Origin of the sequence: Pseudomonas sp. HS-18, assembly GCF_020401845.1 — a bacterium.
Classification (GTDB): Bacteria; Pseudomonadota; Gammaproteobacteria; order Pseudomonadales; family Pseudomonadaceae; genus Pseudomonas; species Pseudomonas nitroreducens.
This window is the reverse complement of sequence record NZ_CP084413.1, coordinates 6,329,138-6,385,668: the sequence shown is the minus strand read 5'-3', so window position 1 is coordinate 6,385,668 and position 56,531 is coordinate 6,329,138. Positions and strand designations below refer to the sequence as shown.

47 protein-coding genes and 1 pseudogene (1 of these 48 cut by a window edge) are annotated in these 56,531 nt (G+C 66.3%); 24 read left to right on the top strand and 24 right to left on the bottom strand.

The genetic code is table 11. From position 1 onward, the window contains the following. Positions 1-66 precede the first annotated feature (66 nt). Positions 67-951: a Tim44 domain-containing protein gene (locus LDJ84_RS29625; RefSeq protein WP_038803436.1), complete on the bottom strand. Its 885-nt coding sequence runs from the start codon at positions 949-951 to the stop codon at positions 67-69. Positions 952-1,208: 257 nt separating this feature from the next. Here LDJ84_RS29625 and LDJ84_RS29620 point away from each other — a divergent pair, with 257 nt between their 5' ends. After that, positions 1,209-2,969, top strand: a complete 1,761-nt coding sequence (locus LDJ84_RS29620) for a cation:proton antiporter (protein ID WP_024766093.1) — start codon at positions 1,209-1,211, stop codon at positions 2,967-2,969. Between the two features lie 144 nt (positions 2,970-3,113). On the opposite strand, the gene uvrD is transcribed toward LDJ84_RS29620, so the two are convergent. After that, positions 3,114-5,294, bottom strand: coding sequence for a DNA helicase II (uvrD, locus tag LDJ84_RS29615; protein WP_065083748.1), 2,181 nt, complete (start codon positions 5,292-5,294; stop codon positions 3,114-3,116). 175 nt (positions 5,295-5,469) lie between these two features. Between uvrD and LDJ84_RS29610 the strand changes: the two genes are divergently transcribed. Continuing rightward, complete coding sequence (locus LDJ84_RS29610; protein WP_024766095.1) at positions 5,470-8,319, top strand: EAL domain-containing protein; 2,850 nt, start codon at positions 5,470-5,472, stop codon at positions 8,317-8,319. On the opposite strand, the gene LDJ84_RS29605 is transcribed toward LDJ84_RS29610, so the two are convergent. The 7 genes from LDJ84_RS29605 to LDJ84_RS29575 form a co-directional block, all read right to left on the bottom strand. Beyond that, the gene (locus LDJ84_RS29605) at positions 8,313-8,834 is read right to left on the bottom strand and encodes a nitrous oxide reductase accessory protein NosL (protein ID WP_052239096.1); all 522 of its coding nucleotides are present in this window, start codon (positions 8,832-8,834) and stop codon (positions 8,313-8,315) included. The two genes, LDJ84_RS29610 and LDJ84_RS29605, sit on opposite strands and share 7 nt — an antisense overlap. A gap of 16 nt (positions 8,835-8,850) precedes the next feature. Beyond that, complete coding sequence (locus LDJ84_RS29600; RefSeq protein ID WP_024766096.1) at positions 8,851-9,675, bottom strand: ABC transporter permease; 825 nt, start codon at positions 9,673-9,675, stop codon at positions 8,851-8,853. Beyond that, positions 9,672-10,580 carry an ABC transporter ATP-binding protein gene (locus tag LDJ84_RS29595; protein WP_226045672.1) on the bottom strand — a complete coding sequence of 303 codons (909 nt, stop codon included), beginning with the start codon at positions 10,578-10,580 and terminating at the stop codon, positions 9,672-9,674. Before LDJ84_RS29595 ends, LDJ84_RS29600 begins: the two co-directional genes overlap by 4 nt. Next, on the bottom strand, positions 10,577-11,842 hold the full coding sequence (locus LDJ84_RS29590; RefSeq protein ID WP_226045671.1) for a nitrous oxide reductase family maturation protein NosD: 1,266 nt from the start codon (positions 11,840-11,842) through the stop codon (positions 10,577-10,579). The genes LDJ84_RS29595 and LDJ84_RS29590 overlap by 4 nt, the downstream gene beginning before the upstream one ends. 59 nt (positions 11,843-11,901) lie before the next feature. After that, positions 11,902-13,809, bottom strand: coding sequence for a TAT-dependent nitrous-oxide reductase (gene nosZ, locus LDJ84_RS29585; protein ID WP_226045670.1), 1,908 nt, complete (start codon positions 13,807-13,809; stop codon positions 11,902-11,904). Between the two features lie 27 nt (positions 13,810-13,836). Further along, on the bottom strand, positions 13,837-15,984 hold the full coding sequence (nosR, locus tag LDJ84_RS29580) for a transcriptional regulator NosR (protein WP_226045669.1): 2,148 nt from the start codon (positions 15,982-15,984) through the stop codon (positions 13,837-13,839). Between the two features lie 75 nt (positions 15,985-16,059). Next, complete coding sequence (locus LDJ84_RS29575; RefSeq protein WP_024766101.1) at positions 16,060-16,371, bottom strand: c-type cytochrome; 312 nt, start codon at positions 16,369-16,371, stop codon at positions 16,060-16,062. Between the two features lie 200 nt (positions 16,372-16,571). Between LDJ84_RS29575 and LDJ84_RS29570 the strand changes: the two genes are divergently transcribed. The 6 genes from LDJ84_RS29570 (at position 16,572) to LDJ84_RS29545 (ending at position 22,203) form a co-directional block, all read left to right on the top strand. Continuing rightward, the gene (locus LDJ84_RS29570; protein ID WP_024766102.1) at positions 16,572-17,369 is read left to right on the top strand and encodes a CbbQ/NirQ/NorQ/GpvN family protein; all 798 of its coding nucleotides are present in this window, start codon (positions 16,572-16,574) and stop codon (positions 17,367-17,369) included. Beyond that, the gene (locus tag LDJ84_RS29565; protein WP_065083741.1) at positions 17,353-17,946 is read left to right on the top strand and encodes a cytochrome c oxidase subunit 3; all 594 of its coding nucleotides are present in this window, start codon (positions 17,353-17,355) and stop codon (positions 17,944-17,946) included. Before LDJ84_RS29570 ends, LDJ84_RS29565 begins: the two co-directional genes overlap by 17 nt. Then, a complete protein-coding gene (locus LDJ84_RS29560) occupies positions 17,943-18,191 on the top strand; it encodes a cytochrome C oxidase subunit IV family protein (RefSeq protein WP_226045668.1) in 249 nt (82 codons plus the stop codon). The genes LDJ84_RS29565 and LDJ84_RS29560 overlap by 4 nt, the downstream gene beginning before the upstream one ends. Positions 18,192-18,304: 113 nt before the next feature. Beyond that, positions 18,305-18,745, top strand: a complete 441-nt coding sequence (locus tag LDJ84_RS29555) for a c-type cytochrome (RefSeq protein WP_024766105.1) — start codon at positions 18,305-18,307, stop codon at positions 18,743-18,745. A gap of 2 nt (positions 18,746-18,747) precedes the next feature. Beyond that, positions 18,748-20,172, top strand: a complete 1,425-nt coding sequence (locus LDJ84_RS29550; RefSeq protein ID WP_169889320.1) for a cbb3-type cytochrome c oxidase subunit I — start codon at positions 18,748-18,750, stop codon at positions 20,170-20,172. Positions 20,173-20,355: 183 nt separating this feature from the next. After that, on the top strand, positions 20,356-22,203 hold the full coding sequence (locus LDJ84_RS29545; protein ID WP_169889318.1) for a nitric oxide reductase activation protein NorD: 1,848 nt from the start codon (positions 20,356-20,358) through the stop codon (positions 22,201-22,203). Between the two features lie 209 nt (positions 22,204-22,412). Here the strand turns inward: LDJ84_RS29545 and LDJ84_RS29540 are convergent, their stop codons facing one another. From LDJ84_RS29540 to nirK, 6 genes are all read right to left on the bottom strand, one after another. Then, complete coding sequence (locus LDJ84_RS29540; RefSeq protein ID WP_024766108.1) at positions 22,413-22,595, bottom strand: hypothetical protein; 183 nt, start codon at positions 22,593-22,595, stop codon at positions 22,413-22,415. A 4-nt stretch (positions 22,596-22,599) separates the two neighbouring features. After that, positions 22,600-23,283 (bottom strand): Crp/Fnr family transcriptional regulator, encoded by a 684-nt coding sequence (locus LDJ84_RS29535; RefSeq protein ID WP_024766109.1) that lies wholly within the window; start codon positions 23,281-23,283, stop codon positions 22,600-22,602. Positions 23,284-23,391: 108 nt separating this feature from the next. Next, entirely contained in the window at positions 23,392-24,063 is a 672-nt protein-coding gene (gene ytfE / locus LDJ84_RS29530; RefSeq protein WP_226045667.1) for an iron-sulfur cluster repair protein YtfE, read from the bottom strand. A 111-nt stretch (positions 24,064-24,174) separates the two neighbouring features. Beyond that, positions 24,175-24,903, bottom strand: a complete 729-nt coding sequence (locus LDJ84_RS29525; RefSeq protein ID WP_024766110.1) for a Crp/Fnr family transcriptional regulator — start codon at positions 24,901-24,903, stop codon at positions 24,175-24,177. A 65-nt stretch (positions 24,904-24,968) separates the two neighbouring features. Beyond that, a complete protein-coding gene (locus LDJ84_RS29520) occupies positions 24,969-25,787 on the bottom strand; it encodes a formylglycine-generating enzyme family protein (RefSeq protein ID WP_038803434.1) in 819 nt (272 codons plus the stop codon). Positions 25,788-25,852: 65 nt separating this feature from the next. Next, positions 25,853-27,004: a copper-containing nitrite reductase gene (nirK, locus tag LDJ84_RS29515; protein WP_024766111.1), complete on the bottom strand. Its 1,152-nt coding sequence runs from the start codon at positions 27,002-27,004 to the stop codon at positions 25,853-25,855. Between the two features lie 243 nt (positions 27,005-27,247). On the opposite strand from nirK, the gene LDJ84_RS29510 reads away from it, so the two are divergent. Then, positions 27,248-29,416, top strand: coding sequence for an outer membrane assembly lipoprotein YfiO (locus LDJ84_RS29510; protein ID WP_065083735.1), 2,169 nt, complete (start codon positions 27,248-27,250; stop codon positions 29,414-29,416). Positions 29,417-29,421: 5 nt separating this feature from the next. After that, complete coding sequence (locus tag LDJ84_RS29505; RefSeq protein WP_084359570.1) at positions 29,422-30,129, top strand: DUF3142 domain-containing protein; 708 nt, start codon at positions 29,422-29,424, stop codon at positions 30,127-30,129. A 45-nt stretch (positions 30,130-30,174) separates the two neighbouring features. Here the strand turns inward: LDJ84_RS29505 and yegQ are convergent, their stop codons facing one another. Continuing rightward, positions 30,175-31,575, bottom strand: a complete 1,401-nt coding sequence (gene yegQ, locus LDJ84_RS29500) for a tRNA 5-hydroxyuridine modification protein YegQ (protein ID WP_084359572.1) — start codon at positions 31,573-31,575, stop codon at positions 30,175-30,177. A gap of 295 nt (positions 31,576-31,870) precedes the next feature. Next, the gene (gene zwf, locus LDJ84_RS29495) at positions 31,871-33,340 is read right to left on the bottom strand and encodes a glucose-6-phosphate dehydrogenase (protein WP_413247438.1); all 1,470 of its coding nucleotides are present in this window, start codon (positions 33,338-33,340) and stop codon (positions 31,871-31,873) included. Positions 33,341-33,437: 97 nt separating this feature from the next. Here zwf and hexR point away from each other — a divergent pair, with 97 nt between their 5' ends. Beyond that, entirely contained in the window at positions 33,438-34,322 is an 885-nt protein-coding gene (gene hexR, locus LDJ84_RS29490; RefSeq protein ID WP_024766116.1) for a transcriptional regulator HexR, read from the top strand. Between the two features lie 125 nt (positions 34,323-34,447). Then, positions 34,448-34,663 (top strand): PA3496 family putative envelope integrity protein, encoded by a 216-nt coding sequence (locus LDJ84_RS29485; protein ID WP_037013823.1) that lies wholly within the window; start codon positions 34,448-34,450, stop codon positions 34,661-34,663. Here the strand turns inward: LDJ84_RS29485 and LDJ84_RS29480 are convergent. Beyond that, a complete protein-coding gene (locus LDJ84_RS29480; protein WP_024766118.1) occupies positions 34,617-35,552 on the bottom strand; it encodes a LysR family transcriptional regulator in 936 nt (311 codons plus the stop codon). The genes LDJ84_RS29485 and LDJ84_RS29480 overlap by 47 nt on opposite strands. A gap of 239 nt (positions 35,553-35,791) precedes the next feature. On the opposite strand from LDJ84_RS29480, the gene LDJ84_RS29475 reads away from it, so the two are divergent. From LDJ84_RS29475 to LDJ84_RS29465, 3 genes are all read left to right on the top strand, one after another. Beyond that, positions 35,792-37,207: an acetyl-CoA carboxylase biotin carboxylase subunit gene (locus tag LDJ84_RS29475; protein ID WP_024766119.1), complete on the top strand. Its 1,416-nt coding sequence runs from the start codon at positions 35,792-35,794 to the stop codon at positions 37,205-37,207. Between the two features lie 11 nt (positions 37,208-37,218). Then, positions 37,219-39,033 carry a sodium-extruding oxaloacetate decarboxylase subunit alpha gene (oadA, locus tag LDJ84_RS29470; protein WP_065083734.1) on the top strand — a complete coding sequence of 605 codons (1,815 nt, stop codon included), beginning with the start codon at positions 37,219-37,221 and terminating at the stop codon, positions 39,031-39,033. Positions 39,034-39,201: 168 nt separating this feature from the next. Beyond that, entirely contained in the window at positions 39,202-39,837 is a 636-nt protein-coding gene (locus LDJ84_RS29465) for a c-type cytochrome (protein WP_024766121.1), read from the top strand. A gap of 57 nt (positions 39,838-39,894) precedes the next feature. Here LDJ84_RS29465 and LDJ84_RS29460 read toward each other — a convergent pair whose 3' ends face one another. Together LDJ84_RS29460 and LDJ84_RS29455 are read right to left on the bottom strand one after the other, a co-directional pair. Next, positions 39,895-40,164, bottom strand: a complete 270-nt coding sequence (locus LDJ84_RS29460) for a hypothetical protein (RefSeq protein WP_024766122.1) — start codon at positions 40,162-40,164, stop codon at positions 39,895-39,897. Between the two features lie 191 nt (positions 40,165-40,355). Next, the gene (locus LDJ84_RS29455; protein WP_226045666.1) at positions 40,356-43,328 is read right to left on the bottom strand and encodes an autotransporter domain-containing protein; all 2,973 of its coding nucleotides are present in this window, start codon (positions 43,326-43,328) and stop codon (positions 40,356-40,358) included. Between the two features lie 163 nt (positions 43,329-43,491). Here LDJ84_RS29455 and LDJ84_RS29450 point away from each other — a divergent pair, with 163 nt between their 5' ends. Next, positions 43,492-43,833 carry a zinc ribbon domain-containing protein YjdM gene (locus LDJ84_RS29450; RefSeq protein ID WP_065083732.1) on the top strand — a complete coding sequence of 114 codons (342 nt, stop codon included), beginning with the start codon at positions 43,492-43,494 and terminating at the stop codon, positions 43,831-43,833. A 196-nt stretch (positions 43,834-44,029) separates the two neighbouring features. Here LDJ84_RS29450 and LDJ84_RS29445 read toward each other — a convergent pair whose 3' ends face one another. From LDJ84_RS29445 to LDJ84_RS29435, 3 genes are all read right to left on the bottom strand, one after another. Beyond that, entirely contained in the window at positions 44,030-44,869 is an 840-nt protein-coding gene (locus LDJ84_RS29445; protein ID WP_084359582.1) for an acyl-CoA thioesterase, read from the bottom strand. Positions 44,870-44,948: 79 nt separating this feature from the next. Continuing rightward, positions 44,949-45,977 carry a DUF5924 family protein gene (locus LDJ84_RS29440; RefSeq protein ID WP_024766126.1) on the bottom strand — a complete coding sequence of 343 codons (1,029 nt, stop codon included), beginning with the start codon at positions 45,975-45,977 and terminating at the stop codon, positions 44,949-44,951. A gap of 282 nt (positions 45,978-46,259) precedes the next feature. Then, positions 46,260-47,168: a LysR substrate-binding domain-containing protein gene (locus LDJ84_RS29435; protein WP_024766981.1), complete on the bottom strand. Its 909-nt coding sequence runs from the start codon at positions 47,166-47,168 to the stop codon at positions 46,260-46,262. 203 nt (positions 47,169-47,371) lie between these two features. On the opposite strand from LDJ84_RS29435, the gene LDJ84_RS29430 reads away from it, so the two are divergent. The 8 genes and pseudogenes from LDJ84_RS29430 to LDJ84_RS29400 all read left to right on the top strand — a co-directional run bounded on the left by LDJ84_RS29430 (position 47,372) and on the right by LDJ84_RS29400 (position 55,954). Further along, positions 47,372-48,169, top strand: a complete 798-nt coding sequence (locus LDJ84_RS29430; protein ID WP_065083730.1) for a carbon-nitrogen hydrolase family protein — start codon at positions 47,372-47,374, stop codon at positions 48,167-48,169. Between the two features lie 182 nt (positions 48,170-48,351). After that, positions 48,352-49,845, top strand: a complete 1,494-nt coding sequence (locus LDJ84_RS29425; RefSeq protein WP_193452934.1) for an aldehyde dehydrogenase — start codon at positions 48,352-48,354, stop codon at positions 49,843-49,845. Between the two features lie 115 nt (positions 49,846-49,960). Further along, positions 49,961-50,061: pseudogene (locus LDJ84_RS31005) on the top strand (hypothetical protein); the annotation flags it as partial. 12 nt (positions 50,062-50,073) lie between these two features. Further along, positions 50,074-51,456 (top strand): aspartate aminotransferase family protein, encoded by a 1,383-nt coding sequence (locus LDJ84_RS29420; RefSeq protein WP_065083729.1) that lies wholly within the window; start codon positions 50,074-50,076, stop codon positions 51,454-51,456. Positions 51,457-51,746: 290 nt separating this feature from the next. Beyond that, positions 51,747-52,793 (top strand): ABC transporter substrate-binding protein, encoded by a 1,047-nt coding sequence (locus LDJ84_RS29415; RefSeq protein ID WP_084359586.1) that lies wholly within the window; start codon positions 51,747-51,749, stop codon positions 52,791-52,793. 69 nt (positions 52,794-52,862) lie between these two features. Continuing rightward, entirely contained in the window at positions 52,863-54,254 is a 1,392-nt protein-coding gene (locus tag LDJ84_RS29410; RefSeq protein ID WP_024766978.1) for a purine-cytosine permease family protein, read from the top strand. Beyond that, positions 54,251-55,363, top strand: a complete 1,113-nt coding sequence (locus LDJ84_RS29405; RefSeq protein ID WP_084359590.1) for a class II histone deacetylase — start codon at positions 54,251-54,253, stop codon at positions 55,361-55,363. Before LDJ84_RS29410 ends, LDJ84_RS29405 begins: the two co-directional genes overlap by 4 nt. A 195-nt stretch (positions 55,364-55,558) precedes the next feature. Beyond that, positions 55,559-55,954: a lysozyme inhibitor LprI family protein gene (locus LDJ84_RS29400; RefSeq protein WP_169889288.1), complete on the top strand. Its 396-nt coding sequence runs from the start codon at positions 55,559-55,561 to the stop codon at positions 55,952-55,954. Positions 55,955-56,149: 195 nt separating this feature from the next. Here LDJ84_RS29400 and fdhA read toward each other — a convergent pair whose 3' ends face one another. Continuing rightward, positions 56,150-56,531 carry the end of a formaldehyde dehydrogenase, glutathione-independent gene (fdhA, locus tag LDJ84_RS29395; RefSeq protein WP_038803808.1) on the bottom strand. 818 nt of this gene lie beyond the right edge of the window, so the window shows 382 of its 1,200 coding nt (coding positions 819-1,200); its start codon lies beyond the right edge, outside the window; it ends in the stop codon at positions 56,150-56,152.

The window sequence follows — 56,531 nt, the reverse complement described above, 5'->3', positions numbered from 1 at the left end:
GCCTGTGGCCGATGTGCAAAAACGAAAAAGCCCGGCAATCGCCGGGCTTCTTCTTCACGCGCAGGGTCAGTTCTGGCGGATGCCAGCCACCAGCCAGGGCTGGTTGTCGCCCTGGGCGCGCTCCATGCGCCAGCTTTCGCTGAAGGGTTCGCCCTGGTCGAAGCGCGAGGACTTCGACACGCCGCTGAAGGTCAGGGTGGCGATGGTCTTGTCGGCCTGGTCGTCCACGCCCTCGAGCTGCACGTCGAGGTTGTCGATGTAGGTGGACTGGTAGCTGTCGCCCAGGTCCGCGCGCTCCTGCTTGAGGAACTGCAGCATCTGCGGGGTGACGAATTCGGCGATCTTGTCCATCTCGTTGGCGTCCCAGTGCTGCTGCAGGGACATGAAGTGCTCGCGGGCGGCGCCGATGAAACGGGTCTCATCGAACCAGCTCGGGGCGTTGATCACCGGACGGCTGTCCATCACCGGGCGGGACGCGCCACCGAAGATCGACGGCGGAGCAGTCGGCATTTCACGCTGCATCGGCGCGTGGCCGCCGGCCATGGCGGGCTGCTGGCCCTGCTGCTGGCGGCGACGCGAAGCGATGAAGCGGAACGCGATGAAGGCGATCAGCGCGATGATCAGGATGTCGAGGAACTGCATGCCCTGGAAGCCGTCGCCCATGAACATGGAGGCGAGCAGGCCACCGGCGGCGAGGCCGGCCAGCGGGCCGAGCCAGCGCGAAGCGCCGCTCTTGGCAGCGGCGCCGGCAGCGCCTGCGGCGGCACCGGTCGCGGCCGGGCCGGCGGCAGTCGGGGAATTCGGCGCGGCGTTGGGTTGCGCCTGGCGGGTCTGGTGGCTCGGCGCAGAGCCCATGCTCTTGCCGCCACCGAAACGTTTGGCGGCGTTGACGTCGAGGCTGAGCGTCACGGCGACACAGAAGGCCATGGCAAGGCTGAGAAAGCGCTTCATCGTTGTCATTCTCTTGGTTGGTATACGACGCACGTCATGTTGCAGGCCGGGGCCGGTGAGGGCCAGCCGGATTTTGTTTCGTGCTGTTGCCCTGTTCGGGCCCGACCCCTGATATGGGGGCGGTTGAATCCCTTTCCAAATCAGTCTGTTACTGATTCTTTCAGAGCCGCCTGTCGGAAGGCTCGGATGGTAGGCTTCGCTGAGCGAGGCCGTCAGCCGCGCGATCCCCTGACCCCACGCCGCGAGGACCGCCGACCATGCATGCCATCGACTTCATCCAGGACCTCGCGGTGATCATGCTGATCGCCGGTTTCGTCACCATCCTCTGCCACCGCTTCAAGCAGCCGGTGGTGCTGGGCTACATCATCGCCGGGGTGATCATCGGCCCGCACACCCCGCCCTTCGCGCTGGTGCACGACGAGGACACGATCAAGACCCTCGCCGAACTGGGGGTGATCTTCCTGATGTTCTGCCTGGGGCTGGAATTCAGCCTGCGCAAGCTGTTCCAGGTCGGCGCCACGGCCTTCATCGCCGCGTTCCTGGAAATCACCCTGATGATCTGGGCCGGCTTCGAGATCGGCCGCCTGTTCGACTGGAGCACCATGGATTCGCTGTTCCTCGGCGCGATCCTGGCGATGTCTTCCACCACCATCATCATCAAGGTCCTGGGCGATCTGAAGATGAAGAACGAGCGCTTCGCCCAACTGATCTTCGGTGTGCTGATCATCGAGGACATCCTCGGCATCGGCATCATCGCCCTGTTCTCCGGCATTGCCGTGAGCGGCACGGTGGAGGCCGACCAGGTGTTCTCCACGGTCGGCAAGCTGAGCCTGTTCATGGTCGTCGCGCTGGTCGTCGGCATCCTGCTGGTACCGCGCCTGTTGGCCTACGTGGCGAAATTCGAAAGCAACGAGATGCTGCTGGTGACGGTGCTCGGCCTGTGCTTCGGCTTCTGCCTGCTGGTGGTGAAGCTGGAATACAGCATGATCCTCGGCGCCTTCCTGATCGGCGCGATCATGGCCGAGTCGCGCCAGCTGATCCAGATCGAGCGCCTGATGGAGCCGGTGCGCGACATGTTCAGCGCGATCTTCTTCGTCGCCATCGGCCTGACCATCGACCCCAAGGTGCTGGTGGACTATGCCGCGCCGATCCTGGTGATCACCCTGGTGGTGGTCGCCGGCAAACTGATCTCCTGCGGCGCCGGCGCCTTCATTGCCGGCAACGACGGGCGCACCTCGATGCGCGTGGGCATGGGCCTTTCGCAGATCGGCGAGTTCTCCTTCATCATCGCCGCGCTGGGCATGAGCCTGGGCGTGACCAGTGACTTCCTCTACCCGGTGGTGGTCGGCGTGTCGGCCATCACCACGCTGCTGACGCCCTACCTGATCCGCTCCGCCGACCCGCTGGCGCTGTACCTGGGCCGCAGCCTGCCGTCACCCATGGTGCGGGTGTTCAGCCTGTACGGCGAGTGGCTGCGCAGCATCAAGCCGCGGGGCGACAAGGCGATCCTCGCCGGAATGATCAGGCGCATCCTGCTGCAGGTCGGGGTCAACCTGACCCTGGTGATCGGCATCTTCTTCGGCCTGGCGTTCTTCGCCGGGCAGATCGGCCAGTGGCTGGCGCAGTTCGTCGAGCCCGAGGCGCTGCACAAGGCGTTGATCTGGGGCGCCGCGCTGTTGCTGTCGCTGCCGTTCCTGATCGCCGCCTACCGCAAGCTCAAGGCGCTGGCGATGCTGCTGGCGGAAATGGGCGTGAAGGCGGAAAGCGCCGGCCGCCACACGGCCCGCGTGCGCCGGGTGATTTCCGAGCTGATCCCGCTGCTGTCGCTGGGCGGCATGATGCTGCTGCTGGCGGCGCTCAGTTCGAGCATCCTGCCGCCGGGTGAGTTGCTGGTGGTGGTGGCACTGATCGCCGCGCTGGTGATCGCGGTGTTCTGGCGCTGGTTCATCCGCGTGCATTCGCGGATGCAGGTGGCGCTGATCGAGACCTTCGAGCAGAACGGCGGCGGGCATCACTGAGCCCGCCGTCTCAGCCCTGGATTGCCTCCAGGGAGCACAGTCGTAGGGCGAATAACGCGGCAGCGTCATCCGCCGCCGAGGAGCCGGCGCATAACCTGTTCCAGGTCATGCGCCCTACGCTCTCTTGCGGTGGGGGCTAGCGGCTCAGATCGCTTCCAGCTTCGCGTAACCCATCATCAGCCACTTGCTGCCCTCGCTGTCGAAGTTCACCTGCACCCGTGCCTGGGCGCCGGAGCCTTCGAAGTTGAGGATCACGCCGTCGCCGAACAGCGGGTGGCGCACGGACTGACCGAGGCTGAACGGGGTGTCCGGCACGCTGGCGCCGCTGAACAGGTTGCCGCTGCGCTGGTTGCCCGAGAGCGGGCGGCTCACCGAGTTGGACAGGCGCACTTCCTGGATCAGGCTCGGCGGGATTTCGCGGACGAAGCGCGAGACCTTGTTGTAGGTCTCGCTGCCGTACAGGCGGCGGGTTTCCGCGTAGGTCATGACCAGGCGCTGCATGGCACGGGTGATACCCACGTAGGCCAGGCGGCGTTCTTCTTCGAGGCGGCCGGGCTCTTCCAGGCTCATCTTGTGCGGGAACAGGCCTTCTTCCATGCCGGCGAGGAACACCAGCGGGAACTCCAGGCCCTTGGCGCTGTGCAGCGTCATCAGTTGCACGCTGTCTTCGAAGGCGTCGGCCTGGGTGTCGCCGGATTCCAGCGCGGTGTGGTCGAGGAAGGCCACCAGCGGCGGGGTGTCCTCGTCGTCCGGGGTCTCGAAGGCGCGGGCGGCGCTGACCAGTTCTTCCAGGTTTTCCACCCGGGCCTGGCCTTTCTCGCCCTTCTCTTCCTTGTGGTAGGTGACCAGGCCGGACTGCTCGATGACGATCTGGGTCATCTGGTGCAGCGGCAGGCCCTCGACCTTCACCGCGAGCAGGTCGACGGTCTCCAGGAAGCCGTTCAGCGCGCTGGCGGCGCGGCCGGCCACGGCCTTGGCGGCGATCACGTCGTTGATCGCGCGCCACATCGAGGTGCCGTTCAGGCGCGCGGCGTTGCGGATCGCCTCGACGGTCTTCTCGCCGATGCCGCGCGGCGGCACGTTGATCACCCGCTCCAGCGCGGCGTCGTCGTCGCGCAGACGGATCAGCCGCAGGTAGGCCAGGGCGTTCTTGATCTCGGCGCGTTCGAAGAAGCGCTGGCCGCCGTAGATGCGGTAGGGGATCTTCTCGCGCAGCAGCGCCTCTTCCAGGACGCGGGACTGGGCGTTGGAGCGGTAGAGGATGGCGATCTCGCTGCGCTTCAGACCATCCTTGCGCAGGGCGTCCTCGATGGTCTCGACGATGTAGCGCGCCTCGTCGTGCTCGTTGAAGCCCGAATACAGGGTGATCGGCTCGCCGTCGACGCCGTCGGTCCACAGCTCCTTGCCCAGGCGCCCGCTGTTGTTGGCGATGAGCGCGTTGGCGGCCTTCAGGATGGTGCCGGTGGAGCGGTAGTTCTGCTCCAGGCGGATGTCCTCGGTGCCGGCGAAATCGTCACCGAACTGCTGGATGTTCTCGATCTTCGCGCCGCGCCAGCCGTAGATCGACTGGTCGTCGTCGCCCACCACCATCAGGCTCTCGCCGCCCTTGCCGAGGAAGCGCAGCCAGGCGTACTGCACGGCGTTGGTGTCCTGGAACTCGTCCACCAGGATGTGGCGGAAGCGCCGCTGATAGTGCTCCAGCAGGCTCGGGCGGTCGCGCCAGAGGTCCAGCGAGCGCAACAGCAGTTCGGCGAAGTCGACGACGCCGGCACGGGCGCAGGCGTCTTCGTAGGCCTGGTAGACGCTGACCATGGTCGACAGGTAGAGGTCGCCGCCGGCCTGGATGTTCTGCGGGCGGTTGCCCTCGTCCTTCTGCCCGTTGATGAACCACTGCGCCTGGCGCGGCGGCCAGCGCTGCTCGTCCAGCCCCATCTCGCGCACCACGCGCTTGACCAGGCGCAGCTGGTCGTCGCTGTCGAGGATCTGGAAGTTCTCCGGCAAGCCGGCTTCCTGCCAGTGCGCGCGCAACAGGCGATGCGCCAGGCCGTGGAAGGTGCCGACCCACATGCCCGCCGGGTTGATCCCCAGCAACTGCTCGATCCGCGCGCGCATTTCGGCGGCGGCCTTGTTGGTGAAGGTCACGGCCAGGATGCTGTGCGGCGAGGCGTTCTCGACCTGGATCAGCCAGGCGATGCGGTGCACCAGCACGCGGGTCTTGCCGGACCCGGCGCCGGCGAGTACGCGCTGGCGCCCCAGCGGCGCGGCTACGGCCTGGCGCTGCGGGTCATTAAGGGAGTTGAGCAGGTAGGAGATGTCATCGTTCATGGGGAGGCATTCTACCGACGGGCGGTTTTCCCCGGCAAACCGGGCCGCCGTCCGGCGTCTTCCCGACGAAAGTTGGGAGGGCTTGCAGCCAATTGCCATCATCCTGCTTGGGTGGGGCTAGCTCCTCGGGTATGCTCCGCCGACGCCTAGGCCAGAACCTACAAGAAAAACGCCTATGACCGCTTATGTAGAGCCTTCGGCGATCCCGGTGAGCCATGCCGAGATCCGCCAGCAGTACGCTCACGAAATTGCCGTCGAACGCACGCGCCTGCTCTACCAGGGCTCGCGGGTGCCGACCCTGCTCATGCTGCTCAATGGCCTGGCCTGCGCCGGGCTGTTGTGGGACTACGTGCAGCCGGGGCTGCTGGCCGGCTGGCTGGTCTGGCTGGTGCTGCTGGCCGTGCTGCGGCTGATCCAGGTCTCCGCCTTCAATGCCGCTTCCGCCGAGCGCCAGGCCAGCCCGCACTGGCAGCGCACCTTCCTGTTCGGCGCCGGGGCTTCGGGCCTGACCCTGGCCTTTGCCGCGATCGCCCTGGTCCCGCCGGATGCCTTCCTCCAGCAATCCCTGGTGTTCGGCCTGATCGCCGCGGCCATCCTGTCCGCCAGTGTCGCCTACGCGGTCAGCCTGCCGGCCTTTCTCACCTTCGCCTTGCCCTGCCTGTTTCCGTCCATTGCCTATTTATTGATCAGCGATAACCCGTTGCAGCAGGGCTGGGGCGTGCTCGGGGTGATCCTGCTGGCCGCGCTGCTGGTGGTGGCCTGGCAGATTCATCGGGTCGTCCACGTCGGCCTGCTGCGGCGTTTCCAGGCCCAGGCGCTGGTGGCGCACCTGGAGCGCGCCAACGCACAGACCGAGGCGCTGAACCAGGACCTGGAGCGTGAAGTCGAGCAGCGCCGCCGCGCCGAGCGCGAACTGTGCCGCGCCCGCGACGCGCTGCAGGAGCGAGTGGAGGCAGGCAGCGCCAAGCTCAGCCACACCGAGGCGCGCCTGGCCCTGGCGCTGGAGGCCAGCGAGCTGGGCCTGTGGGACTGGAACCTGCTGACCGACGAAGTGCACCACTCGCACCTGGAGGAGATCTTCGGCATCACCCAGGAATCGGTGAAGAGCGTGCGCAACGACCTGCGCCCGCGCCTGCACCCCGACGACGTACCGCTGCTGCGCCGCGCACTGGTCGAGCACCTCAAGGGCCGCACCGACGGCTACCGCATCGAATACCGCGTGCGCCACGCCGCCGGCCACTGGGTCTGGGTGGAAGACCGTGGCCGGGTGATGGAGCGCGATGGTCGCGGGCAGGTCACGCGGATGGTCGGCACCCGCGCCGACATCTCCCCGCGCAAGCTGCGCGAGGAGGAACAGCGCCTGGCCGCCACGGTGTTCGAGGCCGCCAGCGAAGGCATCATCATCCTCGACCCCGATTACCGCCTGATCGCCATCAACGAGGCCTTCACCTCACTCACCGGCTACCGCCGCGAGGAGTTGCTGGGGCACAACGTCGCGCGGCTGATGGGCTCGGCGGAGAGCCTGCGGCGCTACCAGTCGATCCGCACCGAGCTGGAGCGCCAGGGCACCTGGCAGGGCGAGCTGATCGAGACGCGCAAGAACGGCGAGTTGTACCCCCAGTGGCTGCAGCTCAACGTGGTGCGTGACAGCCGGGGAGCGGTGGCCCATGTGGTCGGCTTCTTCGCCGACCTCACCGCCCGCCGCGATGCCGAGGAGCGCCTGCGCTACCTGTCGCACTACGACGAACTCACCGGGCTGGCCAACCGCACGCTGTTCAAGGAGCGCCTGCACGAGGCCAGCCAGCGGGCGCGCCAGGAAGGCCGCACGGCGGCGCTGCTGCTGATCGACCTGGACCGCTTCAAGCTGCTCAACGACAGCCTCGGCCACGAGGTCGCCGACCAGTTGCTGCGGCAGATGTCGCGGCGCATGACCCAGACGGTGCCCGAGGCCGACACCATCGCCCGCTTGTCCGGCGACGAGTTCGCCGTGCTGATCGACTCCTACGCCAGCCTTGCCGCGCTGGCGCGGCTGTCCAGCCGGCTGCTGGCGAAGCTGCGCACGCCGATGACCGTGGGCGGCCACGAACTGGTGGTCAGTGCCTCGGTCGGCATCAGCCTGCTGCCGGACAACGCCTGGGAAATCTCCGCGCTGATGAGCCAGGCGAACATGGCCATGCAGCATGCCAAGCACCTGGGCGGGAATACCTTCCAGTTCTTCACCGACAACCTGCAGGCCTGCACCCTGGAGCGCCTGCAGCTGGAGACGCGGTTGCGCAAGGCCATCGACGAGGGGCAGCTGGACGTGCACTACCAGCCCAAGCTGAACCTCGCCAACGAGCGCCTGGACAGCGCCGAGGCACTGGTGCGCTGGCGCCATCCGGAGATGGGCATGGTGCCGCCGGGCGATTTCATCGGCTTGGCCGAGGAGACCGGGCTGATCGGCGCCATCGGCGAGTTCGTCCTGCGCCGCGCCTGCCAGCAGGCCCGCGCGTGGCAGCGCCAGGGGCGCGAGCTGCGGGTGTCGGTCAACCTGTCGGTGCACCAGTTGCGCACCGGCAATCTGGTCGACCTGGTGCGGACCGTGCTGGAGGAAACCGGCCTGCCGTCGTACCTGCTGGAGCTGGAATTGACCGAAAGCCAACTGCTGGACAACGTCGAGAGCGTCACCGCGACCTTCCGCCAGCTGCGCGAGATGGGCGTGAAGCTGGCCATCGACGACTTCGGCACCGGCTATTCCTCGCTCAGCTACCTGAAGCGCTTCCCGGTGGACTATGTGAAGATCGACCAGACCTTCATCCGCGACCTGTCGGAGCGCGGCGAGGACGCGGCCATCACCCGCGCGATCATCGCCATGGCGCACAGCCTGGAACTGAAAGTGGTGGCGGAGGGCGTCGAGCACGCCGAACAGCTGCGCTTCCTGCGCGCCCACGGCTGCGACGAAATCCAGGGTTACCTGATCAGCCAGCCCGTGCCGGCCGATGCCTGCCTGGCGTTGCTGGAGAGAAGCGACCGGCTGGTTCAGTGATGCTGGTGGTCGCCGGACACGTCCTGTAGCACGCTCTGGTCGATTTCGCTGAAGCGCAGTACTCGCCCGCCTTCGGCGGTGGCCATGCGGTCGGCGTCCGCGCGGTCGGCGAATGATGCCAGCGTGGCGCCCATGGCGCCGGGGCGCTTCACCCCGACCACGTAGAACGCGCTGGTGGCGTCGATCAGGTGGCGGTCATCGGGGTGGTTCCAGTCGCTGCGGGCCATGTCGTGCACGTACAGGCGCGCGCCGCTGTGCTGGTTTTCCGGCTGCAGCCACCAGCCCAGCAGCTCGGCGGTGGAGCAGAACTTGCGCACTGCGCCGGGGGCCACGGCTTCGCCTTTCGGCCCGGCGAAGTCGCCGATGTTCATGCCGCACACGTGGCATTCCTCGCCGTTCTGGAAAGGCACCGGAGCGAGATTGGCGTTTTGCCGGGCGGCATCGTCGCAGCCGCCGAGCAGCAGGGCGAGGATGCCGGCGGTGAAACCCAGGCGAAGGGAGCGGGACAGCAGCATGGTGAAACTCCTCAAGTCAGATCGGGCGCCGGCGGAACAGCGCGTAGGCCAGCGCCAGCGCGGCCAGGGTCCAGGCGCACAGCGCCAGCCAGAGTGCCGCGACGGGAACGGCCAGATCCCGGCCGAGGGTCAGCACGCCGCCCAGTTCGGCACCGAAATCGGGCAGGTTGATCAGCCGGTAAAGGTCGGTCGGGTTGAGCAGCAGTAGCCAGGGCAGCAGGTTGGCGCTGAGCTGGCCCTTGCCGATCACCAGCAGGGCGAGCAGCGCGAGGTCGAACAGCAGCACGAAGAAGAACCACACGCCCAGCGCCAGCCCGGCGGCGGTGGACTTCTCGCTGACCCGGCTGCTCAGCGCATAGGCCATGGCCAGGAAAGTCCAGCCGAGCAGGCAGGACGAGAGGATGAAGCGGGCGAAGGAGCCCAGCAGTTGCCCCAGCGGGATGCCCGGCACCAGTACGGCAATGGCCAACGCGGCGGCGGAGAAGCCCAGCAACGTGGCGAGACCGAGAATCAGGCCATGGCCGAGGAACTTGCCGACCAGAAGCTGCCCGCGGCCCAGCGGGTAGGTCAGCAGTAGCAACAGGGTGCCGCCTTCCTCCTCGCCGACGATGGCGTCGTAGGCCAGCAGCAGGGCGATCAGCGGCATCAGGAAGGTCGCCAGGCTGGTCAGGCTGGCCAGCGTTGCCGGTAGCGAAGTGAAGCCCACCTGTCCGCTGGCGGCCGCACCCAGCCAGGCGATACCGACTGCGAGCAGCGCGAACAGCAGGCTGATGGCGAGCAGCCAGCGATTGCGCAGGCCGTCGGCGAGCTCCTTGCGGGCGATGTTCCAGATCATGGTCATGTCGGGACTCCCGCGTGCGCGCTTTGCATGTGGTGCCGATAGAGGTCTTCCAGCGACGGCGGCAACACCTCGAGCTCCTGTGCTTGCTCGGCGAGCAGCACGCTGAGCACTTCGTGCTGGTGCGCTTCGCCGACCCGCACCTCCACGCGCCGGCCATCCAGGGCGGTAACGCCATGACCTGCCTCGCGCCAGTGTTGCGGCCAGTCGCCGTCGAGCCTGCCGGCGTAGCGGATGCGCACTGGCAGCCTGGCATCGCGGCGCAGGTCAGCGAGGCTGCCGGCGGTGAGCAGCCGGCCCTTGGCAAGGATCGCGGCGCGGTCGATGTGCGACTCCACTCCGGGCAGCACATGGGAACAGAGGATGATCCCGGTGCCCTGTGCGCGCAGGCGGTCCAGCCACTGGTAAAGCTCGATGGTGGCCAGCGGGTCGAGGCCGACGGTGGGTTCGTCGAGCAGCAGCAGTTGCGGCTGGCCGAGCAGCGCCTGGGCCAGGCCAAGGCGCTGGCGCATGCCCTTGGAGTAGGTTTTCACCCGGCGCTGCGCGGCGTGGCCGAGGCCGACCTGCTCGAGCAGTTCGTCCACCTCGGCGGGCCGTGCGCCCTTGAGCCGGGCGAAGTGCTGCAGCGTCTCGCGGCCGCTGAGCTGAGGGTAGAAGGTCACGTTCTCCGGCAGGAAGCCGATGCGCCGACGCACCGCCGGGTCTCCCGGCGATTGGCCGAGGACGCGCACGCTGCCTCGTGTCGGACGCAGCAGGCCGAGGATCAGCTTGATCGTGGTGGTCTTGCCGGCGCCGTTATGCCCCAGCAGGCCGAGGACTTCGCCGGCGCCCAGTTGCAGGTCGAGGCCATGCAGCGCGGTGAAGCCGCCGTAGTCCAGGGTTGCGTCTTGGATCTCGACGGGGTTCATGGTTGCGCCTCCAGATCAGGGGCGCGCATCAGCGGGAAGCTGTCGCGCACGCCGGGTGGGCGGGTGACGGGAAACGCGCGCTGGACCCAGCGCAGCAGTTCGATCGCGGGGCTGGTCATCAGCAACTGCACTTGTGGGTACATCCACAGCAGTTGATCGACCTTGTCGTTGGGTTCGTAGGCAACATCGCCGACGCCGTCGGCATTGCGGTCCCAGCCCAGGTAGTCGCTCCAGTAGTTGCCGCGCCCGTCGGCGGACCATTCCTGGGTGCGGCTGGCGACGTACTTGACCTGCTGGCGGTTGCCGATGAAGGCATTGCCGCTGATGCGGTTGTCCTCGGAGCCGGCGGTCAGGTGGATGCCCAGGGCGCTGCTTTCGAAGCGGTTGTTCTCGATGCGGTTGAACAGCGAGTTGTAGATGAACAGGGCCTTGCCCTCGGCCCCGGCGATCATTGCGTCGCCGCCGCCATCGCCGCTGCGCACGGCTTCGACACGATTGCCGGTGAGGGTGGAATAGGTGATGTAGTTCATCAGGATGCCGTAGTTCTGGTCATCCACCGAACGGTTGCCGATCACGGTGAGCTTGCGGCTCTGCATCAGCGCGTAGCCGGTGCGGGTGTGCCGGGTGGTGTTGCCGATGACGCGGCTGTTATGGGTGAACATGTAGTGCACGCCGTAGCGCAGGTCTTCGAAGAGGTTGCCTTCGATGGTGCTGTCGTTGGAGGTGTCGATGTACACGCCGTCGCGGGTCTGGCGGACCTGGTTGCCGCGCACCAGGGCATTCTTCACCGCGTAGAGGTGGACGCCGTTGCCGCGGTCCTGGGAGCGCACGCTGGGGTCGCCCTGGATGCGGTTGTCGAGCACCTGGACGTCGGCCGTTGCATCCAGCCAGATGCCGAAGCCGGCGCCTTGCAGGTCATTGCTACGCACCACGGTGCCGCGCGCGGCCTTGTCGACGAAGATCGCCGCGTCCAGGGCCGTCAGGTCACGCCCCCAGTTGCGCAGGGTGCAGTTCTCGATGGTCACGCCGGGCACGCGCACATGCAGCGTGCTGCCGGCACCCTGGCCGTCGATCACGGCGCCGGGCGCACAGCGCAGATGCAGTGGCTGGTCGATGGTGAAGTTGCCGGTGTAGGTGCCGGCCGGCAGGGTGCGGATGTCGCCATCGCCCTGCAGCGGCAACTGGTCGATGGCTTGTGGTTGCGCCTGGGCGCTTGTCGCGAGCAACAGCGACAGGGCAAGGCCAGGCCTGATGAGTCCCATGCAACACCTTCTCGTCGATGCCCCGCCGGCGGCTGCCGGCGGGGCCAGGGGCGCGGATATCAGGCCTTTTCCACCAGCATGCGGCCGACCATTTCCATGTGCAGCGCATGGCAGAACCAGCTGCAGTAGTACCAGTGCAGGCCGGGCTTGTCGGCGGTGAAGGTGATGGAGGAGGTCTGTTGCGGGCTGACCTCCATGCTGACGCCGTGGTTGACCACGACGAAGCCGTGGGAGACGTCCTCGATCTCGTCCAGGTTGGTGATGGTGACGGTCACTTCGTCGCCCTGCTTCACGGTGAACTCGGTGAGGCCATAGGCGGGAGCGGACGAGGTCATGTACACGCGAACCTTCTTGCCGTCGCGAATGACCTTGTTGTCCTGCATCAGGTCGATGCCGTCGCGCTTGGCGATCGCCACGGTCTCGGCGAAGAAGGGATCGTCGCGCGTCCAGATCTTGCGGGTCTTGATCTGGTCGCGGCGGGCCAGGATGCAGTCATGCGGCTCGGCGAACGTGGGGCCGTCGTGCACCAGTTTCATCTCGTCGCCGGAGATGTCGATCAGCTGGTCGTTCTCCGGGTGCAGCGGGCCGGTGGGCAGGAAGCGGTCCTTGGAGAACTTGCTGAGCACGACGATCCACTTGCCGTCGGCTTCCTTGGTCTCGGTCAGTGTCGCGTGGTTGTGGCCAGGCTGGTAATGCACGTCGAGCTTCTGGCGGATGTAGTCGACCTTCTCGCCCTGGTAGGCGCGAATCGCGTCATCGATGTTCCACTTCACCAGCTGGCTGTCGATGAACAGCGTGGTGTAGGCGTTGCCGCGCCCGTCGAAGGTGGTGTGCAGCGGGCCCAGGCCCAGTTCCGGCTCGCCGACGATGACGTCGCGCGGGTCCTTGAGCTTGCCGGCGAACAGGTCGGGCAGCTTGTCGATGGCGATGATGCTGCAGGTGGGCGAGAGCTTGCCGTTGGCGATGAAGTACTTGCCGTCCGGCGAGGTGTTGAGGCCGTGGGGGTTCTTCGGCAGCGGAATGTAGCGGGTGACTGCGCTGTCCTTGCCATCCTTCTTGCGGCCATCGACCACCGGTACCTTGCTGTCGCCCAGGGTGATGAAGCGCTTGGCCTTGATCTCCTTCTCGATGGCGGGGACGTCGAACACGACCACCCAGTCGCGCTCGTTGCGCATCATGCCGGCAAGATCGGTGGCTTTTTCCGAGTTGTAGCAGGTGGAGGCGGCGAAGCGGCCGGTGTAGTCCATGTCGCTGTTGTCGAGGTTGCCGTCGACAATGACCTGCCACGCCACTTCCATGGTTTCGGCATCCAGCGCGTTGTACATGGTGAAGGCGTTGTCGCCGGTGATGTCGAAGGTCGAGCCGTCATTGGGGTGCGGGATGATGAACTCGGCGTTGCAGAACACGTATTGGGTGTGCGGCACCTTCTGCAGGCGCAGGCCGTGGATGGCCTGGACGTTGGGAATGGTGGTGATCCTGTCGCACTTCATGATGTCCAGGCGGATGCGTGCGACGCGGCTGTTGGCCTTGTCGTTGATGAACAGGTACTTGCCGTCGTACTTGCCGTCGGTCATCGAGATGTGCGGATGGTGGCAGTCGCCGTTGTGGAACCGTGCGCTGTCGCCGAGGACGCGCTTGCTCTCGTTGGTCAGCCCCCAGCCAGTGGCCGAGTCGACGTTGAACACCGGGATGCGCATCAGCTCGCGCATCGAGGGAATGCCCAGTACCCGCACCTCGCCCTGGTGGCCGCCGCTCCAGAAGCCGTAGTACTCATCCAGCTCGCCGGGGGCGACATTGATCTTGTCCTGCGCCGACTTCACCGCGTCCGCCCAGGCCTCGCGCGATGTGAAAGCACCCATCGAGCCCGCCGTTACCAGCGCTGCGGCACCGGTTACCGCGGAGGCGCCGAGGAATCCCCGCCGGCTGAGCCCGGCAATCTCGTCCTGTTGCTGCTTCTTGTCAGTCATGTCCTGCTCCTTCCTTAAGGCAAATGGTCAAATCTGTTGCACCGCGATCAGCTGGTCGTCGTCACTGGTGGCCGTGCGCTTGCCGCGCTTCTTGCGCTTGTTCACCAGCGGTGGGCACTTGTGCTCGTTGTGGTAGGTCATCTGGCAGTCGAGGCAGTAGTGGCACTCGTTGGCGTTGATCCTTCCATCGGGGTGGATGGCCTGGATCTCGCACTCCTTGGCGCAGAGCTGGCACGGCTGGCCGCATTCCTTGCGCCGCTTGAGCCAGTCGAACAGGCGGGCCTTGCCGGGGATCGCCAACGCCGCGCCGAGCGGGCAGACGTAGCGGCAATAGACCTTGCGGGTGAACAGGTTGATGACCAGCAACACCACCACGTAGGCGACGAACCACCATTGGCGATCGAAGTGCAGGGTGATGGCGGTCTTGAACGGCTCGACCTCGGCGAAGCGCTCGGCGGTGGACAGTGACTCCAGGGAGAGGCCGAACAGCACCAGCAGGACGATGTACTTGATCGCCCAGAGCCGCTCATGGACGGCAAAGGGCAGCTCGAACTGCGGCACCTTGAGCTTGCGTGCGGCCTCGTTGAGCAGTTCCTGCAGGGCGCCGAACGGGCACAGCCAGCCGCAGAACACGCCACGTCCCCAGAGCAGGATGCTGGCGGCGGTGAAAGTCCAGAGGATGAACAGCACCGGGTCGATGAGGAACAGTTCCCAGCGGAAGCCTTCGAACAGCGAGTGGACGAAGGTCAGCACGTTCACCACCGAGAGCTGGCCCAGGCAGTACCAGCCGATGTAGGTCAGGGTGAACAGCAGATAGCCGCGGCGCAGCCAGTGCAGCAGCTGCGGCCGACGGGCCAGGTTGTCCTGCAGGAAGAGGATCCCCGCCAGTAGCCCCAGGGCGCCGAGCAGCACGCCGATCTGGAAGCTTTTCTGGTACCAGACGCGCAGCCACATTGGCCGCTTGGCATCCTCCAGGGCCTCCAGTTCCGCCGCGCTGGGCTGCGGCCGGTCGAGGTAGCCCTCCGGCGTCTGGTAGCCGAGGTCGAAGGTGGTGAACAGGCTGTCCACCGGGCCGGTCTGGCGCCGCACCAGCAGTTCCAGGTCGAAGGGTGCGCCGGGGTCGAAGCGTTGTGCGGCGCGGACGATGAAGATCGCCATCTCGGCGAAATGCGGCATGCCCTCTGCGTAGGTATCCGACAGGCGCTGGTAATCGAGGTCGCGGAAACTGAGGATGCCGCCGAACTGGCGAATCTGCACCCGGTCGAAAATGCCGCCGCGCACATAACCCGAGCCCTTGAAGGAGTACTCGCCGCTGCCCAGTACCACGACGGCATATTCATTGGGCTTCAAGGACTCCATCAGCTCGCGGTATTGCTTGTCGCCGAGCAGGTTGCGGCCGACGTTGGGCGGGTTGAGCAGGGCGGTGTAGAGATCGATGAAGGTGTCTTCGCGCTGTTGCGCATCGCGGGCCTGGTTGACCTTTTCGGCGGCGGTGCCCTTGAAGGCGTCGTCGATCTGCCCGCGGGTCAGTTTCAGCTGGCGGATCGCGCCATTGCCCAGCAGCTCGCGCCAGCTCGCCGGCTGATAAACGTCGGTGCGGACGATAGCGGGCTTGGGTCGCACCTGGCCGTCGTCCTTGATCAGCTTGAGCGACACCGCCACGGTACGGGCAGCACGCATGATGATCTCGTTGACCACCATGACCGTCACGGTGGCGCCGGCGACAGCATCCACGGTCACCGTCTGCGGATCGCCGGAGCGCCCCACGGCCACGCGCTGGTCGGCGCGCAGGCCGCTGTAGCCGGCGGTGAAGGCGTGGAGTTTTTCTTCAGGAATGCCGATCAGCAGGATCGGCTCGTGGTGTTCGAGGACGTAGATGTCGCGGATCACTGCCTGCGGATCGAGGATCACCTGGACGTTGATCGGCTTGCCGGAATACGCGGGAATGCGGGTGACACGAATGCTCTGGAAGGCGTAGCCCAAGAGTTTGTCGCCGTGGGACAGACGCCGCACGCCGTACTCGCCCTCGGGCTCGCCAATGTGGTCGGCCTGGGGGAACACCTGCTGGATGCGCGTTCGCTCCAGATCGCTGAGGTCGGCGCTGTGCGCCGCCAGGCCAAGCATCAGTAACAGGCAGCCGAGCAGCGCCCTGTACAGATCGCGAACGCCCGCCATGGGGCCTCCTTCCTCCATCGCCCGGTCGGGCGGAACTGCGTCAGAAGGCGGTGGGCGCCGATCTCACGCAACGGGTCACTTGAGGGTGACGATCCACTCGGCCAGGGTCTTGGCTTCTTCCGGGCTCACGGCGTTGGCGGGCATCGGGATCGGGCCCCAGTTGCCTTTGCTGCCGGTCTTGATGCTGTTGGTGATGTAGGCAACGCCGTCGGCCTGTGGGCCGTACTTGGCGGCAACGTCATGGAAAGCGGGGCCGACGAGCTTCTTGTCGACCGAATGGCAGGCCACGCAAGCCTTCGCCTTGAACAGCTCCTCGCCGGTGCTGGCCATTGCGGTTGTCTGGACCAGCAGGCCGCCGAACAGCAGGGCTACCAGGGCTTTGTTCATGAACGCTTCTCCTCACAGGCTGGCGCTTCGAGGCGCCGATCGTTTTCGCCGGCTTCCCGCCCGGCGTCTGTGGCGATTCTAGGAGCGGCCCCTGCGGCTTCCGCTTGATGCCAATCAAGAAGTTCCCGCGCCGTGCTTGAGGCATTGCGCCGCGCTGGCTAGCGTGCGAGCCGACAACTGCCAACCGAGAGTCGCCCGCCATGAACGCCCCCGCGCAGAACGATCCGCCGCTCTTCTATCAGCCGACCGGCAACGAGGTGGCGCTGTTCACGCAGGCGTCCGCGCAGGGCGTGCCGGTACTGATCAAGGGCCCGACCGGCTGCGGCAAGACCCGCTTCGTCCAGCACATGGCGCAGCGCCTGAACCTGCCGCTGTACACCGTGGCCTGCCATGACGACCTGTCGGCAGCGGACCTGGTCGGCCGCCACCTGATCGGCAGCGACGGCACCTGGTGGCAGGACGGCCCGCTGACCCGCGCGGTGCGCGAAGGCGGCATCTGCTACCTCGACGAAGTGGTCGAGGCGCGGCAGGACACCGTGGTCGTGCTGCACCCGCTGGCGGACGATCGCCGCGAACTGTTCATCGAGCGCACCGGTGAATCCCTGGTGGCGCCCCCCGGCTTCATGTTGGTGGTGTCCTACAACCCCGGCTACCAGAACCTGCTCAAGGGCATGAAACCCAGCACCCGCCAGCGCTTCGTCGCCCTGCGCTTCGACTATCCGGCGCCGGAAGCGGAGGCTGCGATCATCGTCCGCGAGGCCGGGGTCGCGCCGGAACTGGCGCAACGCCTGACGCAGCTGGGCGTGGCCCTGCGCCGGCTGGGCCGGCAGGAGCTGGAGGAAGTCTGCTCGACACGCTTGCTGGTGCTTACCGCGCGGCTGTTCAACGCCGGCGTGGCACCCCGCGATGCCTGCCGCGCCGGGCTCGCCGAGCCGTTGTCGGACGACGAGGCCACGGTCGCCGCGCTGATGGACCTGGTCGATGTCCACTTCGCCTGACGCGACACTCGATGCCCGGCACCTGCCGGGCGACCTGGCGATGTGGTTGTTCATCCTCGCCGAACTGACCGTCTTCGCCATCCTCATCATTGTCTTCGCCGTGGCCCAGTACCTGGACGTCGAAGGCTTCCGTGCCGGCCGCGCGCAACTGGACCTGTCCACCGCCCTGGCGCTGACCCTGACACTGCTTACCGCCGGGTTCTGCGCAGCGCTGGCGGTGGAGCAGGTGCGCCACGGCCGGCAGCGGCGTGCGGCTGCACTGCTGGGGGTTGCCGTGTTGCTGGGGCTGGTCCACGTAGTGCTCAAGTCCGGCGAATACCATCACCTCGCCGCGCAGGGGCTGGACCTGGAATACAGCACCTTCTTCACCCTGTTCTGGCTGATCACCGGCTTCCACTTTCTGCATGTGCTGCTGGGGCTGGTGATCCTCGGCTGGATGACGTTGCGCTGCCTGCGCGGCGCCTACCGCGGCGATGCCCTGGGTGGGCTGGAGTCCGGCGCGCTCTATTGGCACATGGTCGACCTGGTCTGGGTGGTGCTGTTCCCGCTGGTCTACGTGCTGGCGCCTGGCTCGTGAACACGCTGCTGCTTGCCTGGCTGCTGATGCTGCCGATGTCCGCTGCCGCCGTCTGGCTCGGTCACCACGCGCCCGATGCCCTGGTGCCGGTGGCGGTGATCCTGCTGCTGGGCCTGGGCAAGGCATGGCTCATCGTGCTGCGCTTCATGGAACTCGGCCATGGCCCGCGGCTGTGGCAATCGCTGCTCCTTGGCTGGCCGCTGGTGGTTACCGGGGCGATCCTCGTCCTACATGCAACTCACTGATTTCATGTAGGAAAAATACCCGACTAGAAGCATTGGTCTTTCTTGATTGCCATCAAGCGAGGCGGCCAGGGACGGTTTCTACAATGGCCCCGACCGTGACCTAGGAGGGCCCCATGTCAGAGACATTTACCAAAGGGATGGCGAGGAACATCTACCTGGGAGGAGGCGTTTTCTTCTTCCTGGTGTTCCTCGCGCTGACCTATCACACCGAAACCACCTTCCCCAAGCGCACCAACGAGAGTGAGCTCACCGAGTCGGTGGTGCGCGGCAAGCTGGTGTGGGAACAGAACAACTGCGTGGGGTGCCACTCCATCCTCGGTGAAGGCGCCTACTTTGCGCCGGAGCTGGGCAACGTCGCGATCCGCCGCGGTGGCGACGCCGCCTTCGGCTCCTTCCTCGCGGCCTGGATGAAGATGCAGCCGCTGGGCGTCCCCGGCCGCCGGCAGATGCCGCAGTTCCACCTGAGCGACCAGGAGGTCACCGATCTCGCGGCGTTCCTGCTGTGGACCTCGAAGATCGACACCAACAAATGGCCGCCGAACAAGGAGGGTTGAGCATGACCCCGGGCAATCCCTATCTGAAATTCGCCTCGCAGTCGGTGGCCAAGCCGTACTTCGTGTTCGCCCTGATGCTCTTTGTCGGGCAGATCGTCTTCGGCCTGATCATGGGCCTGCAGTACGTGGTCGGTGACTTCCTGTTCCCCGCTATCCCGTTCAACGTCGCACGGATGGTGCACACCAACCTGCTGATCGTCTGGCTGCTGTTCGCCTTCATGGGTGCGGCCTACTACCTGATCCCCGAAGAGGCCGACCGTGAGCTGTACAGCCCGAAACTGGCCATCGTGCTGTTCTGGGTCTTCGCCATCGCCGGCGTGCTGACCATCCTCGGCTATCTGTTCGTGCCGTACGCGGGTCTCGCCAGGCTGACCCACAACGAGTTGCTGCCGACCATGGGTCGGGAGTTCCTCGAACAGCCGACCATCACCAAGATGGGCATCGTGGTCGTGGCGCTGGGCTTCCTCTTCAACATCGGCATGACCATGCTCAAAGGCCGCAAGACCGCCGTCAGCGTGGTGATGATGACCGGCCTGGTGGGCCTGGCGGTGTTCTTCCTGTTCTCCTTCTACAACCCGGAGAACCTGTCGCGCGACAAGTACTACTGGTGGTGGGTCGTGCACCTGTGGGTGGAAGGCGTGTGGGAACTGATCATGGGCGCGATGCTGGCCTTCGTGCTGATCAAGATCACCGGCGTCGACCGCGAAGTCGTGGAGAAATGGCTCTACGTGATCATCGCCATGGCTCTGATCACCGGCATCATCGGCACCGGCCACCACTTCTTCTGGATCGGCGCGCCGCAGGTCTGGCTGTGGCTGGGCTCGATCTTCTCGGCGCTGGAGCCGCTGCCGTTCTTCGCCATGGTGCTGTTCGCCTTCAACATGGTGAACCGCCGCCGCCGCGAGCACCCGAACAAGGCCGCCGCACTGTGGGCGCTGGGCACCACCGTGACCGCCTTCCTCGGCGCCGGCGTGTGGGGCTTCCTGCACACCCTGGCCCCGGTGAACTTCTACACCCACGGTTCGCAGCTCACCGCCGCCCACGGGCACCTGGCCTTCTACGGCGCCTACGCGATGATCGTGATGACCATGATCAGCTACGCCATGCCGCGCCTGCGGGGCATCGGCGAAGCGCCTGACGCCCGTGCGCAGAGCCTGGAGATCTGGGGCTTCTGGCTGATGACCATCGCCATGCTGCTGATCACCCTGATGCTCACCGCCGCCGGCATCGTCCAGGTCTGGCTGCAGCGCATGCCGGCCGATGGCGCTGCCATGCCATTCATGGCCACGGTCGAGCAACTGAAGATCTTCTTCTGGCTGCGCCTGTACTCCGGTGTGGGCTTCTTCATCGGGCTGATCTGCTACCTGCTGAGCTTCCGTCAGCGCGGTCGTATGGCTGTCGCTTCCGGCGTGGCACAGGTGGGCTGATCGATCTCGTCAACCCGGGCCCGTCCGCTTTGCGGCGGGCCTTTCGACGTTTACAGCGCCTGTCGGATGACTGCGAGATGACCGTCAGCGCTTCTAGCGCCCCCTCCCTGAGGGGATAGGGGACTGGTTCGGCGCGGCATCCGGTGCCGCGCCTCCCTGTGCCTTCTTTCTCCCGGAGTCGCCATGACCATCCACCTCGAAATCGAAGAAGGCTTCGGCCGCGCCTGGCACCGTTTCATCACCCGCCGCGCCAGCCCGGAGTTCGAAGAGGCGGCAGTGGCCCTGGAGGAGGTGCGGCGCAGCCTGCTGCTGCTGTTCCGTGGCACCGGCGGCGAAGCCGGGGTCGGCGTGGAGGCGGCCAGTGCCCGTGAGCTGCTGGTACGCCGCAGCCTGCTGCAACAGGTTGCCGGTACCTGCCAGCAACTGCCGGTAGCCTGGTTCGATGCCGACTCCCTGCGCCTGCCGGCACAGCTGGCGGTATTCCCTGACGCCGACTTGAACTGCGAACTCTACCGCTGGCTGGCGCTGCTCGCCGCCCACAGCCAGCCGATGCGCCACTGGGCCCGTGATAACCAGGCCTGGACGCGAACGGTGCTGGAGCGTTACCCACTGCTGCGCCCGCGCTATCACCGAATGGTGAACGCCCTGCTCAGCCTGAGGCCTGACCCGGGCACGCTGCCGCCTGCCGAGGCGGAGCTGGAGCTGGCGCTGCAACAGGCGCTGCGCGATCCGGGCAGCATCGAACGTCTGCCCCGAAGTGAAAAGGCGCCCTGGCCGGTGCCGCTGTGGCTCTACCCGCCGCAGCGCCTGGCCGCGCCGCAGCACACCGACCTGATCGATGGCGCCGAGCAGGGCCGCTCCCCCCACAGCGAAGCCAAGGGCCTGGCGCGCAAGCGTGCCGAGCGTGTCGAACAGGACCCCGGCCGTGGCGGTCTGCTGCTGTTCCGTCTGGAGAATCTGTTCAGCTGGTCCGAGCACATCGAACTGGATCGCGCCGGCGATGACAGCGAAGACCTCGATGCAGCGAAGGTTGCCGACGACCTCGATCACCTGAGCCTGTCCCGGCAACGGCAGAAGAAGGGCGGCGGGTTGAAGCTCGATCTCGATTTGCCCGCCGCCGACTTCGACGACGTGCCGCTGGGCGAGGGTATCCGCCTGCCGGAATGGGATTACCGCCGCCGGCAACTGATCGAAGACCACGTCTGCCTGCAGCCGATGCTGCCTCGCGATGCCGTGCCGGCGCCGCTGCCGGACGCTCTGGCGCCCATCGCGCGGCGGCTGCGCCGGCAGTTCGAAAGCCTGCGCCAGCAGCCGCAGTGGCTGCGCCGGCAACCCCAGGGCGCCGAACTGGACCTGGAGGCCTGGCTGGATTTCAGCGTCGAACGACGCCTGGGCGCCTGCAGCGAGCCGGGGTTGTTTCTTGAGCGACGGCAAACCCGCCGCGACCTGGCGTGCCTGCTGCTGGCGGACCTGTCGATGTCCACCGACGCGCATATCGACAACGACCACCGCGTCATCGACCTGATCAGCGACAGCCTGTTGCTCTTCGGCGAGGCACTGCAGGCAGTTGGCGATCGTTTCGCCCTGTACGGGTTCTCCTCGCTGCGCCGGCAGCAGGTGCGCCTGACCCAGCTGAAGACCTTCGACGAGCGCCACAACGACACCGTGCGCGGGCGCATCCGCGCGCTGCGTCCTGGCTATTACACACGCATGGGCGCGGCGATCCGCCGGGCCACGCAGTTATTGCTGGAGCGCAAGGAACGCCAGCGCGTGCTGCTGATCCTCACCGACGGCAAGCCCAACGACCTGGATTTGTATGAGGGACGCTACGGCGTCGAGGACACCCGCCAGGCGGTGCTGGAAGCCCGTCGCGCCGGGCTGGTGCCGTTCTGCATCACCATCGACCGCGAGGCCGCGGACTACCTGCCGCACCTGTTCGGCAGCCAGGGCTACCTGCTGCTCAACGACCCGGCGCAGCTGCCGGTGCAACTGCCGCAGCTGTATCGGCAACTCACCCGTCGCCAGGGATGACCAGCAAGGAATGTAGGGCGAATGAAGCGGAACGCTTTATCCGCCACGGCGGATAACGCCTGGGCGTTATGCGCCCTACGAAGCTACGGGGCTGATGGCACATTCTGTAGGAGCGAGCTTGCTCGCGAACCGAATCCCGCAGCGGGGCCAGGTTCGCGAGCAAGGGCTAGGCGCTCCCCGCGGTCCTACGAAAAGCAGGCGAGCGGGCCTCAGCGCGGCAGCCAGACCATCATCGCCGCGCAGAACACCGCGAGCATCGCGCAGTACCAGGCGAAGCGCTTCAGCCGGCGCTGCTTTGCCAGTTCCTGATCAAGCGGCAGAGGCATCCCGCACTGCGGGCAATCGGCAGCGTCCTCGGGGCTCTCGTGCTGGCAATACAGGCACTGGCGCATGGACCTACTCGAACTGTTCCAGCCGCGCGACGTCGAGTACCTGCACGTTGCGTCCGTCGAGGTCGATGATCTTTTCGTCGATCAGCCGCCGTAGCACGCGGGAAAAGGTCTCCGGCTGGATCGACAGGTGCCCGGCCACCAGTTGCTTGGCCATCGGCAGCTCGAAGCGGTTGATTTCGCTGCCCTGGCGATTGAGCTGGGTGATCAGGTAGCGCACCACGCGGTGGGTGGAGTTCTTCAGCGACAGCGTTTCGATCTCGTTGATCCGCCGGTGCAGGCGTACGCAGAGGGTGGCGAGCAGGGAGAAGGGCAGCTGCGGGTTGCTGTGCAGCAGCTCCATGTAGGTGCGGTTGGCGAAGCGGTAGACCTGCGTGGGCTCCAGCGCCTGGGCCGAGGCCACGTAGTCGGGGGTGTCCATCAGCATCATGGCTTCGGCGAAGGTCTGCCGGCTGCCGACCACCTCCAGCACCTTCTCCTGTCCCTCCGGCGTCAGGCGGTAGATTTTCACCGCCCCGGAAATCACGAAGTAGAAGGCATGGGCCGGCTCGCCCTGGAGGAACAGCTTGTCGCCCTTCTCCAGGTTGAGCAGCGTGCTGGTGGCGAGCAACTGCTCCAGCTGTTCCTCGTTGAGCACGTTGAACAGGTGGTGGCCGCACAGAATCTGGTGGTGGACGCGATGCGCTTGCATGGCGGGGCGCTCCTGGGCGGGGACAATCCCGCCAGTATGTGCGATGCCGCCGGGCAGCGTGGTGAGGCAAGCTGTCACTGGTCGCCCTCCTGGCTCCCGGTTCGGCGCTCAGGCCGGGTGGTTGGCGCCGAGGAACAGCAGGTTGTTCTCCAGGTGGATGTGCTGCATCAGGTCGCGACGCAGTTCTTCCAGGCCGCTGTAGAGACGCCGCCAGCTGTTGCAGCCGTCCGCTGGCACGGTGAGGTCGTCGGTCAGGTCGGCCAGCACGGCGAGGGATTGCGAGTGCTCGTCGTGCTCATGGCGCATCACGCCGATCGGGCCCTGCACGTGGGACAGCGGGATGCCCTGGCGCAGCCAGGGGAAGAGCACGCTCTCCTCCTTGCACATGTGCCATTCCAGCTCTTCCTGGATGGTCTTCAGGTGCGCCGTCAGGCCGGCGGGGCACTGCGGGTGCGCGGCGTGGGTCTTCTCGACCCGTTCGGCCAGCGGGATCAGCGCCGGCAATTGCTCGCGGTGGACCTTGTGGTAACGCTCGAGGATGTGGTCGATGAGCTGGTCGTTGCTGGTCAGACGCCAGTCGGTCTGCTCATTGACCGGTGGCAGCGCCTGCAGTTCTTCGGCGATGCGCCGGGCGTCCAGGCCCTGCTCGCTGGCGGCCTCGCCCAGGCTGCGTTGGCCGGCACAGCAGAAGTCGAGCTTGTAGTCGTGGAACAGCGCACAGCTGCCCAGCAGGCTGAGGGCCAGGTCGCTCAGGGTGCGTTCGATGAGGGTATCGGTCATGGCTGGCCTCGGGCGGAGTGGGGTACGGCGGCCGCAGTCGTGGTGGCCGTCAATCTTGGCAGGGAGGCGGTCAGTCTAGGGAAGGGCGCGCACCACGCTCCTTGATTGCAGTCAAGCGTCCTCGACCAGCACTTCCCGCTCGTCGCCACCGGCCACTCGCATCAGCTGCTGCGGGTTGCACACCAGCAGCTTCTGCCGGCCACCGCGCACCAGACCACGCTCTTCCCAGGCGCTGAGAATGCGCGAGACGGTGTGCAGGGTGGTGCCGGTCATTTCGGCGATGTCCTGGCGGGTCACCGGGAAATCGATGCGGATACCGTCGGCTTCCGCTCGGCCGGACTGCTGCACCAGGCGCAGCACGGTATGCGCGACGCGCCGTTCGACCTCTTCGGTGGCCAGCTCGCAGAAACGTACGTGGGCTTCCTGCAGGCGCTCGCCGATGGCCTGGACGGTGTTCAGGGCGAAACCGGGGTGGCGGGCCAGCAGCGGTTCCCACTGGCTGGTGGGCCAGGCCAGCACGAGGCTGTCCCGGTTGGCGGTGGCGGTCGCGGGGTAACTGCTAAGGCCCAGGGCGCGCACGAAGCCGAACAGGTCGCCCGGATTGACCACCCGCACCAGCACCCGCTGGCCATCGCCGGTGAGCTGGGTGGCCTTCAGGCGGCCGTGCACCAGCAGGTAGAAGTTGCTCGCCGGCGCGCCCTGCTCGAACACGGCCGCGCCGCTGACCAGGCGCAGGATGCTGGCCTGGCGGAGGATGTCGTCCTGTTCCTCGCGGCTGCTGTTGGCGAAGGGCGGCAAACTGCCCAGCCAGGCGCGGTGGAGCGAGAGATTGGCGGTCACGGCGATGATTCCCGTCAGTTCGCCGCAGCATACCGGCTAAGGGCCGTGGCGGAACTTGAGGGGAATCAAGGGATGTCCCTGACCAGGCGGAAGCCGAGGTTGTCCGGTGGTTGCCCGGCGCTGCAGCCGCCACCGCGGGCATCGCGGACGAAATCGTTGATCGCCGCCCGGTGGCGACCTTCGGCGATGCGGATCGAGCAGTATTCGGCGCGTTCGGTCTGTGCGCCGCGGGCGTCGAGGTTGACCCGCTGATGGCAGCTCTGGGTCCATTCCCAGACATTGCCGCCCAGGTCGGCCACGCCGTATTCATTGAGCCCGTGATTGCCGCGCACCTGGGGCAGCGCCGAGGCACTCGTGCGGGTCTGTGCTTCCAGGCGGTAGCGCGCCAGCCAGCGCCGGGCGGGGTTGCTGCCATCGTCGTCGTCGTCGTCGATGCGCAGGGCATCGTCGGCCCAGCGCGAGCCGGCGAAGAAGGCCCACTCGCGATCGGTCGGCAGCCGCCACTGCTGGCCAGTGCGTCTGGACAGCCAGTCGGCGTAGAGCTGCGCATCCAGCAGGCTGGCGCCGGTGAGAGGCAGGTCGTCGCGGGGAGCGCTGTTGCCCAGCGGCAGGCAATCGCCTTCGGCCACGCAGCGGGCGTATTCGCCCTGGCTGACCTGGAATTTCATGACTTCGAAGCGCGGGGCGAGGTGTTCTCGCCGCGAAGGCGCGTCCACTGCCTGTTTCTCCAGCCAGTAGTCGCCCGCCGGACGGAAGTCGAAGTCGCGGGGTTCGAGTCTCACGGTTTGCGGTGCGAGTTCCGCTGCGTGCTGTGGCCGCAGCAGGAGGAAAGCCCCGCCCAGCAGCAGCGCGACGGGTACGCCGATCAGGATGGTCTTGCGCATGGTCTGCCCGGTCGTCGTTATCGTTTGCTGGGAAGGGGCCGGCCCGGATGGGCCGGCCTCGGGGCCTACTTGATCGCAGTGGGCGGCTGGATCTGGCTCATCAGGTCGTTGTTCCATTGGCCTTCGACCTGGATATGCGCCGCAGCGCCCAGCAGCACCGCTTCGATGAGGTTGTGGTTGAGGTAGGTGTACAGGCCCGGCTGCAGGAAGGTGTACAGCGCCGCGCCGGCCGCACCGCCGGGGATGAACCAGGTTTCCAGGTCCTCTTCCGGCGGATTGTTGAACTTGCCGGTAGCCCAGACGTGATCGCCATGGCCGCCGATCAGGTGCGGGCGGGTATCGCGGTTGGCCTGGGAGTGGACGATCAGCAGGGTCTCGCCGACATTGGCCTTGAGCGCATTCTTGCCGGTCAGGGCGCCGACCTTGCCGTTGAACACGATGTGACTGGGAATCAGCCCCTTCATGACCTGCTGCATATCGTTGTAGCTTTCCATGGGCGTACCATAGCGCTTGAAGTTGCCGTCCTTGTCGCGCGGGACGTAGAAGTCCTGCTCGCCGATATAGACCACCTTGTCGTACTTCAGCGCCTTGCCGTCGCGGTCTTTCAGGCCGTCGCGCGGCAGCACCATGATCGCCCCGTTCATGCCCGAGACCACATGCCAGGGGATCATCGCGCCGCCCGGTGCGCAGTGGTAGACGAACACGCCGGGGCGGGTGGCGCGAAAGCGCAGTTTCACTTCCTCGCCGGGCTGGATGATGGTCAGCGCGCCGCCGCCCAGGGCGCCGGTGGAGGCATGGAAGTCGATGTTGTGGGTCAGGGTGTTGCTCGCCGGGTTGACCAGGGTGAGTTCCAGGTAGTCGTCCTGGTGCACCACCATCATCGGCCCGGGCACCGAGCCATTGAAGGTCATGGCGTGGATCTCGGTGCCGTCGTCGTCGATGACCTGCTTCTTCTCCTCGATCACCATGCGGAACTGCACGACCTTGGGCTTGCCCTTGGCGCGCTGCTCGTGGGCATGGACGAAGGGTGGCGCAACCAGCTCGACCTGGACGTGCTCCAGCTTCGAGAGGTCCACGGCCGGCCCCATGTTCTTCGGCGCTGCCTCCCCGTCGGCCATTGCCGTGCCGCTGCCAAGCATGCTGCCGGTGACGCCCAGGACCACGGCGCCGGCCAGCAGGGTGCGGCGGGAAAGCGAAATCTCTTCCTGATCAAGCATGGGTAACTCTCCGTATTCGACGATCTGTCGTTGGGAGAAGAAATACCCGGTCGGCAAATTCCTTCTTTGAGCCGGAACAAAGAAGGAATCAGCTGGACAATGTGTCGCAGGCCCTGCTGTGCGGTAGATCGCTTTTACAGTCTTGCCCCCATGCAGGCGGGCAAGACCAGGCGCGGCGAGGTAAGATTCTTCCTGCTCTGAATTCCGGCCCGGCGTGCGGGCTCCAACGGACAAGGATCATTCATGCGTCTGTACGGACTGACCCTGCTGGCCCTGATCACCGGCTGCCTCGGCGTGCAGGAGGCGCGCGCGAGCAGCGACGACTCCTGTTATCCGAGCTGGAACCTCAAGCGCGACACGCTGGACGTGTGCAACAGCCTGCCTTTCCTGAGTCCGGGCAACGATAGCCGGGTCAATCTGCAACTGCTGCTGGCCGATGCCGGCCAGGCCAGCATCCCCAACCGCGCGCTGACCGACGACGAGCAGCAGCTGGGTTACGGCCAGGTGCCTTTCCCGCTGGCCCGCTGGCTCGACGGCGCGGCCCCGGAAGACGCGACCGACAGCACCAGCACCGCTTCCCTGGCCGATCTTGCCGCGCGCATCGGCCTGCCGGCGGATACCGTGCAGTCCTCCGCCGACAGCTTCGCCAGCGGCGAAGGCAGCCGCTGCCGCAGCAACAATCCGCTCACCGCCCAGGACTTCCTCAGCCAGCTGCTGCTGGCCGACAGCCTCACCGCCGGCGAGCGCCAGGGCCTGGCCCGGGCGCGTTTGACCCTGCTGGGTGCCTGCCAGTGGGACGAAACCCAGCTCAGCGTGCTGCTGCCGGGCGACCTGCAGAGCGCCCCGGCCAAGGCCTACCGTACTTACCTCAAGGGTGCGGCGGACTTCTACAGCGGGCGCTTCGCCGACGCGCTGAAATCCTTCCGTAGCCTGCAGGACAGCGACCAGGCCTGGCTGAAGGAAACCTCGCGCTACATGGTCGCCCGTGCGCTGCTCAACCAGGCGCAGCAGAACGCCTTCGACGAGATGGGCTACCCGGATCTGCGCAAGGTCGACAAGAAGATCCTCGTCCAGGCCGAATCCGCGCTGGGCGACTACCTCAAGGCTTATCCACAAGGCCGCTACGGCGCCTCGGCCAAGGGCCTGACGCGGCGTGTCTACTGGCTGATGAGCGATGAAGGCCGGCTGGCCGGCGAGTACGCCGAGCTGTTCGCCCGCGAGGATGCCGACGATCTCGCCCAACTGGTGCAGGAAGTCGACAACAAGCTGCTGGTCACCGCGCACCCGGCCGACGTGCGCGATGCGCGTCTGCTGGCGGTGCTCGATCTGATGCAGATGCGCCACCACGAGCCCAGCGAGCCCCGCGCCCTGGACGCTGCGGGACTGGCCGCGCAGAAGGACCTCTTCGCGAAGAACCCCGGCCTGCACGACTACCTGACGGCGGCCTACCAGCTCTATGTCGAGGAAAAGCCCGTCGAGGCGCTGAAGTCGCTGCCCGAAGAGCCGCCCGCCAAGCTCGACTACCTTGCCTTCAGCCAGCAGGTCCTGCGCGGTTTCGCCCTCGAGGCCGGCAACGACTGGATCGCCGCCGAGAAACTCTGGTTGCGCCTGTTGCCGCAGGCGGTACAGCCGCTGCAGCGCGACCAGCTGGAGCTGGCCCTGGCCTTCAACTATGAGCGCAGCGACCGCCTGGTGAAGGTGTTCGCCGAAGGCTCGCCGGTGCACACGCCGATCATCCGCGAAATCCTCCTGCGCCACATCGCGGGGCCCGAACTGCTGCGCCAGCAGGCGAAATCCACCAGCGTCTCCGTGGAAGAGCGCGATACCGCGCTGTTCGCCCTGCTCTACAAGGACCTGCTGCATGGCCAGTACCAGGCCTACATCGACGACCTCTCCCTGCTGCCCACCGATGGCAGTGGCAAGCCCCTGGGCGCCAGCATCGGCTACCTCTACGGCAGCATGCCGCTGTCGCTGTTCCAGTGGCCCGGCGGCAAGAACGACAGCGGCTACGAGTGCCCGGCGATCGTCGACGTCGCCCGCGACCTGCTGCAATCTCCGCAGCCGCCCAAGGCGCTGAACTGCCTGGGCGAATTCATCCTGCGCAACGGCCTGGACGGCTTCCCCCTCGACACCCAGCCCAGCGAGCGCGAACTGGGCGGGGGCGAGTCGCTGTTCCCCGGCACGCCCTACTCGCGCATGGACGGCTACCTCAAGGTCATCGCCGACAAGCAGGCGGTGGAAGAGGACCGCGCGTACGCGCTGTTCCGCGCCATCAACTGCTTCGCGCCCAGCGGCTTCAATGGCTGCGGCAGCCAGGACATTGCCCCGGTGCAGCGCAAGCAGTGGTTCCGCACGCTCAAGGGCCAGTACTCCGCCACGCCCTGGGCGAAGTCTCTGAAGTACTACTGGTAATCCTGGTGCGCCGGGCCGTGGTGCTGGCGCTGGCGCTGCTCGTTGGCAACGCCTCGGCGGCCGGCGTGGACGCCGCGGACCACGATGCCTTCTGGCTCTGGAGCGGCGTCGCGCCCCAGCCAGTGCTGGCCCAGGCTCGCACGCTCTACGTCCTGCAGGGGCAGGTCAGCGCGCCGCGCCAGCGCGAAGGCCAGGCCCGCCTGATCGCCCAGGGCATCGCCATTCCGCGCCTGAAGCAGGGCGAGGTCTGGGTGGTCTACCGCGCCCACACCCTGCGCTGGAGCGAGGACATCTACCGCACCCTGCTGTCCCAGCTGCGCCGCTGGCGCGCGGCGGGCAACCCGGTGGTGGGCGTGCAGATCGATTTCGATGCCCGCACGCGTCACCTGGACGAGTACGTCGACTTCCTCCAGGACCTGCGCAAACGTCTGCCGGAAGACTGCAAGCTGAGCATCACCGGGCTGATGGACTGGGGCAGCAATGGCGCACCGGAGACCATCAATCGCCTGGCCGGCGTAGTGGACGAGGTGGTGGTGCAGACCTACCAGGGACGCACGACCATTCCCAACTACCAGGCCTACCTGCCGCGCGTGGCGCGCCTGCAACTGCCCTTCCGCATCGGGCTGGCGCAGTACGGGGAATGGCAGGCGCCGGATTACCTGGCGCAGAGCCGGTGGTTCAGGGGGTATGTGGTGTTCCTGCAGAACCCGTGAGAGTGGTGCAGGTGACTAACCAAGCTCGCGGTTCCTGCAGCTAAATCAACCGCCACCACACCCACACTTGCCGCACTCGTTCGCGCATCCGTCGGCCGTCGCTTCGCGAGCATCCCGTGTGGTTCCGCCATTCAGGTTACGCATCAGCAAGGCGTACTGCAGGTCCAGTTCCCCGGGCACCGGGATATGCACCAGATGGCCATCACCCGGCGCGACGCCGATTGACTCGCCACGGGCGTTCTCCATGGCATTCAGGCGGAAGGTGCGGTTGCCGGCCGGGGTCATCAGCTCGACGCTGTCGCCGACTTCGAAGCGGTTCTTCACCCGCACCTCGGCCAGCCCGTGACGGCGCTCGCCGGTGAACTCGCCGACGAACTGCTGGCGCTCGGACAGGGAGTGGCCGTACTGGTAGTTCTGGTACTCGTCATGCACGTGGCGGCGCAGGAAGCCCTCGGTATAGCCGCGATGGGCCAGGGATTCGAGGGTGTCCATCAGGCCGAGGTCGAAGGCGCGCCCGGCGACGGCGTCGTCGATGGCCTTGCGGTAGGCCTGGGCCGTGCGCGAGACGTAGTAGTGGGACTTGGTGCGGCCCTCGATTTTCAGCGAATGCACGCCCATCTGCGTCAAACGTTGCACATGCTGGATGGCGCGCAGGTCCTTGGAGTTCATGATGTAGGTGCCGTGCTCGTCCTCAAAGGCTTCCATCAGCTCGCCGGGGCGGTTGGCCTCTTCGAGCAGGACGATCTCCTTGGTCGGTGCGCCGATGCCCAGGGTCGGTTCGACGTTGCGCACGGCGTGGCCCAGTTCGTCTTCGTGGGCGGCGTGGGTCTGGTATTCCCAGCGGCAGGCGTTGGTGCAGGTGCCCTGGTTGGGGTCGCGGCGGTTGATGTAGCCCGACAGCAGGCAGCGCCCGGAGTAGGCCATGCACAGCGCGCCATGGACGAAGACTTCCAGCTCCATGCCCGGCACGCGCTCACGAATCTCGCCGATCTCTTCGAGCGACAGCTCGCGGGAGAGGATCACCCGCTTGAGCCCCTGCTGGCGCCAGAACTCCACGCTGGCCCAGTTCACCGCGTTGGCCTGCACTGAGAGATGTATATCAACCTCGGGGAAATGCTGGCGAACCAGCATGATCAGGCCGGGATCGGACATGATCAGCGCATCCGGCCCCAGGGCGATCACCGACTCGACGTCCTGCAGGAAGGTTTTCAGCTTGGCGTTGTGGGGGGCAATGTTGACCACCACGTACAAACGCTTGCCCAGGGCATGGGCTTCGTTGATGCCGGTGGCGAGATTGGCGTGGTCGAACTCGTTGTTGCGCACCCGCAGGCTGTAGCGCGGTTGGCCGGCGTAGACGGCGTCGGCGCCGTAAGCGAAGGCGTGGCGCAGGCTTTTCAGCGAGCCGGCGGGGCAGAGCAGTTCGGGGGCAAACGGAGTGCGGGACATGGCAATGCAGCGGGTAGTGGGAAAAAGGCTGCCACTCTAGAAAGTCCGCGGGCTGCGCGTGCTGAGCGAGGTCAACGGATCGCGCCAGAATTCGGTACGTCCGATGTATGCAAGAGTAACGGTCTTCTGTCGGCCACGCGGTGCCAGCGCATCCCCTCGCTCCAGCCCTCTCCCCAAGGAGAGGGAGCCGTCCGTACCGGCTGACGCCAAGGCTTCATCCTCCACCGAACGGTCCCCTCTCCCGCTTGCGGGAGAGGGTTAGGGTGAGGGGGCCTTTGATCCTGTAGGAGCCCTATCACTCCAGCCAGCGCCGTCCCTGCAGCTCCAGCAGCGTCTGCGCCTGCTCCGGCCCGTTGCTGCCGGCCGGATAGGGGCGCGGGCTCTGGTAGTGCTCGTGCCAGCCCTTGATGATCGGGTCGACCCAGCTCCAGGCCGCTTCCACCTCGTCGCGGCGCATGAACAACGTCGAGTCGCCCTCGATCACGTCCAGCAGCAGGCGTTCGTAGGCGTCCCAGCGGCGCTTGTTGATGCTGAAAGCCTGGGCGAGGTTGAGGTCCAGCTCCACTGGTTCCAGCTGCATGCCCTTGCCGGGGGCCTTGGCCATCAGTTGCACGCTGATGCGTTCTTCGGGCTGCAGTCTTATCCACAGACGGTTGGCCGCGCCGGCACCGTTGCCGATCAGGCTGTTGGGGACCGGCCTGAACTGAATGACGATCTCCGAGCACTTCTTCGCCATGCGCTTGCCGGTGCGCAGGTAGAACGGCACGCCAGACCAGCGCCAGTTATCGATCTCCGCCTGAACGGCGACGAAGGTCTCCGTATCGCTGTCGTTGTCGACGTTCTTCTCGAACCAGTAGGCCGGAACATCCTGTCCGCCAATGTGTCCGGCGGTGTACTGGCCGCGCACGGTCTTGTCCTGCACGTCCTGCCCGGTGATCGGCTTGAGCGCCTGGAGGATCTTTACCTTCTCGTTGCGTACCGCCTCGGCATCGAAGCGCACCGGCGCTTCCATGGTCACCAGGCAGAGCAACTGCAACAGGTGGTTCTGCACCATGTCGCGCATGGCCCCGGCATGGTCGTAATAGCCGCCGCGGTTTTCCACGCCCAGGGTTTCGCTGACGGTGATCTGCACGTGATCGATGAAACCGTTGCGCCATACCGGCTCGAACAGGGTGTTGGCGAAGCGCAGGGCCATCAGGTTCTGCACAGTTTCCTTGCCCAGGTAGTGGTCAATGCGGAACACGCGGGATTCGTCGAACACCTCGCCGATGGCCTGGTTGATCGCCACCGCCGATTCCAGCGAATGGCCCAGCGGCTTCTCCAGCACGATGCGCGCCAGCGGCCCGGCCAGGCCGGCGATCTTCAGGTTCTGTGCAATGGGCGCGAACAGGCTCGGTGTGGTGGCCAGATAGTGCACCAGCACGCGACCTTCGCTGCGCTTGAGGGCCTTGGCCAGGCGACCGAAGTCGGCGCTCTGCGAGGCGTCCATGGCGACGTATTGCAGGCGCTGGGCGAAGCTGCGCCAGGCTTCGGCGGAGAAGTCGCTGCGCGCCACCTGCACCCGGCAGTTGCGCTCGGCAAGGGCAAGGTAGGAGGCATTGTCGCGGTTGCTGCGGGCGAGGGCGAAGATCCGCGTGTCGGCCGGCAGGCGATTCTCCCGGTGCAGGTGATAGAGCGCCGGAAGCAGCTTGTGCAGGGCCAGGTCACCACTGCCGCCGAATACCAGGATGTCGCAGGAACTGGGAAGACTAAGGCTGGCGGGCATATTCAACGACTTATTCCCTGGGCTTGGCGAGTAGTTTTGTAGTATAACTACAACAAGACTACATAAATTTCAGACAACTATCACCGAGCCCATCCCTGTGAACCTTTTGCAGCACATTGCCCAGTCGCGTCATCTGCTCCGCAAGTCGGAGCTCAAGGTTGCCGATCACGTGATGCAGGACCCTGCATCGGTCATGCACAGCTCCATGGCGGACCTCGCCCATGGTGTCGGCGTCAGCGAGCCGACCATCGTGCGTTTTTGCCGCGCCATCGGCTGCAGCGGTTTCCAGGACCTCAAGCTCAAGCTGGCGCAGAGCCTGGCCGCCGGCGCCAGTTTCGGCCAGTTCTCGATCAACGAGAGCGACTCGGTGGCGGACTTCAGCCTGAAGATCTTCGACACCACCCTGCACTCGCTGATGGAAGTGCGCGAGCACCTCGACACCCACGCCCTGGAACGCGCCATCGCGGCCATCGCCCACGCCCAGCGTGTCGAGTTCTACGGCTTCGGCGCGTCGGGCGCGGTGGCGGCGGATGCCCAGCACAAGTTCTTCCGCCTGCTGCTGTCGGCGGCGGCGTATTCCGACCCGCACATGCAGGCCATGTCGGCGGTGACTCTGAAGCCTTCGGACGTGGCGATCTGCATCTCCCAGTCCGGCCGCTCCAAGGACCTGCTGGTGACCGCCAATCTGGTGCGCGAAGCCGGCGCCACGCTGATCACCCTCTGCCCCAGCCAGACTCCGCTGGCGGACCTGGCGACCGTGAACCTCGCGGTGGACGTGCATGAAGACACCGACATCTACACCCCGCTGACCTCGCGCATCGCCCACCTGGTGGTGATCGACGTTCTGGCGATGGGCGTGGCCATGGCCCGCGGCCCGGACCTGGTGAACCACCTCAAGAGCGTGAAGCGCAGTCTGCGCAGCCTGCGCCTGTCGCCCAAGGTGGTGAAGAACCACGAAGAGCGGCCGGAAGAGGCGTCCTGATTCGGCCGTAACGGTGCCGCCGACCGCTCGTCGGCGTCACCGCCGCTTTCATTGCCGCGTCGTCAAACCGTCATCCGCCCCCAGCATGCTGGCGTCTCCAGCCCTTCGGCCTTGGGAGATGCGAGATGCCCCGCCATATCGACGACACCCAGCTCCAAGTGGACAGCAAGACCCGCCGCAAGCTCGAAGACCAGCGGCGCATGCAGTTCCGTCGCGCCATCGAGGACCGCGTGGAGGCCCAGCGCCTCGCCCTCGAAACCTCCGATTACCCTGACCTGATCGCCGCCGCCTACCTCACTTCGGCGAAGGCGGGCCGGCGAAGCGTTCGGCAAGCTGGCTGATCAGCGCCCGCTCTTCACGGATGAAGGCGACGAACGCCTGGGCCACCGGACTCAGGCGCTTGCCGCGGGCATGTACCAGACACCAGCTGCGGTAGAGCGGCAGCTCTTCCACCGGCAGTTCGTGCAGCAGCCCGGACTGCAGCTCGCGGCTCACCGCATGGCGTGGCAGCAGCGCCAGTCCCAGTCCCGCCAATACCCCTTCCCGTGACCCCTCCAGCGAGGCGAACTCCAGTGTCTGCGCGAAGTGCGCGCGTTTCTGCTGGAAGTGTTCCTCACAGGCCTTGCGCGTACCCGAGCCGGGTTCGCGGATCAGCAGCGGATAGGGTTCCAGGTCCTTCAGCGAAAGCTTCGCGGCGTTGCACAGCGGGTGGTCCGGCGGTGCCACGGCAACGATCGGGTTGTTCAGGAAGGGCAGGAACTCCAGCGCCATGTCCTGCGGCACCAGGGACATGATCACCAGGTCGTCGCGGTTATCCGAGAGGCGCTTGATCACCTGGGCGCGGTTGACCACCGTGAGGTTCAGGCTGACATCCGGGTGCTGCGCGTGGAACGCGGCGAACAGGTGCGGAGTGATGTACTTGGCGCTGGATTCCACCGCCAGGCGCAACTGGCCCTGCAGCGAGCCCTTGAGGTCGGAGAGGTTCATGTCCAGCACTTCCAGGCGCTGGAAGATGTCGTTGGTGGCGCGCAGCAGGGCGTCGGCGGCATCGGTCTGGTAGAGCTTCTTGCCGATGTACTCGAACAGCGGCTGGCCGACCAGTTCTTCGAGCTGGCGGATCTGCAGGCTGACCGCCGGCTGGGTCAGGGCCATTTCTTCGGCGGCGCGGCTGTAGGAACGGCTTTCGCACACCGCGCGGAAAACCTGCAGCTGGCGAAGGGTCATACGCATCAATGACTTACGCATAGAAGCCTACTCGATGGCGACATTTTTCAGCGACTATAAAGCATTCTTTATGGCTACCCCAATAATTATTGATTTTGGTTAATCCTCCCTCCCGCGCTAGGGTAAAAACACGCCGGAACCCGCTCCGGCCACGAATATCCACAAGAGAATCCAGCTGCCTGAACGGGGCTGCCGATTGGTCTTTACGCCGGGGTCCACAAGGCCCGGGCCGAGGGAAAGCCGCAGTGATCAAGAAAATCCTGATCGCCAACCGTGGGGAGATCGCTGTCCGGATCGTGCGCGCCTGCGCCGAGATGGGCATTCGTTCGGTGGCCGTCTATTCCGACGCCGACCGCCACGCCCTGCATGTGAAGCGTGCCGACGAAGCGCACAGCCTGGGCGCCGACCCGCTGGCGGGTTACCTCAACCCGCGGGCGCTGGTGAACCTGGCCGTGGAAACCGGTTGCGACGCCCTGCACCCCGGTTACGGCTTCCTCTCCGAGAACGCCGAGCTGGCCGATATCTGCGCCGAGCGCGGGATCAAGTTCATCGGCCCGTCCGCCGAAGTCATCCGCCGCATGGGCGACAAGACCGAGGCGCGCCGCAGCATGATCGCCGCCGGCGTGCCCTGCACTCCCGGTACCGAAGGCAACGTCGCCGACCTGGCCGAAGCCCTGTCCGAAGCCGAGCGCATCGGCTACCCGGTGATGCTCAAGGCCACCTCCGGTGGCGGCGGCCGCGGTATCCGCCGCTGCAACAGCCGCGAAGAGCTGGAGCAGAATTTCCCCCGGGTGATCTCCGAGGCCACCAAGGCCTTCGGCAGCGCGGAGGTCTTCCTCGAGAAGTGCATCGTCAATCCGAAGCACATCGAGGCACAGATTCTCGCCGACTCCTTCGGCAACACCGTGCACCTGTTCGAGCGCGACTGCTCGATCCAGCGCCGCAACCAGAAGCTCATCGAGATCGCCCCCAGCCCGCAGCTGACCCCCGAGCAGCGCGCCTACATCGGCGACCTGTCCGTGCGCGCGGCCAAGGCCGTGGGCTACGAGAACGCCGGCACCGTGGAGTTCCTGCTCGCCGATGGCGAGGTGTACTTCATGGAGATGAACACCCGCGTGCAGGTGGAACACACCATCACCGAGGAAATCACCGGCATCGACATCGTCCGCGAGCAGATTCGGGTGGCGTCGGGCCTGCCGCTGTCCGTGAAGCAGGAAGACATCATCCACCGTGGCTTCGCGTTGCAGTTCCGCATCAACGCCGAAGACCCGAAGAACAACTTCCTGCCGTCCTTCGGCAAGATCACCCGCTACTACGCGCCCGGCGGCCCCGGCGTGCGCACCGACACGGCGATCTACACCGGCTACACCATCCCGCCGTACTACGACTCGATGTGCCTGAAGCTGGTGGTCTGGGCACTGACCTGGGAAGAGGCGCTGGACCGCGGCCTGCGTGCGCTGGACGACATGCGCGTGCAGGGCGTGAAGACCACGGCCGCCTACTACCAGGAAATCCTCAAGAACCCGGAATTCCGTAACGGCCAGTTCAATACCAGCTTCGTCGAAAGCCACCCGGAGCTGACCCAGTACTCCATCAAACGCACCCCGTCGCACCTGGCCATCGCCATCGCTACCGCCATTGCCGCCCACGCTGGCCTGTGAGGATCACGTACATGACCGTTGCCAAGAAAGTCACCGTCACCGATACCATCCTGCGCGACGCCCACCAGTCGCTGCTGGCGACCCGGATGCGCACCGAGGACATGCTGCCCATCTGCGACAAGCTCGACAAGGTCGGCTACTGGTCGCTGGAAGTCTGGGGCGGCGCCACCTTCGACGCCTGCGTACGCTTCCTCAAGGAAGACCCGTGGGAGCGCCTGCGCAAGCTCAAGGCCGCGCTGCCCAACACCCGCCTGCAGATGCTCCTGCGCGGGCAGAACCTGCTGGGCTACCGCCACTACAGCGACGACGTGGTCCGTGCCTTCGTTGCCAAGGCGGCGGTCAACGGCATCGACGTGTTCCGCATCTTCGACGCGATGAACGACGTGCGTAACCTGCGCGTCTCCATCGAAGCGGTGAAGGCTGCTGGCAAGCACGCCCAGGGCACCATTGCCTATACCACCAGCCCGGTGCACACCATCGAGGCCTTCGTTGCTCAGGGCAAGGCCATGGCCGACATGGGCGTGGACTCCATCGCCATCAAGGACATGGCCGGCCTGCTGACTCCGTATGCCACCGGCCAACTGGTCAAGGCGCTGAAAGAGGCGCTGCCGCTGGACGTGGTGGTGCACTCCCACGACACCGCCGGCGTGGCCAGCATGTGCCAGCTCAAGGCTGTGGAAAACGGCGCCGACCGCATCGACACCGCGATCTCCAGCATGGCCTGGGGCACCAGCCACCCGGGCACCGAATCCATGGTCGCCGCCCTGCGCGACACCCCGTTCGATACCGGCCTGGACCTGGAGCTGATCCAGGAAATCGGCATGTACTTCCACGCCGTGCGCAAGAAGTACCACCAGTTCGAGAGCGAGTTCACTGGCGTGGATACCCGCGTGCAGGTCAACCAGGTACCGGGCGGGATGATTTCCAACCTGGCCAACCAGCTCAAGGAACAGGGCGCGCTGAACCGCATGCCCGAAGTGCTCGCGGAAATCCCCCGCGTGCGCGAAGACCTCGGTTTCCCGCCCCTGGTCACCCCGACCTCGCAGATCGTCGGCACTCAGGCGTTCTTCAACGTGCTGGCCGGCGAGCGCTACAAGACCATTACCAACGAGGTGAAGCTCTACCTGCAGGGCCGTTACGGCAAGGCGCCGGGCAAGATCAACGAGCAGCTGCGCCGCCAGGCCATCGGCAACGAAGAAGTTATCGACGTGCGCCCGGCCGATCTCATCAAGCCGGAGCTGAACAAGCTGCGCGAAGAGATTGGCAGCCTGGCCAAGTCCGAAGAGGACGTGCTGACCTTCGCCATGTTCCCCGACATCGGCCGCAAGTTCCTCGAGGAGCGTGCCGCCGGCACCCTGAAACCCGAAGAGCTGCTGCCGATCCCCAACGGCAAGGGCGTCGCCGCTGCCGGCGGTGAGGGCGTACCGACCGAATTCGTGGTCGACGTGCACGGCGAGAGCTACCGCGTGGACATCACCGGCGTCGGTGTGAAGACCGACGGCAAGCGCCACTTCTACCTGTCGGTGGATGGCATGCCCGAAGAAGTGGTGTTCGAGCCGCTCAACGAGTTCGTCGGCGGCGGCGGCAACAAGCGCAAGCACGCCAGCGAGCCGGGCCATGTCAGCACCACCATGCCGGGCAACATCGTCGATGTGCTGGTGAAGGAAGGCGACAGCGTGAAGGCCGGCCAGGCCGTGCTGATCACCGAAGCCATGAAGATGGAGACCGAAGTGCAGGCGGGCATCGCCGGCACCGTGAAGGCCATCCACGTAGCCAAGGGCGACCGGGTCAACCCCGGTGAGATCCTGGTTGAAATTGAAGGCTGACCAAGGACAGACGGGTCTTTAAGGTTCAGTCCCACGGGGGAGCACGATGCTCCCCCTTTTTTTGCCCGCAGGTTTTTCAGCCGACGGCGCGTTTGCTTGATCTGCGTCGGAAACTTCCTTCAGAAACCCATTAGCGTCGACGCTGGGAAAACTGACCAGGGTGCGGTGATGGGGAGAGTCGTTCTGTGGTGGGTGCTGCTGTGCGCGAGCGCCCAGGCATTGGCGCAGTCATCGGAAATGATGGATCGGCTTGCTGCCCTGGAGAAGGACCCGGCCAAGCGCGAACAGGCCTATGCGGCCGCCGAGGAGCGCATCCTGCTGTGCAGCAAGTGCCACGGCAAGGACGGCAACAGCAAGCGCGATTACATCCCCAACCTGGCCGGGCAGAATCCGCAGTACCTGTTCGATGCCTTCGAGAAGTACGTCGACGGCCAGCGCACCGACTTCGTGATGAACCAGGCGGCCAAGCTGCTGACGCTCAACGAGCGGGTGAATATCGCTTACTACTTCAGCCAGCAGGAGGTCCTGCCACGCACGGAAGCCGTGCCTGACGCGACGGAGATCGAGCAGGGTGCCCAGCGTTTCGCCACGGTCTGCGTGACCTGCCATGGCGCCCAGGCGATGGGCCGTGATGGCTTCCCGCGCATTGCCGGGCAGCCAAGGCCTTACCTGACCCACGCGCTGCAGCGCTACCGTGACAAGGACCCGAGCCGGGCCGGCTCGCCGATGCTGGCGGTAGCCGGGCTACTCAGCGATGACGACATCAAGGCGCTGGCCGCTTACCTCAGCCAACTGCGCCCCTGAATCAACCAGCCGCCCTGCGGCGGCTGGCTGGAATGCGCTGTAAAGCCGGGTGAAATCCTACTGCTGCTTGTTCTCGGCCGGCTTGTCGGCGGTCTCGGGTTGCGCTTGCGGTGCGGCCTGTTCGGCGGCTGGCTGCTCTGCCGGAGTGGCTTGTTCCTCGGTGGAAGCCGGTGCGGGCTGCTCCGCCGGCGCGGCTTCAGGTTGCGGCGCAGGCTTGGCTTGCTGGGTGGCGGCTGCGGGCACAGCGGTCTGCGAGGTCGGCTCGGGTTTCTTGTCGCAGGCGGCGAGGACGGCGCAGGCGGCGATCAGGAGGCAAAGCTTTTTCATGAGGGTGCTCACTCATCGAGGGTTGGCGAATGCCGGTCGGTTGACCGGGGCCGCAAGCTTTGCCGTCTCCGGGGTGTGAGGCCATTTGCCGTGCTCCGAGATTGGCCGGGAAATTTCCGATTCATCCGTGTCAAAGACTCAAAGGAAAAAGCCCGGTGGGTACCGGGCTTTTTCGTTGCACGTTGTTCAGGTCAGAACGCCATCTGCCACTGGGCGATCAGCGCGTGGTTCTGCGCATTGCTCCCCATCTGCCCGCTGTAGCCGATGCCGACGCTATTGCGTGCGGACAGGCCGACGTCGAAACCGACGTCCAGCAGCAGGCTGTTGCGGTCCAACGCGGTGCCCTGGACGCTGAAGGCATCACCGCCGGCAATGAAGGACTGGCGGGTTTCGCTGTCGATGTCGCCGAAGGTGTGACGCCAGCCCAGGCCCAGGCGCGGGGTGAAACTCATGCCGTTGCTCAGGGTATCCAGGCGGGCGATGCGCAGGCCCAGGGTGCTGCTCAGGTTGTCCTGGTCCTGGGAGTCGACGTGCAGTGCGGCGGCGCCGCCTTTCTCGTCGTACGAATCGCGCTCGTAGCGCTGGTAGTCCAGGCGTGCGTAGGGCTCGGCGCTCAGGCGGCCGCTGCCCATGGCGTAGCCAGTCTCGGCGAAGGCCTGCCAGCTGTCGGCGTCATAGTCACCTTTGGGGCGATCGCTGACGCCGTCGAACTCGACCCGGCGTTTGCTCTCGCCGTCGTGGCTGCTGTAGGTCGCGCCCAGTCGCAGGGCCAGCGGGCCGCTCTGGTGCAGCGCGTAGGCGCCCAGGTGCCAGCTTTCGATATCGCCGGAAACACCGCCGCTGCCATCCAGGTCAGTGTGCGAGTAGCCGCCCAGCACGCCCAGGCGCCAGTCCGGAGTCACCGCCCAGTCGGCACCGAGCAGGGTGCCGCCGGTGTTCTGTTGCAGGTCGCCACTCTTGTTGTGTTCGTCGAGCTTGCCGTGGCTGCCGATGCCCTGTACCCACAGCCGGCCGGAGGCGTTCGGGTCGTTCAGGTTGCGCGCTTCGCTGGGCACGCCGGTGGCGGCGAGCATCGGTGTATCGTTGCGCTCGGTGGCAGCCAGCAAGCTGCTGCTGCCCAGTTGGCGTACGGCGTTGAGCATGGCGCTGCCGACCTGCTGGCTGCCGACGATGGTCGCGGCGGCGAGGCTGGCGTTACTGGCGCCGGCCAACTGCTCCAGGGCAGCGCTGGCGTTGCTTGCATCGCTGGTGACCAGTGCGTTGTACAGCGCGCCGCCGTTCTGGCTTTGCAGCGCGGCGCCGGCATTGCGGCCGTTGCTGCTGCTGGCCAGGTCGCCGAACTGCACGTCGTTGCGGATCAGTTGCAGGTCGACGCTATTGGCGCTGTAGCTGAGCGTCGGGGTGAGGAAGGCGAAGTTGCTCTTCACGTCGGCGAACTGCCCGCTGACGCCGCCGGTAGCGCCGATGACCTGCACACTGCTCTGCCACGGCCAGTTGCCGCTGCCAGCCTGCACGGCGAGGTGCGAGCCTGCGATGCTGGCGGTGCCGTCTACCTGCACGATGGCGTGGGCGCCGCTGGGCTCCACGCCGAAGGACAGCGTCGAGCCGCTCTGCAGGTTGAGGTTGCCGGTGACGTGGGCAGCGCCCAGGGTCGGCGAGGCGACCAGGGTGCCGGCGACGTCCAGTCCGCCGACACTGCCGTTGCCCGAGTAGGTGGCGCCCTGGTCGACCTGCAGAGTGCCGAGGAGGCTGCCGGTGTTGCTCAGGCTGGCGCCGCTGAAGACTTCGCCGCCTTCGCTGAAGTCGTTCACGCTGGAGAGGGCCCAACTGCCCTGTTTCACGTCCAGCCATTCGAAGTTGCTGCTGTTGCCGAAGCTGCCGCCGGCGGCGTCGTCGAGGGTCACGCTATCGCGGCCGCTGCCGCCGTCCACCAGGCCTTCGAAGCGGCTGCCGGAGAGCAGCGCCAGGCTGTCGTTGCCGCCGCCCATTTCCAATGCGATGCCGTTGCCGCCGTGGATCAGACCGTCGTTGATCACGGTGTCGTCGAGGTCGCCCGAGAGGGTCACGCCCGAGGAGGATTCGCCGGAAATCGTGCCGTGGTTTTCCAGTGTGGTGGAGCTGAAGCCGCTGTTGCCGTTGCCGTCGTCGACCAGGATGCCGCGGTCGACGCTGCGGATGATGGCGCCGGCGTAGTTGATGATGGTGCCGCCGCCCATGGCGATGCCTTCGCTGCCGTTGGGCGAGCCGTCCTTCGAGCCGGCTGCGCCGAGGCCTTCGATGATGCCGTGGTTCTCGATGTGGCCGGTGTAGTCGATGTCCACGCCATCGCCGTCGCCGTCCGGCACCAGGCCGTTGTAGGCGCCGCTGATGCGCCCGTAGTTGATCACGCTGCCGTCGCCGTCCGAGCCGAAGCCCGAGCCGTTGCGGCCGATGATCACGCCGTCCGCATGGTTGATCAGGGTGGCGCCCACATCGGTGGTGATGCCGTGGCGGCCGCCGCTGATCAGGCCGTGGTTTTCCACCTGGCCGCCCGCGGCACCCTGGAAGTCGATGCCGTCGTTCTTGGTGTCGGCGGTGACCATGTCGGAGCTGCTGATCTCGCCGTAGTTGGTGATGCTCGCGTTGCCGCCGGGGCGAATCGCGTCGTTGCCGTCGCTGTGGATGACCCCGCTGGCGCGGTTGATGATCGTGGTGGCGGCGGCGCTCTGCAGCTTGTCCAGGTCCAGCGCCTGGCCGGTGGCCGAGGTGATGCTGCCGGCGTTGTCGATCAGCAGGCTGCCGGCGCTGAACGGGTTGTTCATGCGGATGGCGTCGTCGTAGCCGCCGATGCGGCCGCCTTCGCGGTTGATGATCTGGTAGAAGCGCGTGGTGCTGTCGCTGCCGGAGGTATCGACCACGCGGCCGGTGGTGGACTGCAGCAGGCCGCTGTTGTCGATGACCACGCCGCTGCCGGTAGCTGCGCCCTTGAGGTCGAGGCTCTTGCCGCTGGTGACCAGGCTGCCGGTGCGGGTGACCGTCAGGGTGTCCTGGTTGGCCAGGGTCCGGCTGCTGGTCTGCGCGTCGCTGATGATGGGCGATACCGGAACGGCATGGGCGGTTTCGGCGGCCAGGCTCGCCAGAACGACGGCGATGCTCAGCGCGAGCGGGGAGGGCTTGTGCAGCATGGCGTGGCGTCCTTTTTCTTATCGAAGAGGCCGCCTTTTATAGCGATGGATTCTTACGCTTTTGTAACGGTGCTGGCTCATTGTCAATGCTGTTGCCGGGCAGGGACGGGAGAAACCTTATATACTCTGCGGTCTTTTTACCGTTTCCACTGTGAGAACCGCCGTGAGCCAGCTGCCGCCCTGCCCCAAATGCAATTCCGAATACACCTACCAAGACGGCGCCCAGCTGGTCTGCCCCGAGTGCGCCCATGAGTGGTCCGCCGATGCATCCGCCGAGGCTGACGGCGACGCGCGCGTGATCAAGGACTCGGTGGGCAACCTGCTGCAGGACGGCGATACCGTCACCGTGATCAAGGACCTCAAGGTCAAGGGCTCGTCCCTGGTGGTGAAGGTCGGCACCAAGGTGAAGAACATCCGTCTCGTCGACGGCGACCACGACATCGACTGCAAGATCGACGGTATCGGCGCGATGAAGCTGAAGTCGGAGTTCGTGCGCAAGGTCTGAGCCTGCTGCACAGCGATGAGAAAGCCCGGCCAAGTGCCGGGCTTTTTGTTGCCTGCCTGCCGCAATACCTCCGGCTTTCTGTAGGAGCGAGCTTGCTCGCGAACCGCCCAGCTTCGGTGCATGCCTGGAGCCCTGTTCGCGAGCAGGCTTGCTCCTACAGGTGACCCATGCCCCTCAGAAAACGGGTCTGAGGCACTTATTCCTTGTAGTAAACGATCTGGTTGCTGGTCGCCAGCAGCGCGCCGGACTCGCTCCACAGCTGCGCGCTCTGGTCGAAGAAGCCATTGCGGAATTCCTGGGCGCGGGCGTCGCCCAGCAGGTGGCCGGTGCCGACCTCGGCCAGTTGCGCCGCGTCGGTGTGGAAGTAGGTGGTGATCGACACGGTGCCGGCCGGTACCGGCGTGGCGCGGCGCAGCCAGACGCGCGGGTAGAAGATGTCGCTCAGCGCCGCCAGGGACAGGAAGTCCAGCGGGCGTGGTTGTGCATCGCGCATCCAGAGCTGGCTGCGGCTGGTCTCGCCGCTGCCGTCCCATTTCGTCGGGAAGGCGCCGGAGACCGGGCGCATCTCGTACTGCCTGGGCCAGGCCACGCCCTTGGCGGCTGGGCTCATCGGCTCGAAGTCGCTGGGCGGAGCGACGTTCGGCGCGGGGATATCGGTCAGGCTCCAGGTTTCGCGGCGCAGCGCGGTGACCAGGGTGGCAGTGGTGGTGACCTGCTGTTCGCCGGCGTCATCGGGCTGGGTCAGTTGCAGCAGCCAGTGCTGGGTGGAGCGGTTGGTGCGCACCGGGATGGCTTCGACCTGGAAGGCGCCTGCCACGACGGCAGCGGCATAGTTCACCGTCAATGACACCGGGCTGCCGAGCAGCTGCGGATGGCGCAGCGCGCCCTGCAGCAGGACCGCGGCGGTCACGCCACCGAAGGGGCCGACCATGTTCCAGTAGTCCTGGCTGGTGTGGCCTTCGTAGAGGTTGGGCTGGCCGGCTACGGGTTGCAGGGCCACGGCGCGGTCGAACGGGTGCAGGGCAGTATCGGTCATGACTCTCTCGGTGCTTTTTGTTCTCGGGAGAGGCTCTATGTAGAGGAAAGCGCCGAGGCGGGTCAAGGATACCGAGCGGTCAGGGCGTGACCTCGAAGCGCAATGTGCCGATGACTTGTCCGGCTTCGGTGAGCACCTGCACCTGCCACTTGCCGCTGGGGTCGCTGGGGAAGTTCTGCTTGTGTGTCCAGGCGCGATAGCCGGCTTCGCGGCCGCCCTTGATGTCCAGGGCGATGCGGTCGACTTCCTGGCCGTCCTTGCGCCAGGCGTGATAGATGCGCTCGTTCAGCCCGCGCGGAGCGTTGATCGCGGTGTAGGCGTAAAGGCCCTGGCTCTTGATCTGCGCGACGCTGACCGTCTCCAGGCTGTCGCCGGGAGTGCGCTGGGCGTTGTCGAAGCTCTCGGTCACCGCCATCTCGGTCATCCACAGGGTCGACGGCGGCACCCAGGCGCGGGCGAACCAGCCCACCGCGCCGATGGACAGGGTCAGGCCGACGAGGGCGAACCAACGCCACCATTTGTGGATCTTCACCGTCACCGCGAGGCTCGGGAAGGACAGCAGCACGGCGATGCCCAGCGCCGCCTGGTAACTCTGCGGGGTGCTCAGGTGGAGGATGATCGGCAGCGCGGTGAGCAGCACCGCGAACAGCGTCAGGGTGTGATAGCCGAGGAAGGTCCAGCGCCGCACCGACAGCCACTTGTAGTAGATCGGGTCGGTGATCGCGGCAAGCCCCGCCAGCGTCAGCACGCCGGTGAACAGCGCCTGGCCGCTGTTCCAGGTGGTGGTGACGAAGAAGAACGGCAGGCAGAAGAACAGGCTTTCCTGGTGGATCAGCTGGGTGGCGTAGCGCAGCAGGCCCGGCGGTACTTCCCAGCCGAAGCGGCTCTTGAAGCGCTTGGTGAGCAGGTTCTCCAGCATCAGCCAGATCCAGCTGACCAGCATGACGATGGCCATGGCGCGGGCGAAACCGGCGCGGTGGCGGTCGACCATGACGAAGCTGAACACTCCGGAGCAGAAACCGAAGAGGGCGATCAGGCGCGGGTAGCGCTGCAGCAGGCCGAGGACGAGGGTGATCAGGCGCTGCACGCGCTCTTTCCAGATGAGCATGGGGACGATGGGACAACGGAAACGAAAGGGGGCGAGATTGTAACGCCGGATGTCGGCGAGGGGCACGGGGAGTGACGGGAGGGGAGTTTGGTGCCTGGGTGTTTCCCTCACCCAGGGGGAGAGGGGGCCGTTCGCAGTGTTGGCTTGTTTTCGGAGTTAGCCGGCGAGCGCTGTGTATTCAGTGCATGCCGACCAGTCCCCTCTCCCTCCGGGAGAGGGTGAGGGCAGGCCGCAGCGCCGACGTCTGTTCGCGAGCGAGCTCGCTCCTACCAACAGCGGGCCTCAGTGCTTCCCGCTCAACTCCTCCCGTGCGAAGTCGACGAACAACTGCGCCGGCTTGGTCAGCTGGGCGCGCTTGAGCCAGGCGGCGACCAGGCCGGAGGCGCTGACGTCCTCGGCGATGTTCACCATCACCACCTTCTTGCCGTCGTAGGTGCACTCCGAATGCGGGCGGGTGACCAGCACCGAGAAGCCGAAACCCTGGCCGACCATGCCGCGCACCATCTCGATGGAGGGCGAGCTGAAGGCGATGTGCGGGTTCAGCCCCAGTTCCTCGAAGATGCGCACGAAGTAGGTGCGGCTGGGTTGCACGTCCAACAGGATCATCGGTTCCAGCACCAGGTCGCGCAGGGACACCTTGTCCTGCTTGGCGAAGCGGTGGTTCTCCGGCAGCAGCGCGTAGGGGCGCTGGGCGGGCATCAGCGGGTCGGTGGAGATGGTCGCGTCGAGGTCGTGTTCGTAGAGCAGCGCCAGGTCGAAGCGGCCGGCGGTGAGGCCCTGCACCAGCTCCTGCTGCTCGCCGTCGCTGATGCGGATTTCCACGCCCGGGTAGCGCTCGCGGAAGCCCGAGATCAGCCGCGGCAGGTAGAGCGGGGCGACGGTCTCGAAGCAGCCGATGTCGATCTGCCCGGCGACCACGTCATTGTCGGCCAGGGCGTTCTGCTCGAACTCGTGGGCCATGCGCAGCAGTTCCTGCGCCTTGCGGTAGAAGCGCGCGCCGCTGGGAGTGAGCGACACGCCCTGGGCGTGGTGGCGGATGAACAACTGCACGCCGAAGCTCTCTTCCAGGCCCTTGATCGCCGTGGAGATGGACGGTTGCGCGATGTACAGCTTGCGCGAGGCTTCAGCCACGCTGCCGCACTCCACGGTGGTCACGAAATACTTCAGTTGCCGCAAGGTATAGGAAGCCACTGCACGCCTCGTTGATGCTTTTTTATACAAGATACCGCGTTGAGCCGGCCGGCGGGGGCGGCCCGTGGCGAAGATTTTCCTCGCCGGGGACCACATTTTTCATGGCCTTGGCCGCCTGCTGCGTCCCTCCGGGCGCGGGCATACTCCGCCCAAACCCTAAATGCACCCTGCAAATCCCGTACACGCGGACTGGAGTAAAGCCCATGCGCATGGCCCTGTGGCAGACCTGCGGACTTCCCGGCGACGTTGCCGGCAACCTCGACCAACTGGAGCGCCAGGCCAGCGCGGCCGCCGCAACCGGCGCGCAGCTGCTGCTCTGCCCGGAACTCTGGCTGGGCGGCTACAACGTCCCGCAGCAGATGAACGAGCTGGCCGAAGCGGCGGACGGGCCATCCGCCCGGCGTATCGGCGAGCTGGCGCAGCGCCTCGGGCTGGCTATCGCCTACGGCTACGCCGAACGCCACCCTCAGGGCGGCAAGCCGTACAACTCGGTGCAGGTGATCGGCCCATCCGGGAAGGCCATCGGGCACTACCGCAAGGCGCACCTGTTCGGCGCCATGGAGCGCGAAGTGTTCAGCGCCGGTGATGTGCTGGAAGCCCCGTTCGACTACGCCGGCTGGCGTATCGGCCTGCTGATCTGCTTCGACGTGGAGTATCCCGAGGCGGTACGCACCCACGCACTGAACGGCGCCGGGCTGATCCTCATCCCCACCGCGCTGACGCCGGAGTACGGCGCGGTTCCGGGCGTGATCGTCCCGGCGCGGGCGGTGGAGAACCAGTTGTTCGTCGCCTACTGCAACCACTGCGGCGTGGAGGACGGACTGGCCTTCCTCGGCGGCTCCTGCATCGTCGCGCCGGACGGCGAGCGCCTGGCTGCCGCCGGGCCCGCGGAGAGTCTGCTGATCGTCGATCTCGACACGCAGCAGCGTGCCCGCCAGGCCGGCACTTTCCCTTACCTGGCGTGCCGCCGCCCCGAGCTGTACGGTGCGCTGACCCGCTGAATACGGGCCCTGCAGCGGTGCGCAGGCACGCCCCGCGATGGCGCGCCATGCTCCGGGCTGGTGCGAGGCTGCCCAGCTTTTTCATATACCCCGAAGACAAATTTAATAATTTTCCTTGGCAAGGCCTTCGGCGACCATCCAATCCACATTCCAACAACAACGATCCTCCACGGAGTGCCCTGGTGTACGAGCTCAACGATTGGCGGCAGCGTGCTGCCCGGCAGACCTTCATCGACAGCGCGCTGATCGGCGGCCGCCGCGTGGCTGCGCAGGACGGCGCGACCTTCGCGTCCATCGACCCGGCGACCAATCGCCTGCTGGCCAATGTCGCCGCCTGTGGCGCGGCCGAGATCGACGCCGCCGTGCGGGTTGCCCGCCAGGCCTTCGAGACCGGCCCCTGGGCGCGCATGGCGCCGCGTGAGCGCAAGGCCGTGCTGCAGAAGCTCGCCGAGCTGATGATGGCCAACCGCGACGAACTGGCCCTGCTCGACACCCTGAACATGGGCAAGCCGGTGATGGACGCCTGGAATATCGACGTGCCCGGCGCCGCAGGCGTGTTCTCCTGGTACGCCGAAAGCCTCGACAAGCTCTACGATCAGGTCGCCCCGACCGCGCAGAACGCCCTGGCCACCATCACCCGCACGCCGCTGGGCGTGATCGGCGCCGTGGTGCCGTGGAACTTCCCGCTCGACATGGCCGCCTGGAAGCTGGCGCCCGCGCTGGCCGCCGGCAACTCCGTGGTGCTCAAGCCCGCCGAGCAGTCGCCGTTCTCCGCCCTGCGCCTGGCCGAGCTGGCGCTCGAAGCCGGCATCCCCGAAGGCGTGCTGAACGTCGTGCCGGGCCTGGGCGAAACCGCCGGCAAGGCGCTGGGCCTGCACCCGGATGTGGACGCCCTGGTGTTCACCGGCTCGACCCAGGTCGGCAAGTACTTCATGCAGTATTCCGCGCAGTCCAACCTCAAGCAGGTCTGGCTGGAGTGCGGCGGCAAGAGCCCGAACCTGGTGTTCGCCGACTGCCGCGACCTCGACCTCGCCGCTGAAAAAGCCGCCTTCGGCATCTTCTTCAACCAGGGCGAAGTCTGCTCGGCCAACTCGCGCCTGCTGGTGGAGCGTTCGATCCACGACGAGTTCGTCGAGCGCCTGATCGCCAAGGCCCGCGACTGGGCGCCCGGCGACCCGCTGGACCCGGCCAGCCGCGCCGGCTCCATCGTCGACAACAAGCAGACCGCCGGCATCATGGCCTGCATCGACCGCGCCCAGAGCGATGGCGCGCAGCTCGCCTGCGGTGGCCGCCAGCTGAGCTTCAATGGCTCGGACAACTTCATCGAACCGACCCTCTTCACCGGCGTGCGCCCGGAACAGTCCCTGGCCCGCGACGAAGTGTTCGGCCCGGTGCTTGCAGTCATCCCCTTCGACAGCGAAGAGGAAGCCGTGCGTCTGGCCAACGACAGCATCTACGGCCTCGCCGCTTCGCTGTGGAGCGATGACCTGCACCGCGCTCACCGCGTGGCCCGCAAGCTCAATGCCGGCACCGTGTCGGTGAACACTGTGGACGCGCTGGACCCGGCGATTCCCTTTGGTGGCGGCAAGCAGTCCGGCTTCGGCCGCGACCTCTCGCTGCACTCGTTCGACAAGTACACCCAGTTGAAAACCACCTGGTTCCAGCTGCGCGACTGAAGACAAGACAGGCCGCCGGGGTCGAACCCGGCGCCTGAGCAATACCCCGATTCATAAGAGCCTGTTTTTAACGCCGCCATGCCGACGCGCAGCAGATCGTAAACAGGTTCTAACCGAACCGTTCGAGACGGCCGGTGAGACTGCCCAGGTAAGTCCGTCGCCCTCGATCCCCTGAAGACCCCTCAGGCCGGCTGCCGGAGCACCGCCGAGGGATAGAGGAGAAAGTCGATGACCGACAACACCCGCGCCCCGCGCGACACCCGTGAATACCAGAAAGCCGATGCGGCCCACCACATCCATGCCTTCCTCGACCAGAAGGCGCTGAACGCCGAGGGCCCGCGCGTGATGGTGCGTGGCGAAGGCCTGCATCTGTGGGACAACGACGGCAACAAGTACATCGACGGCATGTCCGGCCTGTGGTGCACCAACCTGGGCTACGGCCGCAAGGACCTGACCGCCGCCGCCACCGCCCAGCTGGACGAGCTGCCGTACTACAACATGTTCTTCCACACCACCCACCCGGCGGTGATCGAACTCTCCGAGACGCTCTTCAGCCTGCTGCCCGACCACTACAGCCACGCGATCTACACCAACTCCGGCTCCGAGGCCAACGAGGTGCTGATCCGTACCGTGCGCCGCTTCTGGCAGATCGAAGGCAAGCCGCAGAAGAAGATCATGATCGGCCGCTGGAACGGCTACCACGGCTCGACCCTGGCGGCCACCGCGCTGGGCGGCATGAAGTTCATGCACGAGATGGGCGGCCTGATCCCGGACATCGCGCACATCGACGAACCCTACTTCTTCGCCGCCGGCGGTGACCTGACCCCGGCCGAGTTCGGCCGTCGCTGCGCGCTGCAGCTGGAAGAGAAGATTCTCGAACTGGGCGCCGACAACGTCGCCGGCTTCATCGCCGAGCCGTTCCAGGGCGCCGGCGGCATGATCTTCCCGCCGGAAAGCTACTGGCCGGAAATCCAGCGCATCTGCCGTCAGTACGACGTGCTGCTGTGCGCCGACGAAGTGATCGGTGGCTTCGGCCGTACCGGCGAGTGGTTCGCCCACCAGCACTTCGGCTTCCAGCCGGACACCCTGTCCATCGCCAAGGGCCTGACCTCCGGCTACATCCCCATGGGCGGCCTGGTGCTGAGCAAGCGCATCGCCAAGGCGCTGGTGGAAGAGGGCGGCGTGTTCGCCCACGGCCTGACCTACTCCGGCCACCCGGTGGCCGCCGCCGTAGCCGTCGCCAACCTGCGCGCGCTGCGTGACGAGGGCTGGGTGACTGCGGTGAAGAACGACACCGGCCCGTACCTGCAGCAGTGCCTGCGCGAGGTCTTCGGCAACCACCCGCTGGTGGGCGACATCCAGGGCACCGGCTTCGTCGCCGCGCTGCAGTTCGTCGAGGACAAGGCCACCCGCAAGCGCTTCGACAACGAGAACGACATCGCCTGGCGCTGCCGCACCATCGGCTTCGAGGAAGGCGTGATCATCCGTTCCACCCTCGGCCGCATGATCATGGCCCCGGCGCTGGTCGCCGGTCGTGCCGAGATCGACGAACTGGTCGACAAGACCCGCCGCGCGGTGGATCGCACGGCCCAGGAAATCGGCGTGCTGTAAGGCACGCACTTTTGTAGGAGCGAGGAGGACGCCTAGTCCTTGCTCGCGAAGCTTTTGTGCTGGGTCTGAGGGCCCCTCTCCCTAACCCTCTCCCTGAAGGGAGAGGGTTAGGGAGAGGGAACCCGCTAGCGCCGAAGTTTCACGAGCAATCCCGCTCCTACAAAAAAGAACACCAACAACAACGCCGCGAGCGCAAAGACGCCCGCGCGATGGAACCCTTTTGCCCGGCTTCTGGCCGGGGGTACTGCCCAGCAACACAACAACGCCAATCCGGCTGTGGGAGTCGTTCCATGAAAGTGTCCTTGCTCACGCGCATCTCCATCACCTGTGCCCTCGCCGCCGCTGTCGGCAGCGTGAACGCCCAGTCCCAAAGCATCACCGTCATCTCCTTCGGCGGCGCCACCAAGGCGGCCCAGGAGCAGGCCTACTTCAAGCCCTTCGAGGCCAGTGGCGCCGGCAAGATCGTTGCCGGCGAATACAACGGCGAGATGGCCAAGGTGAAGGCCATGGTCGATGTCGGCAAAGTCACCTGGGACGTGGTCGAGGTGGAAAGCCCCGAGCTGCTGCGCGGCTGCGAGGAAGGCCTGTTCGAGCGCATCGACCCGGCGGCCATCGGCGACGAGAAGAACTTCGTCCCCGGCACCCTCAGCGAGTGCGGCGTGGCCACCTACGTCTGGTCCATGGTCATGGCCTACAACGGCGCCAAGGTCGCCAAGGCCCCGCAGTCCTGGGCCGACTTCTGGAACACCGCCGAATATCCGGGCAAGCGCGGCCTGCGCAAGGGCGCCAAGTACACCCTGGAAATCGCCCTGCTGGCAGACGGCGTGAAGCAGGAAGATATCTACAAGGTGCTCGGCACGAAGGAAGGCGTCGACCGCGCCTTCGCCAAGCTCGACCAGCTCAAGGGCAACATCCAGTGGTGGGAAGCCGGCGCGCAACCGCCGCAGTGGCTGGCCGCCGGTGACGTGGTGATGAGCGCCGCCTACAACGGCCGCATCGCCGCCGCGCAGAAGGAAGGCGTGAAGCTGGGCATCGTCTGGCCGGGCAGCCTGTACGACCCGGAATACTGGGCCGTGGTGAAAGGCACGCCGAACAAGGCGCTGGCCGAGAAGTTCATCGCCTTCGCCAGTCAGCCGCAGACCCAGAAGACCTTCTCCGAGAACATCCCCTACGGCCCCGTGCACAAGGGCACCCTCGACCTGCTGCCGGCGGACGTGCGCGACGCGCTGCCCACCGCGCCGGCCAACCTCGAAGGCGCCCGCTCGGTGGACGCGGCCTTCTGGGTCGACCACGGCGAAGAGCTGGAACAGCGCTTCAACGCCTGGGCCGCTCGCTGATTTCCCTTTCCTGATCCGCGCCCGGCGCTTGCGCCGGGCCTGCCTTGCCAACGACGCGTGAGAAACACCATGACAACGACGCAAAACCAGGCGACGACGCTGGAGCTGAGCACCATCCAGCCCATCGCTGCGCACGAACGACACGGCCGCGCCCGCGACCTCTTCACCATCTGGTTCGGCAGCAACATCATGCTGCTGACCGTGGTCACCGGCGCCCTGGCGGTCACCGTGTTCAAGCTGCCATTCTTCGCCGCCGTGCTGGCGCTGGTGCTGGGCAACCTGGTGGGCGGCGTGTTCATGGCCCTGCACTCGGCCCAGGGCCCACAGCTGGGCGTGCCGCAGATGGTGCAGACCCGCGGCCAGTTTGGCTCCTTCGGCTCGCTGCTGGTGGTCGCCCTGGTGGTGATCATGTACCTGGGCTTCTTCGCTTCCAACCTGGTGCTCGGCGGCCAGGCGTTGCACGCGCGCTTCGAGGTGATCGGCACCAACACTGGCATCCTGCTGGTGGGTGCGATCAGTGTGATCGCCACGGTGTTCGGCTACCGCCTGATCCACGGCTACACCCGCGTGATGTCCTGGCTGTCCGGCGCGGTGCTGCTGATCAGCTTCGTCTGGCTGGTGTTCGTCCACGGCCTGCCGGCGGACCTGCTGCAGCGCAACGAGAACAACATCCCCGGCTTCCTCGGCGCGCTGTCCATCGCCGCGCTCTGGCAACTCGCCTACGCCCCCTACGTTTCCGACTACTCGCGCTACATGCCGCAGGGCACCGGTGCGCGCACTGCGTTCTGGTCGAGCTACTGGGGCTGCTGCCTGGGCTCCATCCTGCCAATGCTGCTGGGTGTGCTGGTCGGCCTGTCGGTGGGCGAGGGCGACGTCATCGCCGGCCTGATCGAGATGACCGGCGGCTTCAGCGCCATCATGGTTGCGGTGTTCTCCATCGGCATCGCCGCGACCAACTCGATGAACCTCTACTGCGGCACGCTCTCGGCCATCACCGTCGGCCAGACCCTGCTGCCGTCCTGGTCGGCCCAGGCCGGCTGGCGCGCGGTGATCGCCCTGGCGCTGTTCGGTGGCTCGCTGGCCATCGCCCTGCTCGGCCAGGACAACTTCATGGCCAACTACACCAACTTCATCCTGCTGCTGCTCTACGTGCTGGTGCCCTGGAGCGCGATCAACCTGGTCGACTACTACCTGGTGGCCCACGGCGAATACGACGTGCTGTCGTTCTTCCGGCGTGACGGCGGTATCTACGGCACCTTCAACTGGACCGCGGTGAACTGCTACATCCTCGGCATCCTGGTGCAGGTGCCGTTCATGTCCACCGCGCTCTACACCGGCGCCGCCGCGCAGGCCATGAACGGCGCGGACATCTCCTGGGTCGTCGGCCTGGGCGTGGTCTCGCCGGTCTACTGGCTGTTCAGCCGCAAGCGCCAGCGCGCCCTGAAGGCGGCCCGCGCATGAGCCGTCGTACCGGGTTCTTCTTCGACGAGCGCTGCTTCTGGCACGCGACCGGGCTGCATGCCCTGATCCTCCCGGTCGGCGGCTGGCTGCAGCCGCCGGTGGGCGCCGGCCACGCCGAGTCGCCGGAGAGCAAGCGCCGGCTGAAAAGCCTGATGGATGTCTCCGGCCTGAGCAGCCAGTTGCACCTGTCCAGCGCGCCGCTGGCCAGCGAGGAAGACCTGCTGCGGGTGCACCCCGCCAGCTACCTGGAGCGCTTCAAGGCGTACAGCGAAGCCGGCCACGGCGACATGGGCGAGGAAACCATGGTCAGCCATGGCACCTACGACATCGCCCGGCAATCCGCAGGCCTGACCATCGCCGCGGTGGACGCGGTATTGCGCGGCGAACTGGACAACGCCTACGCGCTATCCCGCCCGCCGGGCCACCACTGCCTGCCCGATCGCGGCATGGGCTTCTGCTACCTGGCCAACATCGCCGTGGCGGTGGAGACGGCCAAGGCGCGCCACGGTATCCAGCGCGTGGCGGTGCTCGACTGGGACGTGCACCACGGCAACGGCACCGAGGCGATCTTCTACGGCCGTGACGACGTGCTGACCCTGTCGATCCACCAGGCCGACTGCTACCCCACTGGGACTGGCGCCGTGGACGACATCGGCGAAGGCGCGGGCAAGGGCTACAACCTCAATGTGCCGCTCTATCCGGGCAGCGGCGACGAAGCCTACCGCGCGGCCATGGAAACCCTCATCGTGCCGGCGCTGGAACGCTTCCAGCCCGAGCTGATCGTGGTCGCCAGCGGCTTCGACGCCAACGGCGTGGACCCACTGGCGCGGATGCTCGCCCACAGCGAGACCTTCCGCTTCATGACTGCCGCCGTGCGTGACGCCGCCGAGCGCCTGTGCGCTGGCAAGCTGGTGGTGGTGCACGAGGGCGGCTACGCGGAAGCCTACGTGCCGTTCTGCGGTCACGCGGTGATCGAGGAAATGGTTGGCGTGCGCACCGAGGTGGTCGATCCCTTCCTGCCGATGCTTGAAGGCCAGCAGCCGGACGCGGACTTCCGCGCCTTCCAGCGTCAGGCGCTGGAGCGGATGGCGGCGAAGCTGCTGGGCTGAACCTGCGACGAAACGGCGGATAACCGCGAGCGGTTATCCGCCCTACGACAGGGGTTCGGCCCCAGGTAGGGCGAATAACGCCCCAGGCGTTATCCGCCGCCGGTCCTGGGTCGAACCTGGGCCTGCGTCCTACAACGCTTTCCTGCCCGAGCGGCTAGAGTGGGGATTCCATCCAAAACAACGGATCGCGTCCCCATGAAGTTCCTGCTCCTTCCCCTCGGCCTGCTGGCCTTCTCCTCCCTCGCCCAGGCCGCTGCCGACTGCGCCGACGCCCAGACCCAGGCGGATATCAACGCCTGCATCGGCTCCGCTTACAAAGCCAGCGACAAGCGCCTCAACGACCTCTACGGGCAGTACCGCCAGCGCCTGGATGCCGGACAGAAGAAAGCGCTCACCGCCGCGCAGAAGGCCTGGCTGAACTACCGCGACCTGAGCTGCAAGTTCGAGACGTCCAGCGTCGAGGGTGGTTCGGGTTACCCGATGGCCTACAGCAACTGCCTGAAGGCCATGACCGATCAGCGCATCAAGGAGCTGCAGACGCTGTCCGACTGCCAGGAAGGCGACTTCAACTGCCCCGCTCCCAAGCACTGACGGCTTTTCTGTAGGAGCGAGCTTGCTCGCGAACAGATGTCCCGGTTGCGCCGGTGCCGGGCAGGTTCGCGAGCAAGAACTAGGCGTCCCCCTCGCTCCTGCACGTCCCTGCCGTGCGGACAAAAAAAGGGAGCCTTGCGGCTCCCCTGGAGAGACGGCCGCGGAAGTGGCTCGCGGCCGGGGGCGGGTGCGCCGTCAGGCGGCGCGGAACAGGTTGTGCGGGTCGATGACGAATTTCTTCGGCACCCCGGCATCGAACTCGCCGTAGCCTTTCGGCGCATCGTCCAGGGTGATGACCTCCACCCCGACGATGTCGGCGATCTTGATGCGGTCCCACATGATCGCCTGCATCAGCTGGCGGTTGTACTTCATCACCGGGGTCTGGCCGGTGTGGAAGCTGTGCGACTTGGCCCAGCCCAGGCCGAAGCGGATGCTCAGGCTGCCGTGCTTGGCGGCATCGTCCACGGCGCCCGGATCCTCGGTGACGTACAGGCCGGGAATGCCGATCTTGCCGGCCACCCGCACCACGCCCATCAGCGAGTTCAGCACGGTGGCCGGAGCCTCGTGCTGCGACCCG

What these genes read in the sequence shown, in the direction of transcription:
- LDJ84_RS29625 (WP_038803436.1), bottom strand. Translation starts at nt 951, where the DNA reads ATGAAGCGCTTTCTCAGCCTTGCCATGGCCTTCTGTGTCGCCGTGACG.
- LDJ84_RS29620 (WP_024766093.1), top strand. Translation starts at nt 1,209, where the DNA reads ATGCATGCCATCGACTTCATCCAGGACCTCGCGGTGATCATGCTGATC.
- uvrD (WP_065083748.1), bottom strand. Translation starts at nt 5,294, where the DNA reads ATGAACGATGACATCTCCTACCTGCTCAACTCCCTTAATGACCCGCAG.
- LDJ84_RS29610 (WP_024766095.1), top strand. Translation starts at nt 5,470, where the DNA reads ATGACCGCTTATGTAGAGCCTTCGGCGATCCCGGTGAGCCATGCCGAG.
- LDJ84_RS29605 (WP_052239096.1), bottom strand. Translation starts at nt 8,834, where the DNA reads ATGCTGCTGTCCCGCTCCCTTCGCCTGGGTTTCACCGCCGGCATCCTC.
- LDJ84_RS29600 (WP_024766096.1), bottom strand. Translation starts at nt 9,675, where the DNA reads ATGACCATGATCTGGAACATCGCCCGCAAGGAGCTCGCCGACGGCCTG.
- LDJ84_RS29595 (WP_226045672.1), bottom strand. Translation starts at nt 10,580, where the DNA reads ATGAACCCCGTCGAGATCCAAGACGCAACCCTGGACTACGGCGGCTTC.
- LDJ84_RS29590 (WP_226045671.1), bottom strand. Translation starts at nt 11,842, where the DNA reads ATGGGACTCATCAGGCCTGGCCTTGCCCTGTCGCTGTTGCTCGCGACA.
- nosZ (WP_226045670.1), bottom strand. Translation starts at nt 13,809, where the DNA reads ATGACTGACAAGAAGCAGCAACAGGACGAGATTGCCGGGCTCAGCCGG.
- nosR (WP_226045669.1), bottom strand. Translation starts at nt 15,984, where the DNA reads ATGGCGGGCGTTCGCGATCTGTACAGGGCGCTGCTCGGCTGCCTGTTA.
- LDJ84_RS29575 (WP_024766101.1), bottom strand. Translation starts at nt 16,371, where the DNA reads ATGAACAAAGCCCTGGTAGCCCTGCTGTTCGGCGGCCTGCTGGTCCAG.
- LDJ84_RS29570 (WP_024766102.1), top strand. Translation starts at nt 16,572, where the DNA reads ATGAACGCCCCCGCGCAGAACGATCCGCCGCTCTTCTATCAGCCGACC.
- LDJ84_RS29565 (WP_065083741.1), top strand. Translation starts at nt 17,353, where the DNA reads ATGTCCACTTCGCCTGACGCGACACTCGATGCCCGGCACCTGCCGGGC.
- LDJ84_RS29555 (WP_024766105.1), top strand. Translation starts at nt 18,305, where the DNA reads ATGTCAGAGACATTTACCAAAGGGATGGCGAGGAACATCTACCTGGGA.
- LDJ84_RS29550 (WP_169889320.1), top strand. Translation starts at nt 18,748, where the DNA reads ATGACCCCGGGCAATCCCTATCTGAAATTCGCCTCGCAGTCGGTGGCC.
- LDJ84_RS29545 (WP_169889318.1), top strand. Translation starts at nt 20,356, where the DNA reads ATGACCATCCACCTCGAAATCGAAGAAGGCTTCGGCCGCGCCTGGCAC.
- LDJ84_RS29540 (WP_024766108.1), bottom strand. Translation starts at nt 22,595, where the DNA reads ATGCGCCAGTGCCTGTATTGCCAGCACGAGAGCCCCGAGGACGCTGCC.
- LDJ84_RS29535 (WP_024766109.1), bottom strand. Translation starts at nt 23,283, where the DNA reads ATGCAAGCGCATCGCGTCCACCACCAGATTCTGTGCGGCCACCACCTG.
- ytfE (WP_226045667.1), bottom strand. Translation starts at nt 24,063, where the DNA reads ATGACCGATACCCTCATCGAACGCACCCTGAGCGACCTGGCCCTCAGC.
- LDJ84_RS29520 (WP_038803434.1), bottom strand. Translation starts at nt 25,787, where the DNA reads ATGCGCAAGACCATCCTGATCGGCGTACCCGTCGCGCTGCTGCTGGGC.
- nirK (WP_024766111.1), bottom strand. Translation starts at nt 27,004, where the DNA reads ATGCTTGATCAGGAAGAGATTTCGCTTTCCCGCCGCACCCTGCTGGCC.
- LDJ84_RS29510 (WP_065083735.1), top strand. Translation starts at nt 27,248, where the DNA reads ATGCGTCTGTACGGACTGACCCTGCTGGCCCTGATCACCGGCTGCCTC.
- yegQ (WP_084359572.1), bottom strand. Translation starts at nt 31,575, where the DNA reads ATGTCCCGCACTCCGTTTGCCCCCGAACTGCTCTGCCCCGCCGGCTCG.
- zwf (WP_413247438.1), bottom strand. Translation starts at nt 33,340, where the DNA reads ATGCCCGCCAGCCTTAGTCTTCCCAGTTCCTGCGACATCCTGGTATTC.
- LDJ84_RS29485 (WP_037013823.1), top strand. Translation starts at nt 34,448, where the DNA reads ATGCCCCGCCATATCGACGACACCCAGCTCCAAGTGGACAGCAAGACC.
- LDJ84_RS29480 (WP_024766118.1), bottom strand. Translation starts at nt 35,552, where the DNA reads ATGCGTATGACCCTTCGCCAGCTGCAGGTTTTCCGCGCGGTGTGCGAA.
- oadA (WP_065083734.1), top strand. Translation starts at nt 37,219, where the DNA reads ATGACCGTTGCCAAGAAAGTCACCGTCACCGATACCATCCTGCGCGAC.
- LDJ84_RS29465 (WP_024766121.1), top strand. Translation starts at nt 39,202, where the DNA reads ATGGGGAGAGTCGTTCTGTGGTGGGTGCTGCTGTGCGCGAGCGCCCAG.
- LDJ84_RS29460 (WP_024766122.1), bottom strand. Translation starts at nt 40,164, where the DNA reads ATGAAAAAGCTTTGCCTCCTGATCGCCGCCTGCGCCGTCCTCGCCGCC.
- LDJ84_RS29455 (WP_226045666.1), bottom strand. Translation starts at nt 43,328, where the DNA reads ATGCTGCACAAGCCCTCCCCGCTCGCGCTGAGCATCGCCGTCGTTCTG.
- LDJ84_RS29445 (WP_084359582.1), bottom strand. Translation starts at nt 44,869, where the DNA reads ATGACCGATACTGCCCTGCACCCGTTCGACCGCGCCGTGGCCCTGCAA.
- LDJ84_RS29440 (WP_024766126.1), bottom strand. Translation starts at nt 45,977, where the DNA reads ATGCTCATCTGGAAAGAGCGCGTGCAGCGCCTGATCACCCTCGTCCTC.
- LDJ84_RS29430 (WP_065083730.1), top strand. Translation starts at nt 47,372, where the DNA reads ATGCGCATGGCCCTGTGGCAGACCTGCGGACTTCCCGGCGACGTTGCC.
- LDJ84_RS29420 (WP_065083729.1), top strand. Translation starts at nt 50,074, where the DNA reads ATGACCGACAACACCCGCGCCCCGCGCGACACCCGTGAATACCAGAAA.
- LDJ84_RS29415 (WP_084359586.1), top strand. Translation starts at nt 51,747, where the DNA reads ATGAAAGTGTCCTTGCTCACGCGCATCTCCATCACCTGTGCCCTCGCC.
- LDJ84_RS29410 (WP_024766978.1), top strand. Translation starts at nt 52,863, where the DNA reads ATGACAACGACGCAAAACCAGGCGACGACGCTGGAGCTGAGCACCATC.
- LDJ84_RS29405 (WP_084359590.1), top strand. Translation starts at nt 54,251, where the DNA reads ATGAGCCGTCGTACCGGGTTCTTCTTCGACGAGCGCTGCTTCTGGCAC.
- LDJ84_RS29400 (WP_169889288.1), top strand. Translation starts at nt 55,559, where the DNA reads ATGAAGTTCCTGCTCCTTCCCCTCGGCCTGCTGGCCTTCTCCTCCCTC.